The organism is Bifidobacterium sp. RTP21102st3_E2_RTP21102_210122 (assembly GCF_040916945.1).
Lineage (GTDB): Bacteria > Actinomycetota > Actinomycetes > Actinomycetales > Bifidobacteriaceae > Bifidobacterium > Bifidobacterium longum.
The window spans coordinates 1-57,671 of sequence record NZ_JBCPAN010000004.1 but is presented as its reverse complement, the minus strand read 5'-3'; the positions used below and the strand labels follow the sequence as shown (position 1 = coordinate 57,671).

Genomic DNA, 57,671 nt, shown 5'->3' with positions numbered 1-57,671 from the left:
ATCAAGGCGGAGGGCGATGCCGGAAACGAACGCCACATTTGCAAAGCGAATCCGGCTACAACCGATGGCATTGGGAAGAAACATGGCCTGGAAGATACGTCAGAAAATTTTTCCGGCGAGAAATGTGCTTTGGCACCGAAAGCAGCTACCAAATTCCTTAAGGCGAGTAGATGCTATGTGGCTTGGGGCAAGGCCAGACGCGTGCTGTGGTGGCTGGGATTACTGCTGCTTTCACCAGCACTTATTTTGTGGGCGGAATGGGGCGCCAATGGCGATGATGATACTATAATCTGCAGAGTCTTAACGTTCTCTTCCTCTTCGTGCATGAATTTAACTACGGCAACTGAGTATGTACGTAGACTTACCTTAGTATTGATTATGGGGGTAGTCTGCTGGATTGCGGCGCTTGTCATCTTTGGCGTGCGTTCATATATGCGATCTGTATATCCGGAACTTCGTGATCATTCCTCTTCCGCCTCGCATGTCCTTGTGGGAATCATATCGTTTCTCGTGCTGGTCATGGTCTTTCCCGTTCTTGTGATAACGCTACTTTCCGCTCTAATGACTCTATGACGTTTTACCAGAGGCGCATTGCGTGGAATGGCTGAATCATTCCACGCAATGCGATCACAATCATGATTGATTAACGGTTCGGATTTTCAAGAGATTCAGCATAGGATAATGCCAATATACCAGCCTCCGCTTGACTCGGGAGTCGGTCTGCATGTGACGCAATGAGCAGTGCTTTTTTACTTCCGGATACGTTATCGAATATTCCAAGATCGATTCCATCAACGAGCTTTCGAAATGCGATGACCAGGTTGTCCGCACTTCCCTTGAACCGGGACTGATAGAACCGTTTAATTCGATTCGTCTCGCTTTGCGCGAACATGTCCCGCATAGCGGTGGACAAAGACCTTTCGGAGGAATTGCTCTGCATGGACTGCGCCAGCAACCATGCATCACAGTCCGCGAGAACATCGCTGTAACTGAATCCCATACGGGCGTCTTGCTCGCCGAGATGAGTGTGCAGCCATGACGCCAGGTCCTCTTTCGGGGTATTCGCCAGGTAGCTTCCCCAGATCTGCAGCAAATCCAGAGCCCATCCGCCCAGATCACCGAGACCATAGTCCATTGGATCGTTCGTAACGCCCCATGTCAAGTATCCCAAGGATGTGGCAGCCATATGGGCGATGTCCCGATTGGGCAGCGTGCCTTTGATGACAGGCTGTGCATCACATGCGACACCGCATGCCTGACGCGACAAGGCCAATTCGCTGGGAGTAACCGGCTCCGGTGTGTACGCATGCCATAGTGCCTGCGTGCCGGAACTACCTTCCGACCAGTACGTAGGTTTGCGGAGCCATTGCAGGATGAGTTGACCGATGCTGTCCTCATAAACCGCCACCTGGGTACCCAGAGCGGCAGGGGCTTTGTGACACTCCTGCTCGGGTGTCGCCGCCGGCCTGCGGAACACGGGCTGATCCGCGGCTGTCCGACCGCTTGATGAACGGGGAGGTTCCGTGCCGATTGACGGCGCGGGCCTCCCCGTTCGCGTCGCACGGCCCTAGACTGGCCGGCGACGGCGCGCACGGAACGGGCGCGCGGGCCGAGCGACAGACTCGGATGATCGGAGGGGGACATATGGACGCGGAAAGGGACACGGACGGGACGACGGACGCGCACGAGGGGGACCACACGCCCGCGGACGGTGCCGGGACGGAGGGCGAAGGCGGCAAGCCGGACACTAGGCCGGGCGACAGACTCGCGACCATCCGACGCACGCTGTGGTGGATAGGACTGGCGCTACAGCTCCCATTCGCTTTGACTCTGATCCATTTTGATACCCCTTACCTGATATTGGAGCGTATCCTATGCGCTATTCCGCCAAGACTGGCAAGCGACCCGTCATCAATCGTCGGCATTCCCGCACTTGAAACGGAATGGTGTCGAGAATTCCTGGCACTAGTCCTGGGCGCAGTTTGCTGGGTTACAGCTGGAGTAATGAGATTAGTTGCGGACAGCCCATCAAACCATGGAAAAGAAACCCTTCCTGTACGCATCTTCGCCGGAATCATCACCATCATCGTATTGATGGCCACCGGTATTACAGGACTCTTCCTCGGCATAGCGGCCTTTTAGAAGTTTCCCCGTATCTGGCAGAGGAATTCCAAATCGAAAGCACAACAGCGAATGTGTGGGCAGACGACACATCTGCCCACACATAATGCATTATGCGAGCTACCGTCTTGGCTGATCAATGAATGCAGCGAACGCCCGAGCACTCACTTCAGCTTCCTGCTTATATAGACTGACGCCAGTTAGCGATATAGCGGTCCAACGACTTGATAATCAAGGAAGCCTTAACGTCCGGCCCGAGCACCCTCGCATCGGATGTACGAAAACTTTCCGCAGAAATCGACCAGCTCAAGGTCGACTCGTTCCTTCCACCACGCAGGCAATCCTTAGACAAGTAGTTCAGCATGCAACGCCAGATCGGTACCGTGACCCATGCGCCCGCGGTACCATTAGAGACTCCGACGCTCTCATTTTACATTTTCATGAGCGAGATTTGACGCTACTACAACATTTTATGAGGGAGATTCTGGTCTAAATGCACATTTCATGAGGAAGATTCTCCTAATCCACTACCGCTGCGCAAGAAGGTGGACAAGGAAGAGCTCAGCCACGGCAAGAGGGAGGGCTACACCTACCTCATCCTGTGCACCATCTCGGGCGTCGCGGCGGGCCTGCAGAACACGGGCTGATTTTCGGCTGACCGCCTAGATGACGCGAACGGGGAGGTTCCGTGCCGATTGACGGCGCGGGCCTCCCCGTTCGCGTCGCACGGCCCTAGACTGGCCGGCGACGGCGCGCACGGAACGGGCGCGCGGGCCGAGCGACAGACTCGGATGATCGGAGGGGGACATATGGACGCGGAAAGGGACACGGACGGGACGACGGACGCGCACGAGGGGGACCACACGCCCGCGGACGGTGCCGGGACGGAGGGCGAAGGCGGCAAGCCGGACACTAGGCCGGGCGACAAACTCGCGACCATCCGACGCACGCTGTGGTGGATAGGACTGGTATTGCTATCCCCTTCTGTTATTGGCTGGTTTGGTCCTCATGATGGCAACTACGATGTCGCTTGCCGGATATTAACAACGTTTTCCCCTCCTTGTGGGAAAACGCCGGCTGAACAAATCGTCTATTCTCATCGGCTTCTGGCGACATTAGGTGCTGGACTCGTCTGCTGGCTTGCAGTCGCAATCCTCCATATTGCGCAGCTGTTCGTTGATGATCAGTTCCCCGGTGTTTCTCAGCCGCTTCCCAATAAGCACATCTTTGCAAAAATCGCAACATTCATCATCTCGCTCTTCAGTCTGCTGCTCTTCATGTTCTATCTCTGGGCAACCGCAATGGAGGAAGGCTGGTAGACGTCGTGTCTCTTCGCCAAGCAGCCGCGTCTGTATGCAGTTAATGAATCGGTGAGGCAGTCTCTGGAATCTTCCTCACCGATTCATTAGCTAGCCTCTATCGACGCGGACTCTCCAGATAAGCAGCATACATCCGCGCAAGGGTGTCTGCTTCTGCCACATCAGGAAGCCTATCGGCATGAGAAGCATCTTTCAATGCTTTAGCTGAATACCAAATATTGTCAAAGATCCCGAAGTCAATGCCATCGACCAGTTTCTGGAACGCCGCAGCAAGGTTGTCAGAATTGTTCTCGAATCGCTTGTCATAGAATCGTTTAATCCTGTTCGCCTCACTTTGTTTAAATACATCACGCATCGATGTAGACAACGAAGTATCGGATGGGTGAGTAATCATATACTGAGCAATTAGCCATGCATCTGCATCCGCAAGAACGTCATCGTACCCGAATCCTTCGTCCTTCCCAAGGTGCTTATAGAGCCATGCTGCCAAGTCGGTATGCTTGCCGTCACGGCGATAGGCACCCCAGATCTGCAACAAGTCGAGAGGCCAGCCACCTAAATCGCCTAGACCATATTTGGCTGGATTGTTTTCGATACCCCATGTCAGGTATCCGAGAGCAGTTGCAGCCATGTGTGCAACATCTCGAGTCGATGGCAGTTTCTCTTTAATTGAAGGCTGTGCTTCGCATACATTGGCACATACCACACGCGCCGCGTCCAAGTCGGGCGGAGTCGAAACTTCAGGAGTATATGCGTGCCACATTGCTTGTGTCCCGCTACCGCCTTCCGACCAGTATTCAGGTTTGCGGAGCCATTCCAGGATGAATTGACCGATGCTGTCCTCGTAAACCGCTACCTGGGTACCCAGAGCGGCAAGGGCTTTGCGACACTCCTGCTCCGTGACGGCGACCCATCTTAGCAGCGGATCCGTTTCTGGCGAGACGGGATCGGGATCAGGCGCAGGCACTGGCACGGCAGGCAACAGTGAAGCGCATGCTGATACCTTCCCGGAATAGGCAACACGGTCCAGATCCCAGCCCTGGCCCTTGTAATCGTCAATCTCGGTGAACTGGTCATAGACCCAACCGTCCGGGATGGGGAAGCCGAGATTGCCCGAGAATCCCGTCGACATGTCGGACACAAACGCGTTACTCGCGCATCCCGCACCGATGACGCGGGAACAAATATTGCGGGACGCGTAAATCCCTACTCCGTATCCACCACCAAGAGACGAACAAACCGCACGGAAGTATGGCAGGATATTGCTGGTCACTTGGTCATCGGTCGCATCGAAGTCTACAGCGAAGTAGATATGGGTGGGAGGGATGCCAAGACGCTGCGCCGCCTCACGAGCGGTCTTGGCATGAGCAGCGCCGTTTGCCGGGGTGAAATGTTCCAGCTTCGTGGAGTACTCCTGAAAAATCGGGAAGAACCGCATGCCGCCCTTAGTGATGCGCTCGAGCTCACCCGGACGGATGGCCTTAAAGTAATCCTTGGGCGCCAACGACGACTGGCCAGGCTCCGTCAGATAACGTCCCACGATTTCATACCCGTTTGCCTTCAACGTCGCCAACCTAGCGTCGGTAATTTCGAACCTAGTGTCACAGGCCACACACGGGCGATCAGGATCACCTTTAGATGTCAACAAGCTCATCCACGTGGTCGAATCAATAGAGCCCGTCACAGCAATGGCATAACGCTCCTGGAACGCTTTCACGATATTGGCGAACGTGCTCGTCCATACGAAGGTCGGCCCGCCCCCGATCCCATTACACGCCAAAGCCGTGCTGGCGAGCCAGACCCACGACTCATTAGAGGATGCGTTATTTGCTGTTATCGTCTTCAAACGAGATCTAGTTCCGTTGCCGAAATTCCCCGTTGCCTCACTGGGCGAAAAACCTTCAAGTGACTGAAGCACTTGGATGAGCGCCGTGTTCATCTCCCTGCCGTACAGTCCATCAGTCGGAATGATGCCCGTGTATGGACGATATGCTTTGTTGATGAACTGCTGTGCCCTACGGACGGAGTCGATACCGCCATAAGAGGCCAGCAGCACGAACTGCTTCATCGAGAGCAACGCCCCCATGATCTCAACGTCTACGCTGGAGTCTCCCTCTATGCCCATATCGGTTTTAAGCTTCCTGATCGCGGAACCTGTTCCGTCGTAGAAATGCTGTGAGATGTTGCCACCAGTGGAGTAGCCCTTGCACCACAGCGCCCCCTGAATGATGGAATACACGTTGGAAGTGCTCTTGTCCGCAGCGGCCTGCTGCCGCACCCCATTCGGATACCGCTTCTTGAATAACCGCTGGGTGGAAGGACCGAAGTTATCGGCAGTGGACTGGATGCCCAATTCAATCTGCAATGCGCGAGTAAGCGCATAGATTGTCGGCCAACCAGTTCTGCCGTCCGGGTTGATTTTCTTGAATCGGGGATCATTCCCGTATGTCTTGTTCAGCCACTGCTGCGTCTGCAGCACCATCTGATCAGTCATGATGTCCTCCTTCGGGACCTGTTGCTGAAGGCAGACCCAATATCTGCCCTCACCTGCACTGCCGTTTCGCCACGAGGTGTTAACCTCGGGCGTTTCATCTGGCATGGCGTCTGCGATGAACTCTGCGATTTTCGGTGTCTAACTCCAACCGAAACATAGTGTTTCCCTTACAACGACTTCCATCACACTGTGTATTGTCGCAGCGATCAGTGCGCATGTTTTCCGTCATGACACCTACAGCTTTGGCCATAGCCAAAATGTCTCCGCATGCATCGAAGTCATATGACGGGCTTCCTTTCACTCTGATAACACTGAAATGAACCATTAATGCTCCTTTCTTTCACAAACTGATGATGTTGTCGTGTTCTTCGTTTCTTTGCTTTCGTCGCGAATAGCGGCACGAATTTTGCGCACAGCCGTTGAAAGCTGTTTGGACACCGCAGCTCGGGACACGCCCAGCTCTCGTGCCATATCTGATTGAGATGCCCCCTTTACCAGTACACCCCTGACGATATTGCGCTGACCTGCTGGCAGTTTTTCGATCTCCGCAAAGATAGCTTGCAAACAGTTAGCTCTTTCTCTCGCATCCTCCGCGCATAAGAGAATATCCTCAGAAGAAGCAGAACACCCCTGGGGTTCCCGCCCTGCACCAACCAAATCCTCATAGGAGCAAATAACTCCGCTGACACGGTCCGATCGATAATAAGCGTGAGCGGAACGTTCCTCCGCATTCCACAATTCCTGAAGTATCGTTTGAGGGGTACGTAGTGCAATATCACGTGGCGAACAACCCATACGGATTGCGCGCAAACATCTATCGCGTTCAACCATCGTCCGTAATTCCACTTCCGAACAGTTGTATATATCAGTTACGGACACATTACCGGCGCGCATTGCCTCATGTTTCAATGAAATTCTCATTCCAGTCTCGATCCCACCCAGTTATTGGGTCTTCGAGACCTGCTTGCATAGGCCACCACATGAGCATCCAACCTGCTGGATAAGCATGACGCGTCAGTTCAGGAGAAAACCGACGCGTCACCATGAATAAGCAGGCAGATCTCATGCATGTGATTAGTTAAAAGCCCCAGTCAGCTTCACTGCGGCACAACGGATGAACAGCCCAATGCCCTACTTCTATAACCGGTTATCGCATGACATCGAGTTGAAGAAGAAATTACGATGTGTCTGGTCTCAAATCCTTTCAATAGACGAAAGTTGCGCTTCTCTGATCCAGCTGTAAGCGGCGTATACTGGCGATATTCCAGTGTTTTACCGGCTTATTCGTCTGAATCTGGCTTCCATCGTAGGAACAGTGACCTCATGGGAAGGCGACGGATGAAGACAAATGGAGACGAGAAGGAGACTCACTTGGCCGAAACTACTGCTACCTATGCTCTGGGAGTCTTCTGTCAGCTCGTAAACCCTTATATATCTGGCGTAGACCACCACAAAAAGGGATTTATGAAGGATTTCTTCGATGCTGTGTTAGAGGATGACGGTCTAAGAAATCCACTTCCCCAACATCATCGAAACCGCAAACCCGGAAAGACCACTATTACCACCGGGGTCTGGTCTGGAATCAACGATACTGATCTGACTCGTTTTTATAACGGTCGCAAGAAGATTCCTGCCTGGAAAGCCGCCGAGTTTTATCAGCGCCTAGATATCTCGAAAGTAGAACGTCTTTGCTGCGATATCAGCATTGATGCCCTTGCCGATTTTCAAAAGGAGCTTATCAAGGCAAATATTAGAGTTACGGATATCAGTGAGCTTCCTTCTGCCACAGGAAAATGGCTTCTGTCAATACTCCAGGCGAATGCCGGTGGACGTGACATTCTCGTCGACGGCATAAGCTTTCAGCCGAAATTCGATTTTTTCGAAAACTTACCTCTGGCGTCTGGTCGCATCAACAACGGCAAATTGCACCTTGGGCGCTCTTCGGTCCCCTGGAAGGCTTATCCAATTCCACCGGATAAACCAGATGATCATCTTGAAAAGACATACCTCACGCAGATGCAAGCCGCCTATGCCGATCACTTGCACAAGCCAATCAACTGTTCCGACGATCTTCCTCAGACATGTCGTCCTGAATACGCCAAGCAACGTGAATATTTTTACGATGCGGAAGGAATGCGCAGGAATCTACGGGATGTTATAGAAAACGGAGAGCAAGAATTTGATGCACTGAAGGTTGATCTTTATGACGGAATATGCGATACCTGCGCATCTGATTACGCCGATGGACTGTTACGCATGCGAGCAACGCTATCTCAGGCAGCCGGTTTCCCCCTATCCGGTTCAGTTATAGCCCAATTCCCATCAATGATTAAGGCAGCGGAAAAGAAAGGGCTGTGTCATATGCTGGTCAACGACCATATGCTGGAGTGGGTACACGAAAATGAATAATTCATTATTTAACACAACACAGGAAACAGCAACACGATTGACATTATGCCTTCCCCTTCTTTCTAGACCTTCCACAATTGACGAAATCACAGCCATTGACCTTATCGCCACCTATATGAAAACATTCGGATTCGGACAGCGCAATCTTCACGGCGATGGTCCACATGCTTTAGCCGAATATGATGCTCGTCGCAAACGAATACAAGCAGGATTAGCCCAACTCGTAATCGTTGGAGCAGCAACCGTGGATTCCACTTGCCTGTTGTACCGCGCCACTCCGGAATGTTTCCAATATTCGGAAGCATTGCACGGCGATTACGCTGCCTCCTATCGACAGGCTGTTCAGCTCTTGATAAAAACGATTATGAAACCATCATGAACCGAATAACGAAAGAGAACAACCAGTTCTTGTAAACACATGGATACGTCGAATTTCGGCAATCAGAAAGGACGGAGTGGAATCCGCCATTAATCTCACATGCGGGCTGAACTGCATTATCGGCGCTTCGAACACCGGGAAAACCAGAATCGCAAAAACCGTGGAATTTGCCTGCGGAGGGAAAGAGCTCCCCTTTACCGATAAAACTGCCTATGAAATTGCACAGGTCACGTTCGTGACCAACGGCGGTGAGGTTTCGCTTAGTCGTTCGATTCACGTTCAGAACACTATCCATGTAAAATCCAGCAACCCAATGATCGTCCCCGGTTCCTACTCCGTTTCATCACGTGCCGGTAAATCAATCAATACGGTTCTTCTTGCCTTACTAGGCGTTGAATCAACCCGTAGAATAGCGACAAACGAAACCTACCATACAGTTGCTTTCACATGGAATGCCATCAGACATCTCATGATTGTCCCCGAGGACCAAATAGGACGTGCACGCCCCTCCATTCTTTTCCCCAAAAGTACCTCTCTAGCAACTCTCACACAAAGTCTGTCCTCGTTGCTCGTGCTAGTTCAAGATGAAAAAATCGACAACTCCATACAGACAGAGAGTGCCAGCGAACGTCACGCCCGCAGAAAAGCCGTGGAACAGTTCATCCATCAGCAGTTGGATGATATAGAGCCTCGCATCAGACACCTTGAGGAGATGCGCCATATCGCAACAAATGAGGGGAAGACCATTCACACCTATTTGGAAGACCTTCACAAAAAAGCATTACACGTAGAACAGCAAAGACAAACTCTCCTCAATCGAGATGCCCATACCATCTCACATATCTCTCAGCTTAATCAACAATATGAGCACCTTGAGGTACTTATTCGCCAACGTAAGGTACTTATCAGTCAATACGAATCAGACGCTGCACGTCTTGATTTGCAACTACAGGCAATGAAACATGCCCGCACACATGCCTATCCCGCCACATGTCAGTTTTGCCACAGCCCCATCCACATGTCTGTGCCGACTGAACAGGACATTCTAATCGTCTCAACAGAAATTGAGCATATCCACAGAATCCAAGCAGACGTTGAAACCGATCTAGCCATCCTCGTCGACAAAGCCGATGAGGTGCAACAGGAGCTGCATCTGGAGAAACAGCAGCATCGGCAAAATATGCATTCGCTCAAATCCGACATTCAACCAACAGCGCAGCACATGCAACAAGATATTGAGCAAATTGCCCATGCAGAACAATTGCATGCGGAATATGCGGAACTCATAGCGCTGCATGCTCGTTTCAACAAGGCACTCGATGACGCTGGTCAAGCAACACAGAATGATGAAAAATACAAGCCACGCGAATGTTTCCAGAGTGATTTCTGGTATTCCATGAATAACACCATACGCAGCATTCTGCAACAATGTCATTTTCAAGGTGCTGATACTGCAGATTTCAGCAGATCTTCTTTTGATGTCGAAATAGCAGGGTATTCCAAGGCTGATGAACAAGGCAAGGGATACTGCGCATTTCTTAACAGCGTTGTTATGCTCGCATTTCATGATTATCTCAATGAACAGTCAAAGCATACTCCGGGTTGGCTGCTTATTGATACGCCTCTGCATGGGTTTGACGAAGGAATACGACCCCTGGAAGACTCATCCATGAAAGTGGGCCTGTTTTCCTATCTAGCGAAACAAGCGGTTTCACAACAAATCATCATTATCGAAAACACGAATCACATGGCTGGCATTCCTCTTGACGATAACATCAATATCGTCGAATTCTCGAAGGACAAGCACAACGGACGATACGGATACTTGGACGGGATTTACGATGTGTCTGACGAAAGTTAACGGCGGTCCCAAATCAAGTCACCTTGTCGAGGAGCGAACCCGCGCAGCCGCACTCCCCATGATTTTCCAAAGCCATTGACCGGACTAACTTGAGCGCATCGTGGGCGACCAGTGGCCGCTGCAGCACCGCCACGTGCTCGGCCAGGCCATCCGCATCCGCTCCCCATACGTGGACGCGTTGTCCGTCACCCAGGTGCTGGCGCTCAAGTCGCTGCGCAAGAAGGTGGACAAGGAAGAGCTCTCGCAAAGCCAGCAGGCAGGATTCATCTATCTGATCCTCTGCACCGTTTCAGGTGTTGCTGCCGGCCTGCAGAACACAGGCTGATCTACACACCAGCGCATATGGGGAAGCCCCGCTCACATCGAGCAGAGCTTCCCCGTTTCGTGTACATCTTTCACCATCTTGCAATAATTCTTACATGTAAACAGAGAGTTCTTGCATGTAAGAATTATTGAAAGGTGATGAAAGAACTTACTTTCACGCGCGCCAATCATCCCAACACGTATCGGGATGACGGCCCATTCCCCTCGCGGCGCAACTTGCCCGCATCCTCTAGCTTCTTCAACAACCGGTATGCACTGATATAGCTCAGGCCAAACAAATCCATGACATCCGCCGTAGTGACGACACCATCATTTTTTTCGGCGAACTCCAGAACAAGGCCACTGCGCCGGGTGGCATCGATGTCACGCTGGCGCACGTAAGACGCCAGCCCCTCTGAACGTTTGTACACTCGGGCACTCAGCATATACGAACGAGAGCTCCCGCTACCGACCCCCTCTACCAAACCAGCTTCCACCAGATTCTCAACAGCGGACACGATGCGTCGATGCTCCAAATGAGAAAAATCGCACAATTGGACCACGGTAAGCCTACGATGCTCACGCAGCAGCGAGAGCACAATCAGTGACCAGACCGGCAATGGAGCCCCACGTCGACGTTCCTCGTCGCCAATCATGGTTACGAATGCCTCGTCAGGTACCACGCGGCGGAGGAACAGAATGACTTCTTCGGCACTGGACTGTGAATAATCCGGGAAAGAACCGCCTGCCGCAATCGACCCGGCATAGATGGTATCCACACCTCGCCCGGTACGTTCAACATATCCGGCAGCTTTCAGAATCAGAGCAAGCTGCGGATTACGGGAACGCGGTTGTGCAGTAAGCAGGTTATCTTCGGAGACACCCTCTATGAATCCTCCGGGGTTGGCTATGGTCAACCCATCCTCATCAACCAGGAATCTCACCGAACCCATTCGTGCATAATCGCGATGGCAGAAAGCGTTAATCATTGCCTCACGGAATGCCCCTCGATCGAAGTCTGGCAGATCGACACGAATCAAGCCGCTCATGACTTCGTGGCTGGGATTCCATGGCTCCATCAGCTCGCCTACACGATCAAACATATCCACCAAAGGCAACACGAACGGATCCATATTGACCTTTGGAGACATGCCTTTCATCACTTGAAAAACAGCCGATGCGGCTGGAACCGATCGATGAATAGCATCAACCGAACCAATGGTGAGCAGACCAGCAACAGATGGCTGCAATCCATACGGGCCATCAACAACCAGCTCAAGTGCCCGATCGAAATCCTCATCAGTAAAAGACAACAACGAGTTTTGCGCATTGGCACTGCGAATATGGCTTCTCAACTTGTTCCGTGAGTCTGGATTCAAATCGTCCAACCGAGCCTCTGGTGCAGGTTGCGCGCTGAAATCGTAGAACCGTTGTTGAGATAAACGGCTAATGAATTGGGAAACAAACAGCGGAACGACCTCAGGCGAGCCGTCTGCTTTCAGCCGGCGCTGCAATGTCTTCCCCTGACTGGTAGATACGATTTGCTGACTGTTATCCACCTCAATACTGACTATCGGCACCTCGTTCTCATACAAGAGCGCCACGCGAGCGGGAAGCTGCGGAACAGTCTTATTGAAAATTAGTGCCGCAAGTCCATTGATATTGCGATGCTCGTCACATACGCCGGTCACAGTGCCATCGTCTTCAATACCGAGATACAGTGTGCCGCCTTCGGTATTGGCTAGAGCCACTACGTTGTCAACAATTTCATCATGCGATTGAGGGCGCTTCTGCTCGCTCTTGAACTCAACCGTCAAACTTTCTTTGGCCGGCAACATGAGCATCCCCTTTCACCATCTTGCAATAATTCTTACATGTTAACAGAGAGTTCTTACATGTAAGAATTATTGCAAGATGGTGAAAGGGGTAAAGAGCAATCCATCCTGTCATCTCCAGCAACTTAAATCCGATCATCGCTGCTTTCGGCATATCTGATATCAGCCGCTGGTGCCAGTCCAATCACCCAATTGAAGCTCAACACGGCCAAAGACTCTACGCCGCAGTGGATTCGCGCTCGATGAGCTTATAGCCCACATTCACGGTCTGCGGGAAGAACTCGTCGTCCAGGTTCTCGATACGCCGCATAAGCAAGGTCAGCGCGGTATCCGCCATGCCCTTGAAATCGGTGGCCACGGTGGTCAAAGTCGGCACGCTGTACATGCTCTGGCTCAGGCCGTCGAAGCCGATAACGCGCACATCGCCCGGCACACTTACGCCATCGTCCGCCAGACCACGCAGAATACCGAGCGCAATACCGTCGTTCAGGCAGTACAGACCGTCGTACTTGCACTTGCCTTTCTTGGCCAAGCCGCGCCCGGCCTCGATACCGCCGTCAATTGACCACGAGGATTTGATGAAATCACGGCGCTCGTCAAACGGCAGTCCGGCCGCGAGAATCGTCTCCTTGGCGGCCCGCATACGAATATCACGCGAGCCGGGAATGATGTTGGGATTGTTGGGATCGTGATTGTCGCCGACGATGCCGATGCGCGCACAGCCACGCGCGATAAGGTGTTCGATTGCCGCCCGTGAGCCGGCGTCGCTCGGCGCGTTCACGGTGTCGATGGGCAGGCTGGTGTCGTAGTTTTCCAGCATGACGGCCGGGTGCCGCTTCAGGATATCGACCGCACGTGGCGCATTGATGGCGATGATGCCGTCCGAAAACGTGTACGACAGATCGTTGTCGTCGGTAAGATACCGGGACAGTTCGATGAGCATGTGCGAGTCGCGCTTGTGCACTTCCTCAGCCACACACATGGCCAGATGGGAGAAATAGTCGCCCTCGAGGCCCGAGGTAAGGAAGGTGATGGTATCGGACCGCCCAGAACGCAGGGACCGGCCAGACAGGTTGATTTTATAGCCGAGTTTGCGGGCGGCGTCACGCACGCGTTGCGTGGTTTCGGGCTTGACGTAATCCTTGCCTCGCAGGGCCGCGGAGGCGGTGGTGGCGGTCACTCCGGCCAGTTCGCCGACATCCTTTAAGGTCACCATCGTTACCATCTCCGCATATCACGAACCTTATCGATAAGAATCCATAGTACCGCCCACATCTCAGCCGAGGATGAGACCCTCGGTCGAGGCCCTGCCCGGCGACTCGAACGCCGCGGTCACCGTGGTGAGCACCGACGCTGCAAACGAAAACATGTCAAACCAAGAAATGGACATGACGGAGTCATTGTTTTCCGAGAGGGATATGCCGCGTCCACGGGCAGACGTCACGTATCAATCACGCCGATACCGTCATATAACTGTTTTCGATGTGAGAAAGCTCATAGCTTCCGACCACAGAAATCAGCCACAGCAACCCCATAACAGCGTTATAGTTCTGTTTGTCGGCGTCGACAAGAGCCAGCAGCGCCGATGAAATGCACACCAAGGATGTTTAGCGAATTGTTCGCAGTTCGCACGATTCGATTTGATTCGATTCGTGCAGCCCGGATGGTTCACGGGGGCATGCCGTCGTGATGTGCGTGGATATGGGCGATACGACTCTCGTTCGGGCCGGCAGGCCATCGTACACCAGTTACGAAAGGATCCGCCCATATATGGCAAGGTTTACCGAGAATCGTTGGACCAGCGCGATTATCCCTGCACTGCTGATTCATATCCCAATCGGTACCGTCTATTGCTGGAGCGTGTTCAAGCAGCTTATCGCTGACCGTCTCCACGCCAGCCCCGCCTCCGTGGAATGGGGCTTCTCACTCGCCATCTTCTTCCTCGGCATGTCCGCCGCGTTTGCCGGGCCAATGGTGGAGAAAAACATCAAGAAATCCGCACTCGTCTCCATGGTCTGCTTCGTGGTCGGCTTCGCCGGCACGGGCGTGAGCATCGCCCTGAACTTCCTGCCGGGCGTGTTCATCTGTTATGGCGCGATCATGGGCATCGGCCTGGGCGTCGGTTATCTGACTCCGGTCAAGAACCTGATGCTTTGGTTCGCCGACAACAAGGGCCTCGCCACCGGCATCGCCGTCGCCGGCTTCGGCCTGGCCAAGGCCATTGCCAGCCCACTGATGGAATATCTCATCGGCACGGTTGGCCTGGTCAGCATGTTCTTCATCCTCGCCGCGGTCTACGCGGTGATGATGTTCGTCGGCTTCCTGCTCATCAAGCGTCCGGCCGGCTGGGTGTACGATCCCGCGACCTCACACGTCAGCCGCAAGACAATCCTCAAGAAGCCCGTGTTCTGGGGCATCTGGATAGCCTTCTATATCAACATCACCTGCGGCCTGGCCCTCATCAGCCAAGAGAAGGACATCCTGCACGATGTGCTCAGGGCCTTCCCGCAGTATGCCAACCTGAGCCCCGCCAAGTTTGCCGCCGCCATCTCCGGCATCATCGGACTGGTGCTCGCCGTGGACTCCGTGTTCAACACGGCTGGCCGCGTGGGCTTCTCCACACTCTCCGACCACCTGAAGCGCCGCGAGACCGTCTATCAGGTAATCTTCATCATGTCGATTGCCGTGTGCTTGCTGCAGATCTTCACCAACAGCATCGGCAACGCTCTGCTGTGGGCCGTGCTGGCCATGCTGTTCGTCGTGGCCCTGATCAGCATCAGCTTGGTCAAGTACCTCGGCGACAGAAACGTCACGAAGGCCGTCGAAGACCGAGGCTGAGCTGCCGCAAAACAACGATTCTGCCGGAGTCGGGCGCATCGATCGCATCAATCGATGTACGTCACGATTTTGGCAGAATCGTTGTTGTTGCTGTTGAGTACCTGAGGTCGTGCGGCTTACGCGCCGACCAGTTCGAGCATTTGGGGGATGCTCTTTTTGCCGAATTCGACTTGCTGGGTACCGTCGGCGTGGGTGATGACGATGCAGGGCACGCTCATCGCGCCGTACTGGTCCTTAAGTTCGGGGAAGTGCGAGACGTCGTAGGCTTCGGCGCGCACGGCCGGGCTCAGGGAGGCAATGCGCTGGGAAGCAAGCACGGTTTCCGGGCACATCGTGCAGGTGAGCGAGACGAGGATCATGATGTTCAGCGGGTCCGTGATGGACTTCGCGCGTTCGACCAGGTCGTCGCCCAGCGGCTGGCCGGGACCGGCCGCGTTGTACAGGCCGAGCACGAACGAGTTGAACTCATGGCCGGAAGGTACGCCGTGGAAGGCCAGACCGGTGAAGACCAGTGAACCATTGCCGTCCTTGCCGGCCTTGCCGTCGCCCTCAGCCGGCACGCAGATGCGCACAGTTGGGCGGGCGAGCGGCAGGACGTCGGCGACGTCGAATGTGGCGCGGCCGGAATCGTCCAACGAACCATAAGTGGGCAGTTCGGTGCCGTCCGGCAAGGTGACGGACAGCGGTTCGCCGACCACCAAAGAAGTAGGCACAGAAGCACCATCCACCGCCGTGATCAGCCCTGCGGCATCAACGACAACCGAGTTCAGCTTGCCGCCGGACAGCGCAACCATCTCGCCGATGAAACCCTGCAATTCCGCCGAAAGCGGAGTGCCGTCCAGTTCGAGAGCGAGCGTGACCGGGCGGGTCATGCGTCCGAAGACCACGCCAAGCTGCTGCTTGACGGCGGCGGAGAACAGTTCGCCGGGCTTCTTGGCGGCGCTGGCTGCGGCTGCGGCATCGGCGCTGCGTTTGGCGGGAGCCGGGGCGGGCGTCGTGTCAGCGGCCGAGGCGGCGGAGGCGGCCTTGGCCTCGGACTCCTCATAAGCGGAAGCAGTGGGACGCGGCGGCACCAAGCCGGTTTTCTCGCTCATCTGCTTGGCGTAACGCTCCAGTTCCACGGCGGCAATCGCACCGTCGGCGGTGGCGGTGACCACTTGGCGCAGGTTCTTGACGCGCAGATCGCCGGCCGCGTACACGCCCGGCACCGAGGTTTCGAGGTAGTCGTGCGTGACCACGTAACCGTGGTCGTCGAGCTCCACCACGCCGCGCACCAGATCGGTGGCGGGCACATAGCCGGCGAACACGAAGACGCCGAAGGTGCCGGCGTCGGCGGGCTTCCACGTTTCGGTCTGGCCGGTGGCAAGGTTCAGGATTGAGGCTTCTCGCAGGCCTCCTTGGCCGGCGGTGACGCCCTTCAGCTCGACCTGATAACGCACGTCGATCTTCGGGTTGTTCTTGGCTTCGGCGGCCACTGCGGCATCGCAGGTGAAGTCCGGTTCGCGCACGAGCACGGTGACTTTGGAGGCGTATTTGGTCAGGAACACGGATTCCTCGGCTGCGGCGAATCCGCCGCCGACCACCAGTACTTCCTTGCCGGTGAAGAACTCGCCGTCGCAGGTGGCGCAGTAGGCCACGCCGCGGCCGGCGTACTCGGCCTCGCCCTCGAAGCCCAGCTTGCGCGGGCTGGCGCCGGTGGCGATGAGGATGCCGAAGGTCTTGAGGTCGCCGCGTGAGGTGTGCACGGTTTTGATGTCACCATCCACGTCGAGACCGGTGGCTTCGGCGGAGAGGAATTCGGCACCGAAGTCCTGAGCCTGCTGGCGCATGGTCTGGGTGAGTGCGCGGCCCGTGGTGCGGCCCACGCCCGGATAGTTGACGACTTCGTTGGTGATGGTGATCTGGCCGCCGAAATCGTCCTTTTCGAGAATCAGCACGCGGTAGCGAGCGCGGGCCAGGTACAGGCCGGCCGTCAGGCCAGCAGGCCCGCCACCAATGACGACGACGTCATAGAGATTGTTGGTCTGAGTCATGAAAACTCCCTTACATACACTGGCTCCCCTCTCTGAGGGGAGCTGTCGTAGTGAGACTGAGGGGAGCATATCGGATCAGGCTAGCTCTCGCGAGCACTCCCCCCAGTCGCTTTCAGCGACAGCTCCCCTCAGAGAGGGGAGCCAAGGTTACCGCCTATTCAGTGTCGATCACAGCTGGCCGACGAGGTCGAGGCTGGGCTCGATGGTTTCCTCGCCAGGGGTCCAGTTGGCGGGGCAGACCTGGTCGCCGTGCTCGTGGACGAACTGGGAGGCCTGCACGCGGCGCAGCAGCTCCTCGGCGTTGCGGCCCACGTTGGAGGAGATGACCTCGTAGGCCACGACCTTGCCCTCCGGGCTCACGATGAAGTCGCCACGCTCGGCCACGCCATCGGCCTCGTTGTAGGTGTCGAGATCCTTGGCCAGCAGGGCGGTCGGGTCGGCAAGCATCGGGTACTCGATCTTGGCGATCTTCTCGTTGGCGTCGTGCCAGGCCTTGTGCACGAAGTGGGTGTCGCAGGAGACGGAGTAGATCTCGCAGCCGATTTCCTTGAACTTGGCGTAGTTCTTGGCCAGGTCTTCAAGCTCGGTGGGGCACACGAAGGTGAAGTCGGCCGGGTAGAAGAAGAACAGGGACCAGTGGCCGAGCACATCGTCCTTGGTCACTTCGTGGAACTCGTTGTTCTGGAATGCGTTCACCTTGAAATCGGTCAGTTCATGCTGCAGAAGAGTCATCATCGGTCCTTTCGGGAATTGTTAATCTTCAAGCGTTTACCACCACCTATCGTAATGTGGTGAGCCACGGCTCGCGCGGGTGTAACGTATGAGCCTTATCACACCACCCGCAACCCTTGTGCCCAAATGGCCGTTGCCCCAATCACGACTATGCGCGAATACTCGCTAATATGGCAATCAGCAGCCCGCTGATAATGGAGGTTTCATGGCTCAGTCAGACTTTGAACAGGAATCGACCGCAAACGCAACGTGGAGCCGCATGCTGCAAGGCAACCGGCGCTTTGCCGAGGGCAAGCCCGACCACCCATGGCAGGACAAGGAGACCCGCCAGACGCTGCTTGATGGCCAGAACCCGGATGCCGCGGTGCTCTCCTGCTCGGACTCGCGCGTACCTCCGGAAATCATTTTTGATCAGGGCCTGGGCGACCTGTTCACCGTGCGCACCGCCGGGCAACTCATCGATAGCGCGGTTATCGCCTCGCTGGAGTACGCGGTCAAGAAACTGCACGTCAGCCTGATCTGTGTGCTCGGTCACGAGCACTGCGGCGCAATCGAGGCCGCCGAGCAGGAGCTGGACGACCTGATGCACACCATCACTTCCGAAGCCGACGGCTCACTGGAGGCCGCGGATGCGATGGACGACCTCGACGAGCACATCGCCGCCGCCGAATCGATTATTCTGCGCCAGGCCGGCATGTCCGTCTGGCAGGCGCGCGAAGCCGAGCTCGACGCGCATGAAGATATCGAGCGCGTGCATGTGGCCCACATTATTGAAACTTTGGTGGAGCAGTCTCCTGTCATCCAGCAGGCCCTCGCCGCTGACAAGCTCATGATCGTCGGCGCCCGCTATCAGCTCGATTCCGGCAAAGTGGAAGTGCTGAGCTTCTGAGCGTGCGATCCGCAATATCGCCACCTGCGTGGGATTTGGCGAATCCTTGGCCATAGCCGCGAGAAACAGCCTCTCTGCACTAGTAATGCCGTCCAGCGCTGGAACGCATACGGCATCGTCGAAGGCGAGCAACGCATCGGAAACACCGGTCGACACGTCGTCCGCGGTAATGATAAGAGTGCCCTTCCCTTTGCCGAGTTTCTTACTGCCCAGCCAGCACACCCCAATTTGACGTGCCACTCCCCTAGAGTTGAAGCCATGTCACTTGGTTTGAACATCCTCCTGATTTTTGTATTTCTCGTTATCGGTTCCGTGTTCTCCGGCACCGAGTTGGCATTGGTCTCTCTGCGCGGCTCGCAGATCGAGCAAATGGAGCAGGAGGACGCTCGCGGCGCCAAAGTCGCCAAAATCGCACGTGACCCGAACACCTTCCTGTCCACCGTGCAGATCGGCGTGACGCTCTCCGGCTTCCTGTCCGCCTCGTTCGGCGCCTCCTCCATCGCCCCCTACCTGATTCCGGCGGTCGAAAGCTGGGGCGTGCACCCCGGCATCGCCGGCGGCCTGGTGAACATCATCCTGACCCTCATCATCTCCTACTGTTCCATCGTGATCTCCGAGATGGTGCCCAAGCGCATCGCCATGCAGCGCACCGAGCAGATCGCGCGCGCCGTGGTGCCCGCCATCGACGCCTTCGCCGCCGTCTGCCGCCCGATCATCTGGCTCATCGGCAAGAACACGAACGGCATCGTCCGCCTGCTCGGCTTCGACCCGCAGCAGACCGAGTCCGAGGTGTCCGACGACGAGCTGCGCGTGCTGGTCAGCTCCAACACCAACCTCTCCAAGGACGAACGCACGATTCTGGACGATGTGTTCGACGCGTCCGAAACCATCGTCGCCGAGGTGATGCGCCCGCGTGCCGACGTGGTCTTCATCGAGGGCGACCAGCCCTTGGCCGAGGCCGCCGCGTTCGTACGCGATCAGCCGTACTCCCGTTACCCGGTGACCGGCAAGGATTTCGACGACGTGATCGGCTTCGTGCATGTGCGCGATCTGCTGGACGTGCGCGATCCGAACGCCAAGATCGTGCGCGATGTGGTGCGCGAAGGCATCTCCCTGCCCGGCACCTCCAAGCTGCTGCCGAGCCTGGAACTGCTGCGTAAGCGCGGCATCCATCTGGCCGTGGTCATCGACGAGTACGGAGGCACGGACGGCATCGTGACGCTTGAGGATATGACCGAGGAGCTTGTGGGCGATATTCGCGATGAGTACGATCTGCCCAGCGAGAAGGGCGGCGAACGCACCACCCGCACCGCGTTCGTCAATGGCGTGGCCACGATCGAGGCCAGCATGACCATTGAGGACTTCGCCGATCTGACCGGCATCGAATTGGAGGACGGCCCGTACGAGACGGTCGCCGGCTACTTCTTGTCCAAGACCGGCAAGATGGGAGCGGTAGGCGACGTGCTGCATTCCGACGACGGCTACAACATGGTCGTCACCAAGGTGGATGGCCGCCGCATCGAAACCATCGAAGTCCGCAAAGCCGGCGCCCCGGACCATGCGCCGCTGCCGGCCGAATCACAAAGCGACGATGCCAAATAGTCGCGTGATATTCACCACCTATTCGTTCGGCCCGGGGCATAACCAAAAATCGTAGAATTATATGGACAGGTTCCACCTACTGAAAGAAGGAACATTATGACACTTGCGTTTGTTGTGCCGGGCCTTGATGAAGCGGCCAGTGAGAAGGCCATCGCCATCCTACAGAACCGACTGAGCCAGGAGCAGGAGGCCGCTCTGGTCCTGAAGCACGCACACTGGAACGTGACCGGCCCGAACTTCATCGCCGTTCACGAGATGCTTGACCCCGAGGTCGAGGCCGTGCTGGCTCAGGCCGACGAGACCGCCGAGCGCATCGCCACTCTGGGCGGCACCCCGGACGGCCGCGCGGACGCCATCGTGCGCAACCGCACGTGGAAGTCGTTCGACGCCGAGGGCCGCGTGGGCACCGAGGAGTATCTCAAGGCGCTGATCGAGTACTATGACGCCTTCATCGCCGACGACCGCAAGGCCATCGCCGAGCTGGACGAGCTGGATGTGATCAGCTCCAACATCATCCAGGACCACGTGCAGGAACTCGAAAAGTTCCAGTGGTTCATGCGCTCTCACCTGGCATAAGTAAAAGCAGTATTCCGTGGCTCCCCTCAAAGAGGGGAGCCACTTTCGTTTCACGTGAAATAGAGAGTCTCCACATACATAAGTTGGAAAAGTGTATAAAACTCCCCATTTTGAGGTTGGAAAACGTAGCCAAAACCGCATTCTTATGGTTGGAAAAGTGTAAAATATGCGCTATAAACAGTTGGAAAACGTGCCCAGCATAGATGCAAGGCCTACAAATGACTGGAGATTCTCATGCTGCGAAGAAAAATCGAGACACAGCTGGAAGCTTGGAGATCCGCGCCGAAACGCACTGCACTGCTGGTCACCGGAGCCCGTCAGATTGGCAAAACCTATATCATCAGGCACTTTGCCCAACAGCATTACGACCATATCGCCGAGCTCAATTTCATCGAGAACCCTGACCTCGTTGCATTATTCGATCGGCCCCGCGATGCCAAAAACCTACTGATGAGGCTGGAACTGGCCGTAAATACGCCATTAGTACCCGGCAAAACCCTGATTTTCTTTGACGAGGTCCAGCGTTGCAAGGAAATGGTCACCGCAATTAAGTTCCTTGTAGATGATGGTCGGTTCGATTACGCGCTTTCCGGCTCGCTACTTGGAGTCGAGCTCGAAGATATACGCTCGGTACCGGTCGGGTACCTGACCGAGCTGGATATGTATCCACTGGATTTCCAAGAGTTCTGCTGGTCGCAGCATATCGGCAACGACGTATTCGATATGCTTGCCGAATGCTTTGCCAAGCACCAGGAAGTGGATGAGTTCATTCATCAAAGGCTCATGGAGCTATACTCCAAATATCTGGTCATCGGCGGCATGCCTGCCGCAGTCGACTCGTTCGTGGCAAACGGCAGCGTTGCGGACGTGCGCACTATACAAGAGAACATAAAGCGTGAATATCGCCGCGATATCAGCCAATACGCGCGCAAAGAAGACCGGCTGCATATCCGCGCTATCTACGATTTGGTGCCCAGCGAGTTAAATAACCCAAACAAGCGCTTCACCTTCGCCAAAATCGAAAAGAACATGAGATTCCAATCGGTTGCTTCCGATTTCGATTGGCTGGTCAATGCGGATGTAGCCGTCGCCGCGTACAACGTGGACGAACCGTGCACACCGTTGGAGATGAGCAAGGAACGTAACCTCTTCAAACTCTTTTACAACGACGTGGGTCTGCTTACCGGCTCGTTTCTCAAGAAAACCGCGCTCGACGTACTCGACGGCAACCCTGATATCAACTACGGTTCAATCTATGAAAATGCGGTGGCCCAAGAGCTACGCGCTCACGGATTTGACCTGTACTACTACAACAGTAAGAAGCTTGGCGAGCTCGATTTCCTCATCCAAGACCGCAACGATCACGTGCTGCCGATTGAGGTGAAGTCCGGCAAATCCTACAAACGCCATCGCGCAATGGACAACGTGCTCGCCCACCCTGAATACCATCTCAATACAGGCTATGTGCTTGGCCCGTGCAACGTCTCAGTCGAAGGGAATGTAACCTACCTGCCTGTATACATGGCCGGCATGTTCCATAACGAATGACGGGCCGCACACTTAGTCAACAAGTACATGTCGGTCAGATGGTTCGGACTGGTCAGAGGGCCCGCTCTGATCAGTTAGGTCGGTCTGAACGGACTGGCTGGGCTGGTCGGCCTGAGTAGCCCGTTTGGACCGATCCGGTTCGCCCTTGCTGGCCTTCACACTGCTTCAGCTCCAGCTGAAGTTCGCTGATGCGCCGTTCGAGTTCGTCGATGCGCCGCACGTGTGGCGAAGTGAGACTAAGGGGAGCCGAGAGATGGCTCACAGGCCGAGGGCACCGGCCACGGCCATGGCCTCGTGTTCGGGATCGGCCTGGCCGATGTGTACGTTGACGTGAATTTCGTCATCGCCCGGCTCTTCGAGAATGTCGGACTGGGATTGCAGCATGCTCGGCTTCATGAAGTGGCCTTGGCGGTGGGAAAGGCGTTCCATCACCTCGTCGAATGTGCCCTGCATGTAGACGAACACCACGCCTTGACGGCGCAGCTTGTCGCGGTAGATCTTCTTCAACGCCGAGCAGGTGACCACGGCGGGCTCGCCGGCGGCCACGCGCTCGTCGATCCACGCGGCGATGGTGTCGAGCCAAGGCCAGCGGTCTTCGTCGGTGAGCGGGTGTCCGGCGGCCATCGAGATGGTGGCGCATTCGGACCATGCGAACGAATCCGATCAGGCCATCAGCCACATCGCCGGCACTGAAGCCTGACCCGTCATCGTCACAGCACCACGCGGCGGTTGAGGTCGCGGCGCAGCGTCTTCCAGCCGGGTAGGTAGGCGGTCATGCGGCGCTGGAATCCGGCACCGTGGCCGCTTTCCCACAAATGCGTCATCTCATGGACCAAGACGTATTCCAGGAATTGCGGTTCCATCAGTCCCAATTGAAGGTTCAGACGGATGCGGCCGGTTCGCGGTGTACACGATCCCCAGCGCGAGGTCATGACCCGTAGCGTGATATGCGTGGGCTGCCGGCCGACGACCGGCCCCCACTTGGCCAGCAGCTGTGGCAACGCGGCGTTGATCGCGGCCGCCGCTTGTCGTTTGCGTTCGTCGGTCCAGATTTGGGAGCGGTCAAAATACGGTTGGACATTCGTACCGGCTTGGCCTGGCCCGGCGTCACCAATTCCCGGACGACTGATATCACCGGTTTTCGGACGACCGGCAACGCCTCCATCATGGCCGCTGGCACCAGCTACACCACGACCTCCGTTCTCGAAGCCGGCGCCCTCGTTCAATGCCATGATGGAGCGCCGTTGCGCCTCAGCCATGCGCTGCTGCTGGGCGAGAATCCACGAATGTCGCTCTTTGACGAAATCCGCAATGCGACTCTCGCTCATCCGCATCGGTGCGGAGATTTCGACGCGGCCGCTCGGCGGTTTGATGCGCAGATACAGGTTTTTGATGGGTTTGCGCGTCAGGTGCAGATGGATGCCATCAATATCCAACGACTGCCCGGCGGCAGCGGACCGAACGGATTTCGGCGCACCGGACTTCGGAGCGGTGGATTGACGACGGCGATAAGGCACGCAAGTCATTCTCGCACAACGGCGGACAACGATGGCGGCCCGCCCGGAACCTAACGTTCCGAACGGGCCGCCATCAGCAATGAACGGTGCTGTCGGCAACGGCTACAAACCGTCACCGAGCCATTGAGTCACCCAATCAGCAACCGGCCGCGGTCAGCACCTGGTCGAGGATCTCGACGCCCTGGGTCGCCTCGTCGGCGGAGATGACGCAAGGAGGAGTGACGTGGATGCGGTTGTTGTGCACGCCGAGAATCAGGCCGCGCTTGTCGCCTTCGGCCACGATCTGCTTCATCGTGGCGTCGTCCAGCGGCTCCTTGGTGGTGCGGTCGGCAACCATTTCCACGGCCCAGAACACGCCCTTGCCGCGAACCTCGCCGATCTTCGGGTGCTTGTCGTACAGAGCGGTGAGCTGCGGGCCGAGCACGTCCTTGCCGATGGTGTAGGCGTTGTCGACGATGTGCTCCTCTTCCATGGCTTCCTGGGTGGCCACGATGGCGCCCATGGCCAGCGGGTGACCGGAGTAGGTCAGGCCGCCGGGGAAGACGATGTCGTCGAAGCGGTGGGCCACCGGGTCGCTCATAATCACGCCGCCGGCGGGCACGTAACCGGAGTTGCAGCCCTTGGCGAAGGAGATGATGTCCGGCGTGTAGTCGTAGTCGTCGAGTGCGAACCAGAAGCCGGTGCGGCCGAAGCCGGCCATGACCTCGTCGGTGATCATCAGGATGCTGTACTTCTTGGTGATCTCGCGCACGCCCTTGAAGTAGTCCTTGGGCGGAATGATGATGCCTGCGGTGCCCGGCACGGATTCGAGCAGCACGGCGGCGATGGTGTCCGGGCCCTCGAACTGGATCACGTGCTCGAGGTGAGCCAGCGCACGCTCGCACTCCTCTTCCTGGGTGGTTGCGGAGAACTCGGAGCGATACAGGTACGGGGTGAAGAAGTGCACGTGGCCGCGAGAGTAGTCGTTGGGCTTACGGCGCCAGTCACCGGTGGCGCTGATGGCCGCACCGGTGTTGCCGTGGTAGCAGCGGTAGGAAGACAGAATCTTGTCGCGGCCAGTGAACAGGCGGGCGGCGCGCATCGCGTTTTCATTGGCGTCGGCGCCAGCGTTGGTGAAGAACACCTTGTCGAAGCCTTCCGGAGCGCGGCGGGCCACCAGGGAGGCGGCGCGGCCACGGGCTAGGTTCGCGTAGTCAGGTCCGACGGTGCACAGGAGTTCCGCTTGCTTCTTGATGCCCTCGATCACCTTCGGGTGCTGGTAGCCGATGTTGACGTTGACCTGCTGGCTGGTGAAGTCGAGCATTTCACGGCCGTCGCCGTACTTCAGCCACACGCCGTGACCGGTTACCACTTCAGTGGGATCCAGGTTGCGCTGTGCGTGCCACGAATGGAATACGTGTGCGCGGTCCAGCTTGTAAGCGTCGTCCCAGATTTCCGCATCCTGCGAAAGATCATGCCCCATGATGTGTCCTTTCCTCGATATTTTCTCGAAGTGCCCGATGCCGTCTCCCGTGGATCGGGTCAGGGCAGCAACGCGCTGTGAATGTCATTATGAGAGTTGAACATTTCGCGTCAAACTCGAACATTTAATAATGTTACAGTAGTGGCGAATACGAAATCATTTTGAAACATAGGAACAAGAACAATAATTGTATCCAGATTATGTAATGTTTATGTTATTCAAAAACATACTCATTGCACAATGCGGCGCTAACATTTGACTACCGTTGCCACAGTGACCGTTACTATCGGCAGTCAAGCAGCCAGCAACAAGCCGGCAACCGCCATCGATCATCAGCCGGCGGCAATCGGCAACATTCACGCAGACGCGCGCTCATCACGCTCGCCGCCAAGATCCGGGAGGCAGATCATGGATACGCCATCGCCATCAACCGCATCAACAACCGCACATGCCGTCGGCTACAACGATGAGCCAAGCATTACGGCCGCTCCCCTGCGTTCCACCGACGACCTGGCCGTTGATGCCGGCCAGTTATCCTCACTCATCCTCACCACCGAGGCGACGGCCACCCCGCAACGCATCGTCGAATCGGTCACCTCGCTGACCTCCTCCGGCATACTTGCGGAAGGCCAGCGCATGCCCACCGTACGCGATCTCGCCCGACTGCTACGCACCAGTCCGGCCACCGTCTCCAGTGCCTACCATGCCCTCGCCAGGTCCGGCATACTGCGCTCCCGCGGGCGCGCCGGAACATTCGTACTGCGGCAGTCGCGCACGCATCGCTACGATGCCGGCGACTTGCTGGCCGAAGCCCCGGCCACCGCGCCGGACCGACCGATTATCGACCTGTCCAAGGGCACGCCGGACCTTTCGCTGCTGCCGGACATCCGCCCGTTTCTCGGCAAGCTCGGCACGCACAAGGCATTCGTCAATTCATACGACGGGCCGACCATCCTGCCCATGCTGGAACAGATTTTGCGACGCAACTGGCCGTATGAGCCGGAGGCGATGACTATGGCATCCGGCGCGGGCGACGGTTTGGCGCACACCATGAACGCTTTTGTTCAGCCGGGTGATTTTGTGATTACCGAGGCACCGGAATATCCGCTGATTCTCGACATGATCGAGGCACATGGCGCGATGGCGTTCGGCGTGCCGATGGACGGGTTCGGTATGCTGCCCGACGCACTCGACCGTGCGCTGACCATGCTGGAATCGCAGCGTCTGGCGGTGCCGCACGGCGGCCATCAGGTCAGTATGATCCTGCTGCAGCCGCGCGCCCAGAACCCTACCGGGGCCAGCTTCAGCCCGCAACGCATCGACGCTTTGGCGGACGTGCTGCTCGCGCACTACCCGAATGGCGTTGGTATGCCGCTGATTGTGGAAGACGATCACAGTGGCGATGTGGCCAATGCGTATGCGACATCGTTGGCGCAACGATTGCCGCAACACGTGGTGCATATCCGCAGTTTTTCGAAGTCGCACGGGCCGGATCTGCGCTTGGCTGCGCTGTCTGGGCCGGAGGATGCCGTGGAGGCGATTATCGCCCAACGACGCTTGGGATCGGGATGGGTGAGCCGGTTCCTGCAAGAGATTCTGTATGAAATGCTGGCCGACAAAGAGGCGTTCCACACGGTGACCAACGCCCGGCATATCTACGCCACCCGGCAAAAGACGATGCACGCGCTGCTGCTGCGTCAAAGTTTGGACGTGCATACCGGTGACGGACTGAATCTGTGGATTCCGGTGCGCGACGAGCCGGCGGCGCTGCGACTGCTGGCCGAACAGGGCATCCGTGTGGCCGCCGGCAAGCCGTTCCTGCCGAGCCTGCGTATCAGCGCCGACGCCACCGGAGCCGACGCGGGGGCCGGTGCGGGCGTGGACGCGCATGCCAGTCGAGGCATCCGCGTCACCATCGCACAGCAGGGAGCCGTCAACGAACAAGTGGCCGCCGCCCTGGCTCAGGCGGCGGCCGTAACGCCGAAGACTTCGACGAATCACTCGTAATTCTTCATGAACTGCGTTCGTACGCGCGGCGAGGAGCCGCCCCGTCTGTACGGGGTGATCAACGGGCTGCTGCGCATGCGCAACGGGCTGCGCAGGTCGCAGGAGCTCGACGACCTGGTCGACGTGCTGGCCTCCTCCATCGGCGCCCTGACCAATCCGCGTACCAACTGCCCACACCGGAGAAGGTCGCGCAGGAGAAGCCTCGCTGCTCGAGATCGACGACAGCTTCCAGAAGATCGTCCTCGTACGCGACGTGGTCAAACCCGTCCGCGACGAGCACGGCATCCTCACGATGAGCGTCTACGATTTCCTCCTCGACCCGGACAGCCTGACGATGTGACGCCGTGGATTGGCTACAACGTATTAGACAGTCCGATGAGGGACGAATGACATGAGATTGGAGGCCGACGATGGCCGACCCGAAACATCCCCGCCACTACGACGAGGCGTTCAAACGGCAGATCGTGCAGTTGTACGAGAGCGGCAAGCCATCCCGGAAGATTCGCCGTCGTGGCCCGACATCCTCAGGACCATCGAGCTGGGCTACTCCAACGCCAGGCTCGAGGCGTCCGACAACAGGATCAAGGTCACCATCCGCATGGCCTACGGCTTCCACCACGCGAACAGCCTCATCGCACTCGTCATGCTCCGCTGCGCCGGCAATCATGGCGCAAGCGACAATCGCGACACGCCGTTATTGACATACCGCCGTTCAATGGTATTGTAATCACTTGTGCGCTTTTGAAGCGTATGGATCGGGCCCGTAGCTCAGCTGGTTAGAGCGCATCCCTGATAAGGATGAGGTCGGAGGTTCAAGTCCTCCCGGGCCCACAGGAAAAATGAAGCGGCCGCGAGCCGCTCTTTTTTTCTCACGGGGCTATAGCGCAGCTGGTAGCGCATCTGCTTTGCAAGCAGAGGGTCGCCGGTTCGAACCCGGCTAGCTCCACAGACACAACAAAACCCTTGGAATCAGTCCGATTCCAAGGGTTTTTGTTCTTGCATTTTCTGCGTATTGCAACAAAAAGATGACGACACGCCGATAGCGTATCTCACGAGAAAAGTCTTATTGCCTCACGACTGTCGAGGCCACCGGAAGTCGGCATAGGCATTCCAATCGGCCACTAAATCGACCGATGCCCGATCCCTGAGCCAAACGGACCCGAATGCCGTTCATCATCGACAAAGCAGTCCGCGCCTCGCGACGAGGATCTGCCAAACCGTCACGCTCGACTGCTCGGGTTAAGGTGTCCATCACGCGATGTTCTCGTTTTTGGTAATACTCATAGGCAGGATGATGCTCGTTCAACGATTCGCCTTGTAGCACGGTATATACAACCGCACCATCTCTGGCTGAGCCGCATTGCGCTCCATAAGGGCAGCACAGATATCACGAATGCCGAACTGCGCGTTGCCGCTCCACATATCCTCAGGTTCAACGCCAAGAGAATGGGCAAACGTAGCCATGTCTTCCCGATCACGATGCTCCAGCACGGCAATCAGCAAGCCGACTTTGTTCTTGAAATGGTATATGACCGCCGGCTCGGTCAATCCGCATGCTTCGGCTACCTGACGAACGGAAAAGCCCCAAAACCCGTTCTGTGAATCACATGCGACGTCACGTCGATGATCTGTTCACGGCGTTCCGCACATTCTGATTCTGCTCAAGACAGATCCAGCTCGTTGTTGTCCTTGGCTTTGCTCACCGTATCAGTCAAATCGGGGTCGTCCACAGACACCGCGTTCTGCTGGCTGAGCGTCAACGACAGCGAACCTTTGTAGGAGTCGCCGTATTCGTCCTTGCCGGACACGCTTACGGCAATCGAGCTCATCAGACGCTTCCTGCCGTAGTTCAGATCCACGGTGATAGTCGGCATATCCGGCTCTTCATCCGTGCCGAAGTCCCAGTTGCGCACATTGTCGAGCGCCTGACGGTACTCGCCTTCAGCATCGCCCACACCGGTATCCTCGATCTGCTGAATCACCCATGATTTCAGATGCGGATACTGCGCTTCATGGCTGATCCAGTAATTCACAAAGTGCTGGGCCAATGCCTTGACATCGATTTGATACGAGAGCTGCGTGTTGCCGGCAGACTTGGCAGACGATGTATTCGGGAACAGCTGGCTGCGCACATTCTTATCTTCCAGCTCCACGCCGAGATATTGTTGGATGAATTTGCTGGCCTCGGCCTTCACCTCGGCAGACGTTTTCGTGCCCTTGGCCCGGTCGATGTCGTTCGAGTACCCATCGTCGTTCATCTTGTCCAGCTGATCGTAGAACGTTCGCTCCGCGCCGGTGATGTCCCAAGCACCGTTCTTGACCAACGCATCCTTGACGTTCAATATCAAGTCCGCCACATCACTACCAACGCCGTTCCTTAAGTCATCTTCATATTGGTCGGCCGGGTAGTAGATGTAGTAGGGGTCGTCATCATACCAAACGTTTTTCCCGGCGAATGCGCCTTTGTGCCAAGCGAGGGTTGTTGCCTGTTCATCTGTCTTGATGGTCACAGACGCGGAGGAGTCATTGGTGGTTTTGCCCCAGCGAATACATGCCAGACATCCGCGCGTCAAGGGAGTCGTCAGTGCTGCTGTGGGTTCTGAGTTCGTATTTGGTGCTGCGCAGAGTGGACAGCGAGTTGATCGCGTCGAAGGTGACGACCAGCGGATTGGTGGGCTGGAAGCCCAGCATCGCTTTGACGGCGGTGAAGTTGGGGACGATGAATGCCAAGGCCGCCACCAGAATCGTCGCAAGCAATGCGCAGAGAACGGCGATCAGCTTCTTGCTGGATTTGCGCGGCGGTGCCAGGACGGCGGTTGCATCAGTCGCCTGATATGCGGCAGGAGCGGGAATCGGCAAAGCTGGCAAAGGAGCAGTTGGTGCCGGCTGTGGGGCAGCGGGCGCGGCGTAAACCGATGGGGCAACCGGCGCGGCTGGTATCGATGGTGGTACTGAAGGCGCTGGCACAGCAGGTGCCGGTATCGACGCAGTCGGTACGGCTGACGATGCGGCCGGCACTGGTACAGACGCAACCGGTGCGCTGTCTACAGACGCTCCACATGCCGGGCAAAATCGTGCCGGCCTATCAACTCTATTTCCGCAGTGGCCGCAGTACGCCATCGTGTGCTTCTCTTCCTCAAATCGGCTTGATTGCCATTGCTTCAATGTTACTCTTCAGCATTACGCCTCAGCCAGCCCCTACGCGTAACGATACGAAACGCGGCAGCCTTAATGCGGTTGTTTTGACGCGATGTCAACTTGAGGCTAGACTGTGCCGTGAGAGAAATTGACGCTGCGTCAACATAGCGGCGTCTATAGGCGTCTCAGCAACCCAATGGAGGACTGCGAGGCGCACAGCGCACACACGGAAAGGACCGCTTATGCTGTTTCAGGTCTACGGCGACAACGCCATCTACCAATGGATCGGATGGATACTCGTCTTCTGCTGTCTTATCGGCGCCAACGAACTGGCCCGCCGCACCAAAACCGGTGGCGTTATCGCCTTCCTCGTCATACCGGCCGTGCTGACCGTCTACTTCATCACCATCTACACGGCCGCCGCCATGGGTGCCGACTGGGCCCTCAACAACCCGACCTACGTACACATGACCAGCTGGTTCCACTATGCCAAGCTGTACGCGGCCACCATCGGCTGCATCGGTTTCATGGCCCTCAAATACAAGTGGGGATCCATCGGCAAATCGCACTGGTTCAAGTGCTTCCCGTTCGTGATCGTGGCCATCAACATCCTCATTGCCGTAGTGTCCGACTTCGAATCCGCCATCCGCGGCTGGGGCACCACGTGGATCTCCACCGAAGGCGTGACCCTGTACGGTGGCTGGCACAACGTCTTCAACGGCGTGGCCGGCCTGCTCAACATCTTCTGCATGACCGGCTGGTTCGGCATCTACGCCTCCAAGAAGAAGGACGACATGCTCTGGCCGGACATGACCTGGGTGTTCATCGTGGCCTACGACCTGTGGAACTTCTGCTACACCTACAACTGCCTGCCCACCCACGCCTGGTATTGCGGCCTGGCGCTGCTGCTGGCACCCACCGTGGCCAACTTCTTCTGGAACAAGGGCGGTTGGATTCAGAACCGCGCCAACACGCTGGCCATCTGGTGCATGTTCGCGCAGGTGTTCCCGATGTTCCAGGACTATTCCATGTTCTCCACCCAGTCCGTGAACAATCCGAATGTGAACCTTGCAGTCTCGTTAATCGCGTTGGCGGCCAATGTGCTGGCACTTGGCTACATCCTGCTACGCGCCAAGAAGCAGGGCATCAACCCGTGGACCAAGGAAGTGTTCAAAGGCACCAAGGATTACGAGCAGGCCATCGCTCGCGCCGACGAGTCTGAATTGGCGGCCTAGCCTCGCTTTAAGCCTCAGGCCAACACCTCCATGGGGTGATAAGTGGCGGTGTGGTGTCCGGTGATGGGGTTCCATACCCGTTCGGCGAATGCGCGCAGACGGGCGACGCCCTCACGCAGCTCGCCGGCATCTCCGGCGTAGGAGAGGCGCACGAAGCCGCGCCCCTCCTCGCCGAAGGCCTCGCCGGGGACCACGGCCACGTGCTCTTCGTCCAGCAGACGGTCTGCGAATTCACCGGAGTCAAGGCCAGTCAGGCGTACGTCCACAAAGGCGTAGAACGCACCTTGCGGTTCAATCAAGCGCAATACCGGGCATCCGGCCAGACCGTCCAGCACGATCTGGCGCTTGGCGCGGTATTCCTCGCGCATGGCGGCCACATGATCCTGCGGACCGGCCAGTGCTGCCACGCCTGCGTATTGCGCCAAGGAGTTCACCGAGGAGTGCATGAGTTCGGCGATTTTGCCGGTCTGTTCGATGACCGCTTCGGGTGCCAGCAGGTAGCCGATGCGCCAGCCGGTCATCGCATAGGTTTTCGACAGGCTTTCCACCACAATGGTGCGCTCTTTCATGCCCGGCACCGCGGCGATCGATGGTGCCACGGCTGCCTCTCCCCCAAGCGTTTCCCCGAACGTTTCCCCAAACACGAACGGATGGTAAACCTCGTCGGAGATGGCCCAAATATTGTGCTGCTTGCATACTTCGGCAATACGCGCCAGTTCGGCGGCAGAGGTTACCGCGCCGGTCGGATTGCCCGGTGAGTTGATGATTACGGCGCGGGTGCGCGGGGTGATCGCCGCTTCGATGTCCGCCGCGTTCACGCGCATGCCGTGCTCCGGACGCAGCGCCACGGTGACCGGGCGGCCGCCGCACAGCATCACTTCGGCGTCATAGGAAGTGAAGAACGGCGAGGGAATAATCACTTCATCGCCGGTGCCTACCACGGCTTTCAGCGCCAGAAACAGGCCAATCGTGGCACCGTCAACGGCTTGAATCTCGGTTTCGGGATCATAAGTGAGTCCCTTCACACGGGCGGAGTAATCGGCCACGGCCTTGCGGTATTCGGGGACGCCGAGCACGTTGGTGTACCGAGTGCGGCCAGCCTGTGCGGCCTCGCAAGCGGCCGCCACGATATGCGGCGCGGCCGTGGCGCTGGGCTCCCCCACGGTCAGTGAAATCGCGTCAGGCACGCGCTCTACACGGTCGAATACGTCTCGGATGCCGGAGCGCGGGATATTCAGGGCTTCGGCGGACAGGCTCGCGGGCTCGGCGGTCGGCACAGCAACCCGACCGGCAGCAGGCATAGCAGCAGGCGCAGCAGCAGATGCAACTTCGGACAGAGACATGTTGGAAAACTTCTGCATATCATCCCTCCTCAATGGAATTATTTCGTCGTTCTCTTATTTCAGAAGGAATTATTACATCCAATTAGGACTTTAAACGTAAACATTCCACCACACAACAGAAAACACAGGAAGAACTACTGAAATTACCAGGCAAAATCGGAAAGCCATCGCATTCCGGCAACAGGTACAGTGAACACAGAGCACAACGAACGGAGAAGACACCATGACCGCGATTGACGAGACCGACCAGCGCATCCTCACCATGCTGGAGGCCGACGGCCGCGCCACGCTCGCGCAACTGGCCCAGGCGACCGGACTGTCCGTCTCCGCCGCCCAGTCGCGCGTGCAGAAGCTGGAGAAGCGCGGCATCATCAAGGGATACAAGGCCATCATCGACCAAGAGCAGCGCGGCTTGCCCATCAGCGCGTTCGTCAACGTGACCCCGCTCGACTACTCAGCCGAATCCTCGATTCCGGACAAGCTGAACAATATCGACGGCATCGTCTCCTGCTATTCGGTGGCCGGCGCCCCCAGCTTCGTACTGGTGGTACGCGTGGCCTCCCCCACCGCCCTTGAGGAATTGCTCAATCTCATCCACCGCACGGTGCCGGTAAGCACCGAGACCACGATGATTCTGCAGACCTACTTCGCGCACTGACCGCGAACCCGGTAACCTGCGCGCCGAAGACCTCGGCCCCTACGGCGCACGATTCCCAACGGGCACATCCGACATCACCCAAGTCCACCTTTATGTCCACTATATGAACGCACCTTCGGTGTGATGCAGCTTCCATTTCGACCCGATTCACGCACAGACAGACATCCAGCAATCGCCGAAAAATCTAACAAACGGAAACTTGAACCACCCCATAACCACGCCGATAGCTTTCCCGTTATCCGAGCGAGACTCTATGCAGCAAGGGCCTGCGCGCATAGAATAAAACCGTCTTAATTCCCTAGCAAATCGAGGAGAATCATGCTCACTGACGAGTACATCAAGCGTGTCTACGACCAGGTCGTTGCCCGTGACGGCGATCAGCCGGAGTTCCTGCAAGCCGTTCGCGAGGTCTTCGAGACCCTGCAGCCGGTTGTCGAGAAGCACCCGGAGTACGAGAAGGCCGGTGTACTGGAGCGCATCGTCGAGCCGGAGCGCACCATCAAGTTCCGCGTGGCCTGGGTTGACGACGAGGGCAAGGTTCAGGTGAACCGCGGCTACCGTATCCAGTTCAACTCCGCCATTGGCCCGTACAAGGGCGGACTACGCTTCCACCCGACCGTGACCGAGTCCGTCGTCAAGTTCCTTGGCTTCGAGCAGATTCTCAAGAACTCCCTGACCACGCTGCCGATGGGCGGCGGCAAGGGCGGTTCCGACTTCAACCCGAAGGGCAAGTCCGACGCTGAGGTCATGCGCTTCTGCCAGGCCTTCATGACTGAGCTGAGCCGCCACATCGGCCAGTTCACCGACGTTCCCGCCGGCGACATCAACGTCGGTGGTCGTGAGATCGGCTACCTGTTCGGCCAGTACAAGCGCATCCGCGACGAGTACTCCGGCGTCCTGACCGGTAAGGGTCTGGAATTCGGCGGCTCCCTGGCCCGCACCGAGGCCACCGGTTACGGCGTGTGCTACTACACCCAGGAAGCCCTGCGCGTGCTGCGCAACGACTCCTTCGAGGGCAAGACCGTCGTGATCTCCGGCTCCGGCAACGTGGCCACCTACGCCGCTCAGAAGGCTGAGCAGTTGGGCGCCAAGGTCGTCACCGTCTCCGACTCCAACGGCTACATCTACGACCCGAACGGCATCAACGTCGAGGTCGTCAAGCAGATCAAGGAAGTCGAGCGCGGCCGCATCAAGGAATACGCCGAGCGCGTTCCGGGCTCCGAGTACCACGAGGGCAGCAAGGGCGTGTGGACCGTCAAGGGCGACATCGCTCTGCCGTGCGCCACCCAGAACGAGGTTGATGGCGAATCCGCACAGAAGCTCGTGGACAACGGCGTGACCGTGGTCGTCGAGGGTGCGAACATGCCGTCCACCCCGGAGGCCATCGAGGTCTACCAGAAGAACGGCGTGCTGTACGGCCCGGCCAAGGCTGCCAACGCCGGTGGCGTGGCCGTCTCCGGCCTGGAGATGAGCCAGAACAGCTACCGCCTGTCTTGGACCTTCGAAGAGGTCGACGCCAAGCTCAAGTCCATCATGGAAGAAATCGTCGCCAACTCCCTGGCCGCCGCCAAGGAATACGGTCACGAGGGTGACCTGATGCTCGGTGCCAACGCCGCAGGCTTCGTCAAGGTCGCCAACGCCATGGTTGCCCAGGGCGTGCTGTGACGCTTGCCGCTGAGCAATCGCTGAGCAGTGCTGAGCAATACTAAGCAGTACTAAGCAGTAGCGTAATGCCCTTGCTTCCCCGTGAGGAGGCAAGGGCATTGCTATATGTACAACGAGCAACAAGTGCTATCCCCAAATACGTAAGCCCGATAACAACTTAGCTTCCACCTCCATAACCCCGGAACTCACCACCGTCGATCAGCACATGGATCAGCGCGCTGGACCATGGCCGACGTGGTCATCAAAGCCATCAACGGAGTCTCTTCACCGCGCGTGATGCACCTGAACACCGATTTGGTGGTGCGTGATTCGGCGTAATTGCCACGTGGCTGTCGGCAGGACTCTAGATACCGCGTCACAATCACCCAGTAATGCATCACGCAGTGTATAACTCTTCCGCGGAAACGAACACCATTCGTTCATCATCCATGTAGCGGGTTCGCGTGGACTCACTCACCGGATTCTTGGTGAACAGCATAAGCCACGCATTACCTGCCTGATAGCCGCGGACTAAGCCAGCACGCTGATGGAGCTTTTCAATAGCCTCCGTTTCGTTGAATGAATTACGCCATTTGCATTCACCGAACAGAATCGTTTTATCGAGCGAATCCGCAGCAATCACATCGATATCGGTTTGCTCGTGAGCAATCGGATCATTGCCCCACCATTTGCCGAACTGAGTGGCAACAAAGGGGAGGTTGCCCATAGCGTTGTTTCGAATAAGCCATTGCAGGCAAATCGTCTCAAATTGTTGACCAACATAGGTATCAAACGCTGGTCCAAAAGCGAGTCTGCTCGTAACCTCCTCGCTGATATTACCATCCAAAATGCTCATGTTGCGCCCCACAAAGCGGAACCAATATGCAAAGAAGGGATCGCTCACCACATACATTCCCTTGCGCGATTTACTCGGATCTTCACCAAACGGCACTTTTCGCTCAATTAAGCGCAAATCGACCAGCGTTTTCAGATATGCTCCAATCGAATCAGATCCGACACCCGCATGTTCAGCGATAAGCTTTGGCGAGGAATTACCACCCGCAATAGATTGCAATATCGAATAATACGATGCCGGTTCACGAAGCTCCTGACGCAACAGCATCATAGGTTCCTCACGCAGTACGCCCAAGTTGTCGAACATCAAGCGCAGCACATTGGATTCAAAGCCATCGGCTTCCTGTATACGGGCCAGATAATATGGCGTACCGCCGAAAGTCGCATAGTATTGGACCAGTTCTTGCGGAGATGTGTTCGTTAGAAATTTTGCCGCATCCGCATAGTCGAATGGCAGGAGTCGAATCTGTGCTGTACGACGCCCGTATAGCGGGCTTTTACGCCCCAATACGTCGTTTTCCATGAATCCCTCGTTACTACCGGATAGAATCATCGTCACTTTTGTGGCGAGGAATCCATGGTCAATTGCTATCTGCAACATGGAGGGTAATGCTGGCTCGGCGGCAGCTGCATAAGGGAACTCATCGAATACGAACACCATACGTTCGTCAGTCTGTGCAGCACGTTCAGCAACAAACGATAACGCATCAGACCACCCGCCAAACGACGGGGTGGAATCCGGCATACCAAAGAACGACAATGCCGCTCTTGAGAAATCTTCAAGATTCATCTTGGCGCTTTGCTGTATGGCCGTGAAGTACAGCACGCGTTTATCTTTGACAAATTCGTCGATCAACGCCGTTTTCCCTACACGCCGTCTACCGTACAGCACCACCATTTCGAACGAATCGCTGGTAAACAGCTTTTCCAGCACTTGTAACTCGTGCTCTCGTGCGACAAACATTGCAGCCCTCCGATCCGCCTACTGCCCAATAATAAGAGTATCATGGTTAATGTAATCACGATTACCTTAATTATGATACTGATAATTGTTGCCCTACCGCGAGGAGGATCTTCCTTCCGCTGTCAAAACGAAAGCCCAACAGTCCAGACTGACGAGCAGCAACATCGGCAGATCAACCGCTGACGCCAGCCAGCCTGACAGCACAAATCAGCCTGATTGCAGGCATATAGGCACTAGTTAGCGAAACCGGCTCTTCGCATTTTGGTGCGTAGGGGCCGTGCGGTTTGATTCGGTGTGTGATTGAAAAAGTGAATGAAACCGCACGGCCCCTACACGCCAAAACCGGAAGAGCCCATAAAGTCCCCTCAGTAGCGCCAACCTGCCAGTCCTTTGGCGGAACCACACCACATAGACCTTCCTCAACGGCGCCAAGCTGCCACACGCTGGCAGACCAACACCGCTGTGTGCATTCTCTGCGTCGGCGGCAGTCCAAAACTTGGCCCAGCAACGACGCTTGCTGTGCCCAGCGTCGGCAGAGGGCCAAGAATTGGACGCATACGACACAGAACGCACCCTCAGCGTCGGCAGAACTCCAAGATCTGTACCGCTGACGACGATAAGCCCTCCACAGCGTCGTCAGAGATACAAAATCTGTCCCAACACCGACGCCTGCCACCCCCAGCGTCGCCGGAGTCCCAAGTCTCGGCCCAGCAACGACGCCTGCGATCCCCACACATAAGAAACCGCACCTCCGATCATCGAATCTGAATTACTTCAGTCCAACAACCGGGGTGCGGTTCACTGAGGGGAGTTCCGTCAGTATAGCTATATCAGTCGTCGCCGAGCGTAACGTGCACACCGCCGACCAGAGAGCTGACCACGTTGTAGATCAGTGCCGCAATGGTGGCCAGCAGAGTGAAGATCACCACTTCGACAATCGAGAAGATGGTGACGCCGGAGACCACGGTGGTAAGGGACAACACGTTCTTGAGATCGAAACCGCCTGCATCAAGACCGGTGGAAGACACAATCTGCGTAATCTGGCTGAATACACCGACCACATCAAGCAGCACCCATACGATCGCGGAGGCAACGACCTGAATAATCGCCACGGCGATGGACAGCATGAACGTCACCTTGGCCACGGACCAAGCATCCACGCGGGTCAGCGACAAGCTCATGCGGCGAGCCCTGGGGGCGCTACGGCGAGGTGCCGGACGCACGGGAGTGGCGGCACCTGAAGAAGGCAACGCGGATTCTTCCGGATCGCTGGACACGGAGCGTGCCACGCGGGGAGCGTGCTCAGTACCGATCAGCGGCTCGACATGCTCGTTCTGCGTATTGCCGACTGCCGGCGGTATGATCCGGGGCTCGTTGTCTTCGAGATTCTCGCTCATCGTTTCTCCTTAACAGGCTTGGCGGTAGCCTCTGCTGTATGCGAGGCTACCAGCTTTTCAGGACGCTGCTCACGCCTCGTCCGCGTTGTTCACATTCTCGCCGGATTGTGCGGTCTCGGCGGTGCCGTTCGCCGCGGCATCGCCGCCATCCTCGGGCTCGTCCTTCTCCTCGTTACGGGCGATGGAGAGAATCGTGTCGCCCTTGTCGGGCTTGGCAAAGGTCACGCCCTGGGTGTTGCGCCCGGTGCGCTTGACTTCGTCCACGTTGGAGCGAATCACCTTGCCGGACTTCATGATGGCCATAACCTGATCGTCTTCGGACACCACGAGCGCGCCGACCAGAGCACCACGGCCCTCGACCAGTTGCACGGCCTTGATACCCAGGCCATTGCGGCCCTGCAGACGGTATTCGCTGATGGCGGTGCGCTTGGCGAAGCCCTCGTTGGTGACCACGAACAGGTCCTTGTCGGAGTCGCCAGGGACCACATCCATGGCCAGCAGGCTGTCGTCGTTACGGAACTTCATGCCCTGCACGCCGGCGGTCTGGCGGCCCATCGGGCGCAGCTGCTCGTCGTCGGCCTGGAACTTGAGGCTCATGCCGAGCTTGGAGACCAGGATGATGTCGTCCTCGGCGTTGCACAGCGCGGCGCCGATGAGCTCGTCGGCGTTCTCGCCGTTCTCGTCGGCCATGAGGCGCACGGCGATCAGGCCGCCCTGGCGCGGGGAATCGTACTCGGCCAGCGGGGTCTTCTTGACCTTGCCGGAACGGGTGGCGAGCACCAGATACTTGGCCACCTCGTAGTTCGGGATGGACAGCACGGTCTGGATGGACTCATCAGGCGCGAACTGCAGCAGGTTGGCCACGTGCTGGCCCTTGGAGTCGCGCGAGCCCTCGGGCAGCTCGTAGGCCTTGATGCGGTACACGCGGCCCTTGTTCGTGAAGAACAGCAGCCAGTTGTGCGTGGAGGTCAGGAAGAAGTGATCCACCACGTCGTCCTCGCGCAGCTTGGTGCCCTTGATGCCCTTGCCGCCGCGGTGCTGGGAGCGGTATTCGTCGGCCTTGGTGCGCTTAATGAAGCCGGAGTGGGTCACGGTGACCACCACGTTCTCTTCGGCGATCAGGTCTTCGACGTTCATCTCGCCGGAGAACGGCAGGATCTTGGTGCGGCGGTCGTCGCCGTACTTGGCGACGATCTCGTCGAGCTCGTCGCCGATGATCTTGCGCTGGCGTTCCGGCTTGGCGAGGATGTCGATGTAGTCGGCGATCTTGCGCTGCAATTCCTCATGCTCGGCCACGATCTTGTCGCGGTTCATGCGGGTCAGCGTGCGCAGCTGCATGGCCAGGATGGCGTCCGCCTGCACCTGGTCGATGTCCAGCAGCCCCATAAGGCCCGTACGTGCGGTGTCGGTGTCTTCGGAGGCACGGATGAGGGCGATGACCTCGTCCAGCATGTCGAGGGCCTTCAGATAGCCCTGCAGGATGTGGTCGCGCTCTTCGGCCTCGCGCTTCAGGTACGCGGTGCGGCGGGCGATCACGTCGAGCTGGTGGTTCACCCAATGGCGGATGAAGGCGTCCAGGCTCAGCGTGCGCGGCACGCCGTCGACCAGCGCCAGCATGTTGGCGCCGAAGGTCTGCTGCAGCTGGGAGTGCTTGTACAGGTTGTTCAGGACCACCTTCGGCACGGCGTCGCGCTTGAGCACGAGCACGAGGCGCTGGCCGGTACGGCCGGAGGTCTCGTCGCGCATGTCGGCGATGCCCTGGATCTTGCCGTCGCGCACGGCCTCACGAATGGAGACGACGAGGCGGTCCGGGTTGACCTGGTAGGGCAGTTCGGTGACCACCAGGCACATACGGCCGTTGATCTCCTCAGTGTTGACCACGGCACGCATGGTGATCAGGCCACGGCCGGTGCGGTAGGCCTGTTCGATGCCCTTGTGGCCGAGGATGGTGGCGCCGGTGGGGAAGTCCGGTCCCTTGATGATGCGGATCAGGTTTTCCAGCAGTTCCTCGCGGCTGGCGTCCGGGTGGTCGAGCGCCCAGTGGACGCCGTCCGCCACCTCGCGCATGTTGTGCGGCGGGATGTTGGTGGCCATGCCGACGGCGATGCCGGCGGAGCCGTTGACGAGCAGGTTCGGGAAGCGGGCCGGCAGCACGGTCGGCTCCTGGGTCTTGCCGTCGTAGTTGGGCACGAAGTCGACGGTGTCCTTGTCGATGTCGCGCACCATTTCCATGGCCAGCGGGGCCATACGGCATTCGGTGTAACGCATGGCGGCGGCCGGGTCGTCGCCGGGGGAGCCGAAGTTGCCCTGGCCGTCGACGAGCATGTTGCGCATCGACCAGGACTGGGCCATACGCACCAAAGTGTCGTAGATGGCGGAGTCGCCGTGCGGGTGGTACTTACCCATCACGTCGCCGACCACGCGGGAGCACTTGTTGTAGCCGCGATCGGGGCGGTAGCCGCCGTCGTACATCGCGTAGATCACGCGGCGATGCACGGGCTTCATACCGTCGCGCACGTCCGGCAGGGCGCGCTCGACGATCACGGAGAGGGCATACGCCAGATAGGACTCGCGCATCTCCTGCTGCAGGTCCTTGCGCTGGATGCGTTCGCCGGTGTCCATCAGGCCGTAGTCGGTAGTGTCCGCCTCCTGCGGGCTCAACGGCTCCATCGAGCCGTCCGGCGTGAACTGCTCGTCGCCGGTGTTGTTTTCATCTGCCACTGTTGTTCCTTTAGTTGTCTAAGTCCGTTGTGTACCTCCCTCTGACGAGGGAGGTTGGAGGATTCCGTTACGCATCGATCCAACGCACGTTCTTGGCGTTGCGCTGGATGAAGAGGCGGCGGGGTTCGACCTCATCGCCCATCAGCATCGAGAAGGTCTCGTCGGCCGCGGCGGCGTCCTCGATGTGCACCTGCTTCAGAATGCGGTGCTCGGGGTCCATGGTGGTCTCCCATAGCTCCTGGTAGCTCATCTCGCCCAGACCCTTGTAGCGCTGGATGCCTTCGCCCTTGGGCAGCTGGCGTCCGTTGGCCTTGCCTTCGGCGAGCACGCGGTCGCGCTCGGCGTCGGTGTACACGAAGTCGTGCGGGCCCTTGGTCCACTTCAGGCGGTACAGCGGCGGCATGGCCACGTACACGTAGCCGGCGGTGATCATCGGGCGCATGTAGCGGAAGAACAGCGTCAGGTTCAGGGTGGCGATATGCGCACCATCCACATCGGCATCGGCCATGATGATGACCTTGTGGTAGCGGACCTTGGAGATGTCGAAGTCCTCGCCGTAGCCGCCGCCGACCGCGGTGATCAGCGATTCGATGGTGTCGGACTTCATCATGCGGTCCAGGCTGGCGCGCTCGGTGTTGAGGATCTTGCCTCGCAGCGGCAGGATGGCCTGCGTGATCGGGTTGCGGCCCTGGATGGCGGAGCCGCCTGCGGAATCACCCTCCACGATGAACAGCTCGCACTCTTCCGGGTTGTTCGACTGACAGTCCTTGAGCTTGTCGGGCATGCCGGCGGACTCGAAGATGGACTTGCGGCGGGTGTTCTCGCGGGCTTTCTTGGCGGCCAGACGGGCGCGGGAGGCCTCAATGGCCTTCTGGATGATGTTCTTGGCCTCGTTCGGGTGGGCGTCGAACCAGTCGCCGAGCTTGTCGGTCATCACGCGCTGCACGAAGGTCTTGGCCTCGGAGTTGCCGAGCTTGGTCTTGGTCTGGCCTTCGAACTGCGGGTTGGTGAGCTTGACGGAGATCACGGCGGTCAGGCCTTCACGCACGTCGTCGCCGGAGAGGTTCTCGTCCTTGTCCTTGAGGATGCCCTTGTCACGCGCGTAACGGTTGACCAGCGAGGTCAGCGCGGCGCGGAAGCCCTCCTCGTGAGTGCCGCCCTCGGTGGTGGAAATCGTGTTCGCGAAGGTGTGCACGGCCTCGGAGTAGGCGGTGGTCCACTGCATGGCGAGTTCGGCGGAGATGCCGAGCTTCAGGTCTTCGGCCTCGAAGCTGATGACGTCCTCTTCCACCGGCGTGGCCTTGCGCACCTTGACCAGGTAGTCGACATAGTCCTTGATGCCGTTGAGGTACTGGTAGGTGACGGTCTGGTGCTTTGCGCCGGGCTCGTCCGCGGCGTCGCCGGCCACCTCGTCGCCGGCCTGGTCATTCTCACGCTCGTCGGTCAGGCTGATCTTGAGGCCCTTGTTCAGGAAGGCCATCTGCTGGAAACGGGAACGCAGCGTCTCGAAGTCGTAGATGGTGGTCTCGAAGATCTTCGGGTCGGCCCAGAAAGTCACGGACGTACCGGTGGACTCGCCTTCGGTCATCGGCTCGCCCTGCTTCAAGGGCGCGGTGGGGTGCTGGTCGATGTACGTCTGGGTCCAGTGGAAGCCCTGACGGCGCACTTCGATGTCCACGCGGGTGGAGAGTGCGTTGACCACGGAGATGCCCACGCCGTGCAGACCTCCGGACACTGCATAACCGCCGCCGCCGAACTTGCCGCCGGCGTGCAGCTTGGTCATCACGGTCTCCACACCAGAGACGCCCTCGCCGGGCACCTCATCGACCGGGATACCTCGACCATCGTCCACCACGCGGATGCCGTTGTCCGGCAGAATGGTGATCTCGATATGGCTGGCGTATCCGGCCAGCGCCTCGTCGACCGAGTTGTCGACGATCTCATAGACTAGGTGGTGCAAACCGCGCGGGCCGGTGGAACCGATGTACATACCGGGGCGGATACGCACGGCCTCGAGTCCTTCGAGCACCCTCAGATCGGAGGCCTCATAATGCTCGGGGGCCATGGATTCGTCAAGTTCGCCTTCGGTCAATTCCGCATTGTTGATGCGTTCCGCAGCCGCCTTCAGCTGCTCCTCTTTGCTGGTTTCGTCTGCCAACAGGCTTCCTTCCGTGACTACAGGGTCAACCTCCGTCATGAAGGTCATTCACGGAGGTGATATGGCTTACGAGGCCCGTAAAGGGCTCTTCTAGCCATTTGACCATACTGCATGTGATTTTACTCGTCTAACCCGACGAGCGCCATAGCGAGGCTTCTGCGAATTTGTTTGGTATCTTGGCTACCGCCGCCGAGCCCATTTGCGTGTGTATCCGGCGGCCGGGCCGGTCACGCGAATCTCGGTGATGGTCAATCCTTTGAGATTGCGACGGATGGTATCGGTGAGTTGGGGGATAAGGTAGGTCAGCTGCGTGGCCCAGACCGTGGATTCGGCGCGGATGGTCAGTACGCCGTCAGTGAAATCGGCGACTGCCGAATGGCTGGCGATGGCCTGACCCACCACTTGGTCCCAATGGTTGCGCAATTGCGCAAGCTTCATATTCGCCGTCCAGACGCCGTTGCCGGCGATGGTGGTCATCACGCTGCCCAGTTCAGCCGGATCGCGCCCCGGTTTGCCGAAGTTTTCGATGGCCTCTTCACGGCGGCGTCTGTAGTCCTTCAAGGTCGCCCCGCGACGGGAGAGCCGCTCGAATATTTCGGCCGGCAGTTTGGTCTCGTCCAGGTTGAGTTGGCGGGCGATCGGCGGGTTCATGACACTTTCCGTTCTACGGACGCGCTGTCCACCGCGGTTTTTTCGTCATACCCACCCAAACTCTCATTTTCCCGCGAATTGGACAAATTGCCCAGAGTTGGCAATATCACGGAAGCTGGTTCGTCCAGTGCGGCCACGTCGATGCGATGGGCCGATTCATAGTCGGGCACATCGCCTTCAGCGGCCACGGTAATCAGCACCTGATCCTGTTTTCTGGCGAAATCAAGAATCTGCGTGCGCCGGCTGTCGTCAAGCTGGGCGAACACATCATCGAGAATCACAATCGGCTGCAATCCCAACCGGTCACGCACGATTTCAAACAATGCCATTTTCAAGGCCAACGCCATCGTCCACATCTCGCCGTTCGAAGCGAACTCGCGGGCGGGAATACCGCCCAACTCAAGGTTCATGTCATCGCGCTGCGGACCGATAAGGTTCACGCCGCGAGCCACTTCACCAGGGTAGATGCGTTGGAAATGCTCGCTAATCTGCGGATGCGGATCGTCGAACATCAGCACTTCGTCGAATGAAGGCGCATATGTGAGCGTCACCTGCTCGCCGGCACCGGCCAAGTCGGCGTAAATCGCGGCAAATGGCTCGGCAAGCAGACCGATCACATGAGCGCGCATACGGGTCAACGCCACACCGGCTTCGATGAACTGGCCGGTCCAGATTTCCAAACCGCTCAGAACCGCATCCATCGGCTGGCCATTGTTGACATTGGCATTCAATTGCTTCAACAATGTGGCACGCTGTTTGGCGATGCGCGTGAACTGTTGCAACGTCTGCATGTATCCGGGCTCGAGCAGAGCCGCAGCCTGATTCATCATGACGCGGCGTGCTCCCGGATCGCCGGACACCAACCGCTGATCTTCGGGAGTGAAGGAAACGCTGGGAATCTTGCCGATGATATCGCGCAGATACAGCGACGACCCCGAGTTGATGCGGGCTCGGTTGGCACCACGCGCATGAATCGACGCTTCATACGTAGTGGTTTGACCGGCATCATCAGCGACGTTCGCGCGGATGGTGGCCGTGGTCTGCCCGCGTTCGATCAACGGCAACGTGCTGGACGCGCGATGGCTCGATCCGGTGGACAGCACTTCGACGGCTTCCACCAGATTGGTTTTGCCCAGACCGTTCTTGCCGAACAGGATATTCACGCCTGGTACGAAATCGACCACTACCTGACTCCATGAGCGGTAGTGGTCGAGTGCGAGACGGGAGATGTGCATTAGCGAATCGTTGGAAATTCAGGGATTTCAGTTGTTAAAGCGCATCGGCACGAGCAGGTATCGGTAGTCCATGGACTCGTCGGAATCAGCTTCCTGCTGGCCATTGAACTCGACCGGCTTGACCGGGGTCGTCATTTTGATGCGCACGAATGGTTCGGTTACGGCGGACAGACCCTCCTTCAGGTAGGACGGGTTGAATGCCACGGTGATGTCGTCGCCATCCATGTCGATGTCCAGTGTTTCGTTGGCCTGAGCCTCGTCGACCGATCCGGCGGACAGCGCCACTTCCTGACCGGTGAAGGTCATGCGAATCGGAGCATTGCGTTCGGCGACCAAAGCCACACGGCTGATGGCGTCGAGCAAATCCTGCTTGTTGACTACGGCCTGAATCGGATATTCGTCGGCGAACAGGCGGTCGACCGCCGGGAATTCACCGTCGATGAGCTGGGAGGTGGAGACGCGGCCGGCGTTTTCGAAGCCGAGCAGCGTCGGGCTATCGGCATCGAAATCAAGGCGGATGTTCTGGTGCTCGTCAAGAGCACGGGCCACATCCTTGAGCAGGGAGCCGCGAACCAGCGTGGTGGTGTCGACGTCCGGGTTCTGCGGAGTCCAAGTGAAGGTGGCGCGGGCCAAACGGAAGCGATCGGTGGAGGTCATGACGACCTTGTCGCCTTGGAATTGCATGCGAACGCCGGTCAGTACCGGGCGGTTTTCTTCGCGGGAGACGGCAACGCACGCCTGGTTCACGGCCTGAACGAAAGTCGGGGCATCGACTTGGCCGAGCATGGCCGGTACCACAGGCAGATCCGGGTACTCGGTGTCGGGCATGAGCTGCAAGGTGAACTTCGACTTGCCGGACGTGATGGTCAGCGTGGAGCCGTCGGTGACCAGGTACGTTTTCTCCGAACGCAGCGATTTGGTGATATCGGCCAGCAGCTTGCCCTGAACCAGTACGGAACCGGCTTCATCAACGCCGGCTTCGATGTGGTGGCGAGCGGAAATCTCGTAGTTGAAGGCGGAGAATTGCAGCGTTCCGTCAATGGCTTCCAGCTTGACACCAGCGAGAATCGGGTTGGAGGGACGTGCGTCGATGACTCGGGAGGTCCAGGCTACGGCGTCGGCCAGGGCTGCAGTATCGATTTCGACTTTCATGTGTGATTGTTCCCTTCGTCGGATTGGCTGAGGAATATTCTAGCCGTTAGGTGGCGAACTTACGTACGCTGGATGACCGGCTGTTACTATGGCGATGATGCTTTTCACGTAACTGAGTAAGTAATCGCCATAATAAGGCCGGTGGATAGTGTGGATAAGTAGGGCTGAGCCCTACAACTGCAACGGTTCATAAGTCCCTGAAAATTGTGGACAAATTCTGCATGGCTTGTGGATAAGTGGGCGAGTTTTCCACAGCCAGTTCGTCGAATTTGAGTTTTCCACATCGAGGTCGCGGTTATGCACGAGTTTTCCACAACAAAATAGTGGGTAATCCACGAGTTATCCGCCGAGTTTACCCACATCTGTGCACAACTATGTGGATAACTTTTTTGGTTTTCGCACTTTCGCACGGCGTGTTGAAGACTGTTTTTCGTCGAGGAGAATCGATTCTGGAGACCGTTTTCGGCACTTTTTCCGTCTCGCTCGCCCAAACCCGCAAAATCGGTCCTCAGAATCGATTCTCTCGTTTCATGGTTTTTTTGCGTGTTCCCCTTCGAAACTCCCCTCAGTCGTCTGCGCCGACAGATCCCCTCACAAAGGGGAGCCATGAGGAATCTAATGTCTCGAATCCGTTGCCTCGACGTATCCACCAGAATCCGCCTGAGCAACCAAAAACGGCACTTTTCGGAAAGTCAGTCCAAAAAGTGCCGTTTTTCGTCTCTCAGAAGCGTTGTGTCAGTTGGTGTTGCTTTGCTTGAGGCGAACCGTGAGCTCCATAACGTAGTTATAGATCTCCTGTTTTTGCTGCATTCGGTCACTGATTCGAGTGCAGGCATGCATTACTGTGGTGTGATCGCGTCCGCCAAAGACCTGGCCAATATCCATCAGGCTCATACTGGTCATTTCGCGAGCCAGATACATGGCGATCTGACGAGGAACAGCCACGTTTTTGGTTCGTGATTTACCGACAAGATCCTCAAACGTCAGGTGGAAGTACTTCGCCACCTGACTGATGATGTCCGTGGGCTTGATTTCCACATCGGTGGTGAAGAAGTCCTGCAACGTCTGCTCGGCCAAGGCGCGGGTCACCGGCTGATTACTCAGCGAGGCCACGGCCGTAACACGGGTTAGCGCGCCTTCGAGTTCACGAATGTTCTCGGTGAAGCGTTCGGCGATGAGGTCCAACACATCGCTGGGGATTTTCGAGCCGTTCATCGAGGCGATCATGCGAAGAATGGCGATTCGGGTCTCCAGATCCGGCGGCTTGACGTCTACGGTCAGGCCGGATTCGAAGCGCGAGATGAGTCGAGCCTCGAAACCCTTCAAATTCTTGGGCGCTACATCGGAAGCAATGACAATACGCTTATTTGCCTGATGCAGTGCATTGAACGTATGGAAGAACTGATCCAAGGTGGCTTCCTTGCCGCCGAGGAACTGGATATCGTCAATAAGCAACACATCAACCTGTCGGTATCGACGGTTGAATTCAGCAATCTGCCCCTGGCTTTGGTTCGGGTTTTGCAGCGCGTCAATGAATTCGTTCGTGAATTCCTCAGACGTGACGTATCGAACCTTCAGCCCGGGATCCTTGACCAGTGCATAGTTGCCGATGGCGTTCAGCAAGTGGGTTTTGCCCAGGCCCGATCCGCCATAGATACACAACGGGTTGAAATCCTGCCCGGAACCTTCGGCCACGGCCAGTGCGACCGTACGGGCAAAACGGTTGGAATCGCCGGGCACGAAGGAATCAAACGTGAAGTTCTTATTGAGATGAGTCTCGGGATCGCGATTCATCTTCTGCTGACCGACCGGGAACTGCGGCTCGGTGGCGGGCATCGGTTCCCGCGGTGCGGCTGCCGGCTTTGCACCATAGGATTCTTTACCGAATTCGGCGACAGTCGGAGAAATTTCCGAAGGATATGGCTGCGCCGGCTTTGCCTCCGAAAGCGGTTCGGGCTCGGTTTTCGGCACGACCTTGAACGCGGGAAACATATTTTCGCCGGTTACCGTACGCAATGCCTGAAGCAGGGAATCGTTCAAATCACCCTGAATGGCTTGAAGCGTGTCGTTGTTGTCCACACACAGCACGATGGTCGAACCGAAGACGCCTTCAGGAACAACGCCTTCCAACCAGCCTTTTTCTCGTGGGCTGAGCGAAGCGCTGTGTTTGAGCACCGTCAGCGTGTCTGACCAGATGTGGGCGGCCTCGATTACGGGGTCGCCGGAAGCGTTAACCATGGTGGCCCCTTCTGTCGCTGTGGCGAAATACGTACAACAGATAATATTTACTCTGGTTTAGACAAGTTATCCACCGTGTCGCGTGTTGAAATAACTGGATTGTGAATAACAAACATGTAATTTGTGGATAACTTTTGGCCGTGAATGGTTGGTATTCCGCCGATTATAAGAGATTTGGGGCGTGTCTCGCAACGTGTCGAAATGTGAAAATACTCCGTCCGTTTTGACTTGAGGGTAGGGGTGAGAGTACTTTGGTATAGCTTGACTCACGTGAGGGCAGCGCGAAGCGTTGCCGAATAGACCTAGGAGCAATGGATTATGAAGAGGACGTTCCAGCCGAACAACCGTCGTCGCCACATGAAGCACGGCTTCCGCCTGCGCATGCGCACCCGTTCTGGCCGTGCGGTGATCAACCGTCGCCGTGCCAAGGGCCGCAAGACCCTCTCCGCCTGATCATTCCGATCAGTGCCACAGGCATAGTCGAGGTGGAGAGGCTTCAAAGCCATCGTGATTTCGTCACCGTGCTGAAACGCCGGCGCAAAGCAGGTGGCAAGGATATCGTCGTGCACTATTTGGTGCCCGACGACCATCATGATGATGACGACCGGACGGTGCATCGCCGTTTGGGATTAGCTGTCTCCAAATCGGTAGGACATGCGGTCACCCGTAATACGGTGAAGCGTAGGTTTCGTGTATTGGCCAGAGCCCATGAGGATCTGCTGCCCGCGCATTGCGATATCGTTTTGCGCGCCAAGCCCAGTGCAGCGACCGCATCGTTCGCTTCGCTAGATCAGCAGATCGCGAAGGCTTTTGCCACGGTGGCGCATAAGGTGGCTGAGGCATGACAGCTTCTTTCAAGGCGGTGATGATTGGTGGGGTGCGCTGGTATCAACAGCACATCTCGGCAAACACACCGCCTTGTTGCAAGTATTATCCAACGTGCTCGAATTATGCCATTGAGGCATTGGAACGGTATGGCGCGTTCAAAGGGGGAGTGCTCGCCGTGCTGAGATTACTGCGTTGCCGGCCGTGGAGTCGTGGGGGAATCGACGATGTTCCACAACGGTATTCCGTTTTTTACAGGTTTTCGTGGTCGAAGGCTCATGAAGAGCCTCGACTGACACCATTGGCCACAACCCAAAGAGAGGCCCAACGATGAACTCAAATGAATTTCTGCTTGATAGCGGGTTTTGGGGATTTCTATATAAAATCCTGACTCCCGTTGAGTGGTTGCAGACCTGGATCATGAAGATCGTGCATGACTTCTTCGTGATGCTGGGCGTGAGCCCGATTGGTGTCTCATGGGTGCTTGCCATTATCATCCTGGTGCTGGTGGTGCAGGCTTGTATCTTCCCGCTGTTCTACAAGCAGATGAAGTCGATGCGCAAGATGCAGGCATTGGCGCCGAAGATGCAGCGTATTCAGAACAAGTACAAAGGCAAGACGGATCAGGCTTCCAGGGAGGCCATGAGCCGTGAAACCATGAAACTGTATCAAGACAATGACGTCAATCCGGCTGGCTCCTGCTTGCCTATGCTCATTCAGGGCCCGGTGTTCATGTCCATGTTCTATACGCTGTCGGCCATTCCATACATTGCCAACGGTAAACGCGATGCGTTGGGCGCGTTCGACGTAGCAACCGCCAAGCAATTCACCCAAACCGATGTGTTCGGCATTGTCAGCGTGACCGATAACTTCACCAGTGCTGCCGCTAGTGGCAAGGCGGTCATCGGTATCTTCGTGTTCCTGATGTGTTTCTGCCTGTGGTTTATGCAGTACTTCAGCATGAAGCGCAACATGGCAGCTGCTTCGATGAACAAGCAGACCGAGACCATGCAGAAGGCTATGCTGTGGCTCTTCCCGGTGATGTACATCTTCTCCGGTGTCGCCATGCCGTTCGCCGTGCTGGTCTACTGGCTGACCAACAACGTGTGCAACCTCTGCCGCACATTGTGGCAGGTGTACGCATTCCCGACCCCTGGCTCTCCGGCTGCGGCGGACAAGGAGAAGCGCGATCATCGTAATGAGAATGCTCGCCGCGCAAAGGCCGGCCTGCCCTCTCTGGAAGAAGAAGCATTGGCCAAGGCCAAGGAAGAGGCCGAGCGTAAGGCCACTCAGGGCTATCAGCGTCAACAGCCCGTGCGTAAGCGCAAAAAGAAGTGACGACTATGTCGGTGCGAGTTCGATGTTTCACGTGAAACATTCAACACGCACCGACATTACTTTCTCTGTTCGGGGGAGCAGGGCTTAGACTTGGAATTCAAACACGACATGAAGGAGTAGCGTATGGCACAGGATGACGTGAAGTCGATCGACCAGCTCAACGAAGAGGCTGACATCGCCGCGGATTACCTTGAAGGCCTACTGGATATCGCCGACTATGAGGGCGACATTGAGATGGGCGTGCGTAATGACCGCCCCACCGTGCAAATCGTTGCTGATGACGATACTGACATCAAACATCTTATTGGCCGTAATGGTGAAGTCGTTGATGCTCTGCAGCAATTGACTCGTCTGGCTGTACAGCAGAAGACCGGCGAGTGTTCTCATCTGATTGTGGATGTCGACGGTTTCCTGAAGCGCAAGCGTCAGCACCTCCGTGATATCGCCTTGGATGCCATTGACGCAGTGAAGGATTCCGGCGAGCCGTATGACTTGAAGCCGATGAATTCCTTCGAACGTAAAGTCGTTCACGATGTGGTTCGGGAAGAGGGGCTGAAGTCTCGCTCGCACGGTGAGGAGCCTCATCGTTACGTGACGGTGTATCTCAAGAATAGAGTCGAGGATACCGCCGAAGACGACGAGCTTGATCAGGAGTAATTGCTCGGCGAGTTTTTTTGAGATGACAGGGACGTTCGACGGATGTCGTCTTTGAACAAACTAAAGTGACCGCATGGAGAATGGCGTCGTAATGAGCGGCGCCATTCTCCATGTTGATTGTTTCACGTGAAACATGGTGAGGGAGATGGCTATGACGGATCAGCTGCAGGGGTCACCTGTACTTGCTGAGGTCTTGGGTGATGCGTTGCCGAAGTTGGAGCGTTTCCATGCCAAGATTGCCGAAGAGGGTGAACCTCGTGGATTGATCGGCCCCCGTGACGTCGATATCATTTGGGAACGGCATATTCTGAATTCCGCTGCGATTGTGCCGTACGTTCGGAATGCGACGAATGGTATTCGCTTCAAAACAGTTGCCGACGTCGGCAGTGGTGGTGGTTTTCCTGGATTGGTGGCTGCCGCGTGTTTGCCGGATCATGACTTCACGCTGATTGAACCGATGGAGCGGCGAATCGAATGGTTGCATGAATGTGTTGGCCTGATGCAACTGCAGAACGTTGAGATTATTCGTGGACGCTCCGATGCCGTCATCCAGCAGGTACGGAAGCGGGAAATTCATCCGTTCGCTGTTGTCACGTGTCGTGCGGTTGCTCCTATGACCAAACTCTCTGGCTGGACGTTGCCGTTGCTGAAACCGTCAGGACAGTTGATCGCACTGAAGGGACGGTCTGCTCAGGCTGAAATCGACAAGGCTGGCAAGGAGATTGCAAAATTCGGTGGTCGTCGTCCACGTGTCGTTGAGGCGGCTGTCGGGCCGGATCTTGAGCCTACCCACGTGGTGATTGTGGATAAGCGATGAGTGGAGTACTGATTGAGTTATCCACATTTCCATATGTGCGTAAAAGTTATCCACATTTTTACGGGACGATGTGCATAATGATGAAAACATTGATTTTTCAATGTTTTTCGTCTGTGAATACACAATCTAACACTCAACGTCATTCACACTTATCCACACTTATCCACATTGCATATCGCAATTGTGGATAACGAGCATCATGTCCATACGAATGAGAACACTGGAACTTACGTCTGTGCAAGGAGGAGCGATGGCCACCAAGGATCATCAGTCGGAACCTATAGAATCGGCTTCCGAAACGCTTCAGCGAATATTCGATGGTCACGGTTCAGTGCTTGGTAGCCAAATGGCTGATGAAAGCTCACGCTACGATGTACTCAAGAAAACCGATTTCCCAAAGCCTCAACGGACTCGTCGTATCGCCGTGGCCAACCAGAAGGGGGGAGTGGGTAAAACCACATCCACGGTAAACACCGCTGCGGCGCTGGCGAACAAGGGCGCGCAGGTGTTGGTCATCGATATGGACCCGCAGGGCAATGCCTCTACGGCGTTGGGTGTATCTCATGCATCGGGAGAGCCCTCGGTCTATGACGTTATCGAGGGGCGTTCCGATCTGGGTGATGTTATCACGGTCTGTCCTGATTTTCCCACACTTGATGTTGTGCCTGCATCAATCGATCTCAGCGGTGCTGAGTTGGAAGTGGCTGATCTGCCCAACCGAAACACGTTGCTGAAGGAGGCCCTAGACCTCTACCTACGTCAATCAGATAAACACTATGATTACGTGTTCATTGATTGCCCGCCCAGCTTGGGCCTCTTGGTCATCAACGCCATGTGTGCAGTGACCGAGATGCTGATTCCTATCCAGGCTGAGTATTACGCATTGGAGGGTCTTGGCCAGCTGATTAACACGATTGGTTTGGTGCAAGAGCATTTCAATCCCGTACTGCTGGTGTCCACCATGCTCGTCACGATGTTCGATCGCCGAACGTTATTGAGCCGTGAAGTATATAACGAGGTTAAGGGACACTATCCCAGCATTGTGCTGAATACCACCATCCCGCGTTCAGTCAAGATCTCCGAAGCGCCGAGTTTCTCCCAATCGGTGATTGCCTATGATCCTCGTGGCATAGGTGCCATATCGTATGGTGAAGCAGCTTTGGAAATCGCACAGCGTTCGCAACAAGTCCTTGACACCATTGATGCGAGGAGGAACAAGTAATGGCATCAAAATCACGACTTGGTAAGGGCCTTGGCGCTTTGTTCCCCACATTGCCAGGGGAGGAGCCGGTGGCGGAGCAGCCCGCAATGATTGCGGAGGATTCGTCTACTCCGGAGGCCACTGCTGACATAACCCCCGCCAAGAAGGCTACTGCCCAGCAGGAATCAAAACCTGCCGTGCCTCAGACGATATCGTCCAGCAAGGCAGTCAAGAAAGCCGCCGGTAAACGCGCATCCATGCCCGCATTGGACACCATTACTCATCCTAGCGACCTGTTTTTCGGTACGGAGAAACCTCAAACCGGTAAGGTCGCCGCACCTCAGCAGGGCGGCAAGTCGTCTGCGTCTCAGACGGCACATCGTACATCCGTCACTGTCAAAGATGTTTCACGTGAAACATCTTTGACTGCATCGGCGGCAAAGACCGCTGACACAGATAAGAAGGACGAGCTCAAGCCGGTAGCCGGTGGTTATCTGGCTGAACTCAAACTGTCTGATATCGGGCCCAATGCACATCAGCCTCGTACCATCTTCGACGAGGATGAGTTGAATGAGCTGTCTGCTTCCATTAAGGAAGTTGGTGTGCTGCAACCGATAGTCGTGCGCAAGCGTCCGGCAAGCCAGATTGCTGCGGCCAAAGCCGCCAAGCACGACGAGACGGAATCCAGCACGAATCCGTTTGCCGGTCATTTGGACAGCCCGTATGAGCTCATTATGGGTGAACGCCGTTGGCGTGCTTCTCAGTTGGCTGGGTTGGAGACGATTCCCGCCATCGTCAAAACCACTGCGGATGATGATATGCTCCGCGATGCATTGCTGGAAAACTTGCACCGTGTGGCCTTGAATCCGCTGGAAGAGGCGGCTGCCTACCAGCAGATGATTGAAGAGTTCGGGTTGACACAAGTACAACTGTCCAAGTCGGTGTCCAAGTCTCGCCCGCAAATCGCCAATACCTTGCGACTGCTGAACCTGCCGGCTTCTGTGCAAAAGAGAGTGGCTGCCGGTGTGCTATCGTCCGGTCATGCGCGTGCGCTATTGGGCCTGAGCGATCCGGAGGAAATGGACAAGCTGGCTTCTCGTATTATTGCGGAAGGTCTTTCTGTACGCAGCACCGAAGAAATCGTCGCCATGAAGATTGCGTCGGGGGAGCAGCCGAAGAAGCCTAAGACGTCTAAGACCAATCCTTGGGTTGGTTCCGCCATCCAGCAGAGTTTGGAAAATCATTTCGATACCAAGGTGTCGATTAAGGGCAGCACCAAGCATGGTCGCATCGAAATCGTCTTTTCGTCACCAGAGGATATGGATCGCATCCTGCAGCTGCTGGTGCCGAGCCAAGGCGATGCCGATTCCAAATGGGTGTAACACGATAAGAACATTCGTGTTGTCGCCGGCATTATTGCTGTGCAGTGCGTTGTATGCGCAAGACGTTATAGCCTCTGCGTGATTCCTGGCAGGGGCGTATGCCTGCGTTGTAGCCCCTGTCGCAATAGAAAACCCCTCAGGCTGGAGGATGACAAATCACACATCGTGATTCTCCGTCGATAACGCCCGGTTTGTTGCGCACTTTGGTTGAAGCCTGAATGAAGAGGCATGGCCCGTCGTCTGGGTACGATTTCAGTCGCCAAACAAAACCGCTATGGAAAGAGGCGACGGAACCATGCAGGATCAGATTCTACAGGTCGATGAGAACATGCTCGAGACGAGACTCGACCGGTTGGTGTCGGAGAAGGTCGAGCAATTGCTGAACGCGGAGGCGGACGAGATCACGGGCGCCGCCCGCTACGAGCGCACCGGGGACAGGAAGGCCTACAGAGTGGGTCATTACGAGCGTGACCTGACCGTGAAGGCCGGGACCGTGACCCTCAAGGTCCCGAAGCTCAAGGGCGCGCTGTTCGAGTCGGCGGTGATCGAACGATACAGGCGTCGTGAGCAGAGCGTCGAGGAGGCGCTGATCGACATGTACCTGGCCGGCGTTTCGACCCGTCAGGTCGACGACATCAGCCGCCTGCTGTGGGGCGAGCGGATGCCCTCGCAGACGCTCTCGGACAAGCTCAAGGGGGTGTACGCGCAGATCGACGAATGGCGCAACAGGCCGTTGGAGCGTTCGTACCCGTACCTGTTCGTGGACGGCGTGTGGCACAAGCGCACGTGGGGCGGGTCGGTCGAGAACGTGAGCGTGCTGGTCGCGATCGGCGTGGACGACACGGGCCATCGGGAGGTCGTCGGGGTCGCGGAGGGCATGAAGGAGGACAGGGCCAGCTGGGAGCAGTTCGTCAGGAGCCTGATCGAACGCGGTCTCAGGGGCGTGCGGCTCGTGGTGGGCGACCGGTGCGCCGGGCTGGTGGCCACGGTGAACTCGATGCTGCCGGACGCGAGATACCAGCGGTGCACGGTCCACTTCATGCGCAACGTGCTCTCCAGGGTCAGCCGCAAACACGCGGCATGGGCGGCCGGCGCGCTCAAGGCCGTGTTCGCCATGGAATCCCGCGACGCCGCGTTGAGGAAGGCGGAGGATGTGGCCGCGCAGATGGAATCCCGCGGATTGAAGGCCGCCGCATCCTGCCTCAGGGAGGGCATAGGCGAGTCGACCACCTACCTGCTCGACGACTACCCCGTCGAGCACCGTCGGCGGATCCGCACGAACAACATGATCGAACGCCTCAACAGGGAGATCCGCCGGCGCACCAGGGTCGTCGGCAGCTTCCCCGACGGCAGGAGCGCGCTCATGCTCGTCTGCGCCAGGATCCGCTACGTCACCGCCAACGATTGGTCGAGCCGCCGCTACCTGAACATGTCCCGACTCGGTGACACCATGCAGACAACCGACTGAAACCGACCCGGCAACGGGCCAGACCGCTTTTGCGCAAGACTTCGGGCACAACCAGACCGTACCTTCGGCCATATGGATCTGAATTACTTCAGCTTTGCAGCCGAAGTGCGTCTCACAATGGGGAACAACTATCGTGATTTGTGAGGAAGGTCCGCCAGATCATGTATATGCGTATGGCCCGTACTTGTAGCACGGGCCATACTTTTCGTTCCATGGCTGTGGTGTAGAAATTGATTATTCCTTGACCGCGCCCGCGGAGAGGCCGGACTGCCAGTACTTCTGCAGGCATAGGAACGCGATGACCAGCGGGATGATCGTGATCAACGAGCCCGTGATCACCAGGTTCTGGATCGCCTGGCCGCCAGCGGTGCTCGCCTGGTCCTTCCACTGGTTCAAACCGATCGTGAGCGGATACCAGTTCGAATCCTTGAGCATGATCAACGGCAGGAAGTAGTTGTTCCACGTCGCCACGATCGTGAACAGGGCCGTCGTAACGATGCCCGGAGCCAACAGCGGCAGGGACACCTGGAAGAACGTGCGGAACTCCGAAGCTCCATCAACTCGTGCGGCTTCAAGCAATTCCGTCGGAACCGCCTGCTCGCTGAAGATCCACATCAGGTACAAACCGAACGGGCTGATCAGCGACGGGATGATCATGGCCCACGGGGT

At 57.2% G+C, this 57,671-nt stretch carries 47 protein-coding genes, 2 tRNA genes and 3 pseudogenes (1 of these 52 running past the window's edge); 28 read left to right on the top strand and 24 right to left on the bottom strand.

The features are described 5' to 3' along the window. Window positions 1–573, top strand: a pseudogene (locus AB5287_RS06050) (hypothetical protein); it begins 128 nt to the left of the window's first position. 70 nt (window positions 574–643) lie between these two features. Here AB5287_RS06050 and AB5287_RS06045 read toward each other — a convergent pair. After that, window positions 644–1,408: a hypothetical protein gene (locus tag AB5287_RS06045; protein ID WP_179105944.1), complete on the bottom strand. Its 765-nt coding sequence runs from the start codon at window positions 1,406–1,408 to the stop codon at window positions 644–646. 416 nt (window positions 1,409–1,824) lie between these two features. Between AB5287_RS06045 and AB5287_RS06040 the strand changes: the two genes are divergently transcribed. Both AB5287_RS06040 and AB5287_RS06035 read left to right on the top strand, forming a co-directional pair. Then, the gene (locus AB5287_RS06040; RefSeq protein ID WP_138267181.1) at window positions 1,825–2,142 is read left to right on the top strand and encodes a hypothetical protein; all 318 of its coding nucleotides are present in this window, start codon (window positions 1,825–1,827) and stop codon (window positions 2,140–2,142) included. A 788-nt stretch (window positions 2,143–2,930) separates the two neighbouring features. Beyond that, window positions 2,931–3,440 carry a hypothetical protein gene (locus AB5287_RS06035; RefSeq protein WP_229090441.1) on the top strand — a complete coding sequence of 170 codons (510 nt, stop codon included), beginning with the start codon at window positions 2,931–2,933 and terminating at the stop codon, window positions 3,438–3,440. 97 nt (window positions 3,441–3,537) lie between these two features. Here the strand turns inward: AB5287_RS06035 and AB5287_RS06030 are convergent, their stop codons facing one another. Together AB5287_RS06030 and AB5287_RS06025 are read right to left on the bottom strand one after the other, a co-directional pair. Next, on the bottom strand, window positions 3,538–5,934 hold the full coding sequence (locus AB5287_RS06030; RefSeq protein ID WP_195525337.1) for a glycoside hydrolase domain-containing protein: 2,397 nt from the start codon (window positions 5,932–5,934) through the stop codon (window positions 3,538–3,540). A 324-nt stretch (window positions 5,935–6,258) separates the two neighbouring features. Continuing rightward, window positions 6,259–6,765 (bottom strand): RNA polymerase sigma factor, encoded by a 507-nt coding sequence (locus AB5287_RS06025; protein WP_157821656.1) that lies wholly within the window; start codon window positions 6,763–6,765, stop codon window positions 6,259–6,261. A 540-nt stretch (window positions 6,766–7,305) separates the two neighbouring features. On the opposite strand from AB5287_RS06025, the gene AB5287_RS06020 reads away from it, so the two are divergent. The 4 genes and pseudogenes from AB5287_RS06020 to AB5287_RS06005 form a co-directional block, all read left to right on the top strand. Then, window positions 7,306–8,343, top strand: coding sequence for an ABC-three component system protein (locus AB5287_RS06020; protein WP_230319348.1), 1,038 nt, complete (start codon window positions 7,306–7,308; stop codon window positions 8,341–8,343). Further along, window positions 8,336–8,722, top strand: a complete 387-nt coding sequence (locus AB5287_RS06015; RefSeq protein WP_368220910.1) for an ABC-three component system middle component 2 — start codon at window positions 8,336–8,338, stop codon at window positions 8,720–8,722. The genes AB5287_RS06020 and AB5287_RS06015 overlap by 8 nt, the downstream gene beginning before the upstream one ends. A 76-nt stretch (window positions 8,723–8,798) precedes the next feature. Further along, entirely contained in the window at window positions 8,799–10,583 is a 1,785-nt protein-coding gene (locus AB5287_RS06010; protein ID WP_225724325.1) for a hypothetical protein, read from the top strand. A gap of 94 nt (window positions 10,584–10,677) precedes the next feature. Beyond that, a pseudogene (locus AB5287_RS06005) lies at window positions 10,678–10,908 on the top strand (phosphoenolpyruvate carboxylase); the annotation flags it as partial. 166 nt (window positions 10,909–11,074) lie between these two features. Here the strand turns inward: AB5287_RS06005 and AB5287_RS06000 are convergent. Both AB5287_RS06000 and AB5287_RS05995 read right to left on the bottom strand, forming a co-directional pair. Beyond that, window positions 11,075–12,730 (bottom strand): RNA-binding domain-containing protein, encoded by a 1,656-nt coding sequence (locus AB5287_RS06000; protein WP_008783068.1) that lies wholly within the window; start codon window positions 12,728–12,730, stop codon window positions 11,075–11,077. 208 nt (window positions 12,731–12,938) lie between these two features. Further along, a complete protein-coding gene (locus tag AB5287_RS05995) occupies window positions 12,939–13,937 on the bottom strand; it encodes a LacI family DNA-binding transcriptional regulator (RefSeq protein WP_032683652.1) in 999 nt (332 codons plus the stop codon). A 554-nt stretch (window positions 13,938–14,491) separates the two neighbouring features. Here AB5287_RS05995 and AB5287_RS05990 point away from each other — a divergent pair. Further along, window positions 14,492–15,559 carry an OFA family MFS transporter gene (locus tag AB5287_RS05990; protein ID WP_368220907.1) on the top strand — a complete coding sequence of 356 codons (1,068 nt, stop codon included), beginning with the start codon at window positions 14,492–14,494 and terminating at the stop codon, window positions 15,557–15,559. Window positions 15,560–15,675: 116 nt separating this feature from the next. Here AB5287_RS05990 and AB5287_RS05985 read toward each other — a convergent pair whose 3' ends face one another. Together AB5287_RS05985 and ahpC are read right to left on the bottom strand one after the other, a co-directional pair. Beyond that, the gene (locus AB5287_RS05985; protein WP_368220905.1) at window positions 15,676–17,592 is read right to left on the bottom strand and encodes an FAD-dependent oxidoreductase; all 1,917 of its coding nucleotides are present in this window, start codon (window positions 17,590–17,592) and stop codon (window positions 15,676–15,678) included. Window positions 17,593–17,760: 168 nt separating this feature from the next. Beyond that, window positions 17,761–18,324 (bottom strand): alkyl hydroperoxide reductase subunit C, encoded by a 564-nt coding sequence (gene ahpC, locus AB5287_RS05980; RefSeq protein WP_095346634.1) that lies wholly within the window; start codon window positions 18,322–18,324, stop codon window positions 17,761–17,763. Window positions 18,325–18,529: 205 nt separating this feature from the next. Between ahpC and AB5287_RS05975 the strand changes: the two genes are divergently transcribed. After that, window positions 18,530–19,213, top strand: coding sequence for a carbonic anhydrase (locus AB5287_RS05975; protein WP_007051740.1), 684 nt, complete (start codon window positions 18,530–18,532; stop codon window positions 19,211–19,213). 21 nt (window positions 19,214–19,234) lie between these two features. Here the strand turns inward: AB5287_RS05975 and AB5287_RS05970 are convergent. After that, window positions 19,235–19,399: pseudogene (locus tag AB5287_RS05970) on the bottom strand (ATP-binding protein); the annotation flags it as partial. 72 nt (window positions 19,400–19,471) lie between these two features. Between AB5287_RS05970 and AB5287_RS05965 the strand changes: the two are divergent. The 3 genes from AB5287_RS05965 (at window position 19,472) to AB5287_RS05955 (ending at window position 22,939) form a co-directional block, all read left to right on the top strand. Further along, complete coding sequence (locus AB5287_RS05965) at window positions 19,472–20,815, top strand: hemolysin family protein (RefSeq protein WP_012472064.1); 1,344 nt, start codon at window positions 19,472–19,474, stop codon at window positions 20,813–20,815. Window positions 20,816–20,911: 96 nt separating this feature from the next. Continuing rightward, entirely contained in the window at window positions 20,912–21,391 is a 480-nt protein-coding gene (locus AB5287_RS05960; RefSeq protein ID WP_007051742.1) for a Dps family protein, read from the top strand. A 234-nt stretch (window positions 21,392–21,625) separates the two neighbouring features. Beyond that, window positions 21,626–22,939, top strand: coding sequence for an ATP-binding protein (locus AB5287_RS05955; RefSeq protein WP_007051743.1), 1,314 nt, complete (start codon window positions 21,626–21,628; stop codon window positions 22,937–22,939). A 258-nt stretch (window positions 22,940–23,197) separates the two neighbouring features. Here AB5287_RS05955 and AB5287_RS05950 read toward each other — a convergent pair whose 3' ends face one another. The 3 genes from AB5287_RS05950 to AB5287_RS05940 all read right to left on the bottom strand — a co-directional run bounded on the left by AB5287_RS05950 (window position 23,198) and on the right by AB5287_RS05940 (window position 25,918). Then, window positions 23,198–23,563 (bottom strand): gluconokinase, encoded by a 366-nt coding sequence (locus AB5287_RS05950; RefSeq protein ID WP_007051744.1) that lies wholly within the window; start codon window positions 23,561–23,563, stop codon window positions 23,198–23,200. Between the two features lie 86 nt (window positions 23,564–23,649). Further along, window positions 23,650–24,456, bottom strand: a complete 807-nt coding sequence (locus tag AB5287_RS05945) for a SprT family zinc-dependent metalloprotease (protein WP_007054570.1) — start codon at window positions 24,454–24,456, stop codon at window positions 23,650–23,652. Between the two features lie 136 nt (window positions 24,457–24,592). Further along, window positions 24,593–25,918, bottom strand: a complete 1,326-nt coding sequence (locus tag AB5287_RS05940) for an aspartate aminotransferase family protein (RefSeq protein WP_010081233.1) — start codon at window positions 25,916–25,918, stop codon at window positions 24,593–24,595. 408 nt (window positions 25,919–26,326) lie between these two features. Here AB5287_RS05940 and AB5287_RS05935 point away from each other — a divergent pair, with 408 nt between their 5' ends. From AB5287_RS05935 to AB5287_RS05920, 4 genes are all read left to right on the top strand, one after another. Beyond that, a complete protein-coding gene (locus AB5287_RS05935) occupies window positions 26,327–27,925 on the top strand; it encodes a PLP-dependent aminotransferase family protein (RefSeq protein WP_008783060.1) in 1,599 nt (532 codons plus the stop codon). 490 nt (window positions 27,926–28,415) lie between these two features. Then, complete coding sequence (locus AB5287_RS05930; protein ID WP_368220973.1) at window positions 28,416–28,652, top strand: transposase; 237 nt, start codon at window positions 28,416–28,418, stop codon at window positions 28,650–28,652. Window positions 28,653–28,682: 30 nt separating this feature from the next. After that, window positions 28,683–28,756, top strand: a tRNA-Ile gene (locus tag AB5287_RS05925). 42 nt (window positions 28,757–28,798) lie between these two features. Then, window positions 28,799–28,871: transfer RNA gene (locus AB5287_RS05920), tRNA-Ala, on the top strand. A gap of 356 nt (window positions 28,872–29,227) precedes the next feature. Here the strand turns inward: AB5287_RS05920 and AB5287_RS05915 are convergent. The 3 genes from AB5287_RS05915 to AB5287_RS05905 all read right to left on the bottom strand — a co-directional run bounded on the left by AB5287_RS05915 (window position 29,228) and on the right by AB5287_RS05905 (window position 30,793). Next, window positions 29,228–29,473, bottom strand: coding sequence for a hypothetical protein (locus AB5287_RS05915; protein WP_007051751.1), 246 nt, complete (start codon window positions 29,471–29,473; stop codon window positions 29,228–29,230). A gap of 113 nt (window positions 29,474–29,586) precedes the next feature. Further along, window positions 29,587–30,435 (bottom strand): hypothetical protein, encoded by an 849-nt coding sequence (locus AB5287_RS05910; RefSeq protein WP_007056529.1) that lies wholly within the window; start codon window positions 30,433–30,435, stop codon window positions 29,587–29,589. A gap of 13 nt (window positions 30,436–30,448) precedes the next feature. After that, window positions 30,449–30,793, bottom strand: a complete 345-nt coding sequence (locus tag AB5287_RS05905) for a hypothetical protein (protein WP_223616650.1) — start codon at window positions 30,791–30,793, stop codon at window positions 30,449–30,451. Window positions 30,794–31,305: 512 nt separating this feature from the next. On the opposite strand from AB5287_RS05905, the gene AB5287_RS05900 reads away from it, so the two are divergent. Beyond that, window positions 31,306–32,298: a DUF5692 family protein gene (locus tag AB5287_RS05900; RefSeq protein ID WP_015512553.1), complete on the top strand. Its 993-nt coding sequence runs from the start codon at window positions 31,306–31,308 to the stop codon at window positions 32,296–32,298. Window positions 32,299–32,312: 14 nt separating this feature from the next. Here AB5287_RS05900 and AB5287_RS05895 read toward each other — a convergent pair whose 3' ends face one another. Next, window positions 32,313–33,659 (bottom strand): pyridoxal phosphate-dependent aminotransferase, encoded by a 1,347-nt coding sequence (locus tag AB5287_RS05895; RefSeq protein ID WP_174768262.1) that lies wholly within the window; start codon window positions 33,657–33,659, stop codon window positions 32,313–32,315. A 205-nt stretch (window positions 33,660–33,864) separates the two neighbouring features. On the opposite strand from AB5287_RS05895, the gene AB5287_RS05890 reads away from it, so the two are divergent. Continuing rightward, entirely contained in the window at window positions 33,865–34,299 is a 435-nt protein-coding gene (locus AB5287_RS05890) for an Lrp/AsnC family transcriptional regulator (RefSeq protein WP_007051756.1), read from the top strand. Window positions 34,300–34,617: 318 nt separating this feature from the next. Next, complete coding sequence (gdhA, locus tag AB5287_RS05885; protein WP_007051757.1) at window positions 34,618–35,964, top strand: NADP-specific glutamate dehydrogenase; 1,347 nt, start codon at window positions 34,618–34,620, stop codon at window positions 35,962–35,964. Between the two features lie 376 nt (window positions 35,965–36,340). Here the strand turns inward: gdhA and AB5287_RS05880 are convergent, their stop codons facing one another. The 8 genes from AB5287_RS05880 to dnaA all read right to left on the bottom strand — a co-directional run bounded on the left by AB5287_RS05880 (window position 36,341) and on the right by dnaA (window position 49,314). Beyond that, complete coding sequence (locus AB5287_RS05880; RefSeq protein ID WP_011068591.1) at window positions 36,341–37,762, bottom strand: ATP-binding protein; 1,422 nt, start codon at window positions 37,760–37,762, stop codon at window positions 36,341–36,343. A gap of 830 nt (window positions 37,763–38,592) precedes the next feature. After that, complete coding sequence (locus AB5287_RS05875; RefSeq protein WP_007051760.1) at window positions 38,593–39,159, bottom strand: DUF3566 domain-containing protein; 567 nt, start codon at window positions 39,157–39,159, stop codon at window positions 38,593–38,595. A 69-nt stretch (window positions 39,160–39,228) separates the two neighbouring features. Further along, window positions 39,229–41,880, bottom strand: a complete 2,652-nt coding sequence (gene gyrA, locus AB5287_RS05870) for a DNA gyrase subunit A (RefSeq protein WP_007051761.1) — start codon at window positions 41,878–41,880, stop codon at window positions 39,229–39,231. Between the two features lie 67 nt (window positions 41,881–41,947). Continuing rightward, entirely contained in the window at window positions 41,948–44,086 is a 2,139-nt protein-coding gene (gyrB, locus tag AB5287_RS05865) for a DNA topoisomerase (ATP-hydrolyzing) subunit B (RefSeq protein ID WP_007054592.1), read from the bottom strand. A 132-nt stretch (window positions 44,087–44,218) separates the two neighbouring features. Then, window positions 44,219–44,689, bottom strand: a complete 471-nt coding sequence (locus tag AB5287_RS05860) for a DUF721 domain-containing protein (RefSeq protein WP_007051763.1) — start codon at window positions 44,687–44,689, stop codon at window positions 44,219–44,221. Beyond that, window positions 44,686–45,924 (bottom strand): DNA replication/repair protein RecF, encoded by a 1,239-nt coding sequence (locus AB5287_RS05855; protein WP_195531531.1) that lies wholly within the window; start codon window positions 45,922–45,924, stop codon window positions 44,686–44,688. Before AB5287_RS05855 ends, AB5287_RS05860 begins: the two co-directional genes overlap by 4 nt. Before the next feature lie 27 nt (window positions 45,925–45,951). Beyond that, on the bottom strand, window positions 45,952–47,076 hold the full coding sequence (dnaN, locus tag AB5287_RS05850; RefSeq protein ID WP_007051765.1) for a DNA polymerase III subunit beta: 1,125 nt from the start codon (window positions 47,074–47,076) through the stop codon (window positions 45,952–45,954). Between the two features lie 735 nt (window positions 47,077–47,811). Further along, window positions 47,812–49,314 carry a chromosomal replication initiator protein DnaA gene (gene dnaA / locus AB5287_RS05845; protein WP_007051767.1) on the bottom strand — a complete coding sequence of 501 codons (1,503 nt, stop codon included), beginning with the start codon at window positions 49,312–49,314 and terminating at the stop codon, window positions 47,812–47,814. A gap of 318 nt (window positions 49,315–49,632) precedes the next feature. Between dnaA and rpmH the strand changes: the two genes are divergently transcribed. The 9 genes from rpmH (at window position 49,633) to AB5287_RS05800 (ending at window position 57,002) form a co-directional block, all read left to right on the top strand. Then, window positions 49,633–49,767 (top strand): 50S ribosomal protein L34, encoded by a 135-nt coding sequence (gene rpmH / locus AB5287_RS05840; protein ID WP_007051768.1) that lies wholly within the window; start codon window positions 49,633–49,635, stop codon window positions 49,765–49,767. 32 nt (window positions 49,768–49,799) lie between these two features. Beyond that, a complete protein-coding gene (gene rnpA, locus AB5287_RS05835; RefSeq protein ID WP_007051769.1) occupies window positions 49,800–50,159 on the top strand; it encodes a ribonuclease P protein component in 360 nt (119 codons plus the stop codon). After that, window positions 50,156–50,473 (top strand): membrane protein insertion efficiency factor YidD, encoded by a 318-nt coding sequence (gene yidD / locus AB5287_RS05830; protein ID WP_007051770.1) that lies wholly within the window; start codon window positions 50,156–50,158, stop codon window positions 50,471–50,473. The genes rnpA and yidD overlap by 4 nt, the downstream gene beginning before the upstream one ends. Beyond that, window positions 50,470–51,477, top strand: a complete 1,008-nt coding sequence (yidC, locus tag AB5287_RS05825; RefSeq protein ID WP_007051771.1) for a membrane protein insertase YidC — start codon at window positions 50,470–50,472, stop codon at window positions 51,475–51,477. The genes yidD and yidC overlap by 4 nt, the downstream gene beginning before the upstream one ends. Window positions 51,478–51,600: 123 nt before the next feature. Next, window positions 51,601–52,134, top strand: coding sequence for a protein jag (locus tag AB5287_RS05820; protein ID WP_368220890.1), 534 nt, complete (start codon window positions 51,601–51,603; stop codon window positions 52,132–52,134). A gap of 151 nt (window positions 52,135–52,285) precedes the next feature. Next, window positions 52,286–52,951: a 16S rRNA (guanine(527)-N(7))-methyltransferase RsmG gene (rsmG, locus tag AB5287_RS05815; RefSeq protein ID WP_007056575.1), complete on the top strand. Its 666-nt coding sequence runs from the start codon at window positions 52,286–52,288 to the stop codon at window positions 52,949–52,951. A gap of 250 nt (window positions 52,952–53,201) precedes the next feature. After that, a complete protein-coding gene (locus AB5287_RS05810) occupies window positions 53,202–54,173 on the top strand; it encodes a ParA family protein (RefSeq protein ID WP_007056535.1) in 972 nt (323 codons plus the stop codon). Beyond that, window positions 54,173–55,534 (top strand): ParB/RepB/Spo0J family partition protein, encoded by a 1,362-nt coding sequence (locus tag AB5287_RS05805; RefSeq protein ID WP_007051775.1) that lies wholly within the window; start codon window positions 54,173–54,175, stop codon window positions 55,532–55,534. Before AB5287_RS05810 ends, AB5287_RS05805 begins: the two co-directional genes overlap by 1 nt. A gap of 295 nt (window positions 55,535–55,829) precedes the next feature. Continuing rightward, window positions 55,830–57,002, top strand: a complete 1,173-nt coding sequence (locus tag AB5287_RS05800; RefSeq protein WP_060662411.1) for an IS256 family transposase — start codon at window positions 55,830–55,832, stop codon at window positions 57,000–57,002. Window positions 57,003–57,236: 234 nt separating this feature from the next. Here AB5287_RS05800 and AB5287_RS05795 read toward each other — a convergent pair. Further along, window positions 57,237–57,671: carbohydrate ABC transporter permease (locus AB5287_RS05795; protein ID WP_195963149.1), on the bottom strand; the 435-nt coding region annotated here is incomplete at its 5' end.

Coding starts and splice junctions, on each gene's coding strand:
- AB5287_RS06035 (WP_229090441.1), top strand. CDS start 2,931: ATGGACGCGGAAAGGGACACGGACGGGACGACGGACGCGCACGAGGGG.
- AB5287_RS06030 (WP_195525337.1), bottom strand. CDS start 5,934: ATGACTGATCAGATGGTGCTGCAGACGCAGCAGTGGCTGAACAAGACA.
- AB5287_RS06025 (WP_157821656.1), bottom strand. CDS start 6,765: ATGGTTGAACGCGATAGATGTTTGCGCGCAATCCGTATGGGTTGTTCG.
- AB5287_RS06015 (WP_368220910.1), top strand. CDS start 8,336: ATGAATAATTCATTATTTAACACAACACAGGAAACAGCAACACGATTG.
- AB5287_RS06000 (WP_008783068.1), bottom strand. CDS start 12,730: ATGCTCATGTTGCCGGCCAAAGAAAGTTTGACGGTTGAGTTCAAGAGC.
- AB5287_RS05995 (WP_032683652.1), bottom strand. CDS start 13,937: ATGGTGACCTTAAAGGATGTCGGCGAACTGGCCGGAGTGACCGCCACC.
- AB5287_RS05990 (WP_368220907.1), top strand. CDS start 14,492: ATGGCAAGGTTTACCGAGAATCGTTGGACCAGCGCGATTATCCCTGCA.
- AB5287_RS05985 (WP_368220905.1), bottom strand. CDS start 17,592: ATGACTCAGACCAACAATCTCTATGACGTCGTCGTCATTGGTGGCGGG.
- ahpC (WP_095346634.1), bottom strand. CDS start 18,324: ATGACTCTTCTGCAGCATGAACTGACCGATTTCAAGGTGAACGCATTC.
- AB5287_RS05975 (WP_007051740.1), top strand. CDS start 18,530: ATGGCTCAGTCAGACTTTGAACAGGAATCGACCGCAAACGCAACGTGG.
- AB5287_RS05965 (WP_012472064.1), top strand. CDS start 19,472: ATGTCACTTGGTTTGAACATCCTCCTGATTTTTGTATTTCTCGTTATC.
- AB5287_RS05960 (WP_007051742.1), top strand. CDS start 20,912: ATGACACTTGCGTTTGTTGTGCCGGGCCTTGATGAAGCGGCCAGTGAG.
- AB5287_RS05955 (WP_007051743.1), top strand. CDS start 21,626: ATGCTGCGAAGAAAAATCGAGACACAGCTGGAAGCTTGGAGATCCGCG.
- AB5287_RS05950 (WP_007051744.1), bottom strand. CDS start 23,563: ATGGCCGCCGGACACCCGCTCACCGACGAAGACCGCTGGCCTTGGCTC.
- AB5287_RS05940 (WP_010081233.1), bottom strand. CDS start 25,918: ATGGGGCATGATCTTTCGCAGGATGCGGAAATCTGGGACGACGCTTAC.
- AB5287_RS05935 (WP_008783060.1), top strand. CDS start 26,327: ATGGATACGCCATCGCCATCAACCGCATCAACAACCGCACATGCCGTC.
- AB5287_RS05900 (WP_015512553.1), top strand. CDS start 31,306: ATGCTGTTTCAGGTCTACGGCGACAACGCCATCTACCAATGGATCGGA.
- AB5287_RS05895 (WP_174768262.1), bottom strand. CDS start 33,659: ATGCAGAAGTTTTCCAACATGTCTCTGTCCGAAGTTGCATCTGCTGCT.
- AB5287_RS05890 (WP_007051756.1), top strand. CDS start 33,865: ATGACCGCGATTGACGAGACCGACCAGCGCATCCTCACCATGCTGGAG.
- gdhA (WP_007051757.1), top strand. CDS start 34,618: ATGCTCACTGACGAGTACATCAAGCGTGTCTACGACCAGGTCGTTGCC.
- AB5287_RS05880 (WP_011068591.1), bottom strand. CDS start 37,762: ATGTTTGTCGCACGAGAGCACGAGTTACAAGTGCTGGAAAAGCTGTTT.
- AB5287_RS05875 (WP_007051760.1), bottom strand. CDS start 39,159: ATGAGCGAGAATCTCGAAGACAACGAGCCCCGGATCATACCGCCGGCA.
- gyrB (WP_007054592.1), bottom strand. CDS start 44,086: ATGACCTTCATGACGGAGGTTGACCCTGTAGTCACGGAAGGAAGCCTG.
- AB5287_RS05860 (WP_007051763.1), bottom strand. CDS start 44,689: ATGAACCCGCCGATCGCCCGCCAACTCAACCTGGACGAGACCAAACTG.
- AB5287_RS05855 (WP_195531531.1), bottom strand. CDS start 45,924: ATGCACATCTCCCGTCTCGCACTCGACCACTACCGCTCATGGAGTCAG.
- dnaN (WP_007051765.1), bottom strand. CDS start 47,076: ATGAAAGTCGAAATCGATACTGCAGCCCTGGCCGACGCCGTAGCCTGG.
- dnaA (WP_007051767.1), bottom strand. CDS start 49,314: ATGGTTAACGCTTCCGGCGACCCCGTAATCGAGGCCGCCCACATCTGG.
- rpmH (WP_007051768.1), top strand. CDS start 49,633: ATGAAGAGGACGTTCCAGCCGAACAACCGTCGTCGCCACATGAAGCAC.
- yidD (WP_007051770.1), top strand. CDS start 50,156: ATGACAGCTTCTTTCAAGGCGGTGATGATTGGTGGGGTGCGCTGGTAT.
- yidC (WP_007051771.1), top strand. CDS start 50,470: ATGAACTCAAATGAATTTCTGCTTGATAGCGGGTTTTGGGGATTTCTA.
- AB5287_RS05820 (WP_368220890.1), top strand. CDS start 51,601: ATGGCACAGGATGACGTGAAGTCGATCGACCAGCTCAACGAAGAGGCT.
- rsmG (WP_007056575.1), top strand. CDS start 52,286: ATGACGGATCAGCTGCAGGGGTCACCTGTACTTGCTGAGGTCTTGGGT.
- AB5287_RS05810 (WP_007056535.1), top strand. CDS start 53,202: ATGGCCACCAAGGATCATCAGTCGGAACCTATAGAATCGGCTTCCGAA.
- AB5287_RS05805 (WP_007051775.1), top strand. CDS start 54,173: ATGGCATCAAAATCACGACTTGGTAAGGGCCTTGGCGCTTTGTTCCCC.
- AB5287_RS05800 (WP_060662411.1), top strand. CDS start 55,830: ATGCAGGATCAGATTCTACAGGTCGATGAGAACATGCTCGAGACGAGA.